This window comes from Luteibacter sp. TLI7-4A, from assembly GCF_056754745.1.
The window spans coordinates 3921814-3979484 of record NZ_JBPGWO010000001.1 but is presented as its reverse complement, the minus strand read 5'-3'; the positions used below and the strand labels follow the sequence as shown (position 1 = coordinate 3979484).

The window sequence follows — 57671 nt, the reverse complement described above, 5'->3', positions numbered from 1 at the left end:
GCGATAGCCGTTCCATCGCCCGTGTATGCAAAAGTGACCAGGCGGCCGTCACTAGCCTCGATGCTGGATATCCGTTGACCGTCGTAATGGTAGGTCAACCAGTTACCGAACCGGTCCTCCATACGAGTGGCGAGCATGAGACCGATGTTGCGGTCAATCGCATAGCCGCGTGCTGGACGGTAAATTAAATAATTGAGCCAGTATTTGCTGCCATCCGGACCAACCGCCAGGAATGCTTCTCCCTCCTGCCCATTCGCCGTGTTTGGGAGACAAGCAAGGAGCCAATTACCCTTGGAAATGCCGACGAAGTTAAGTCCCGACACCGCGGGCGGTATCGGAGCCTTTCCTGCGCGCAATGCCAACATATCTTGATCCGCGACACCAGGGATTCGCAGGAGGTATCCCTCGTTCCACCACGCGTCCGGTGGCAACGGCTCTGATCCCACACGTCCGACACGCTGGTCGGGTGGACCAGTGAAAGTCGTGCATCGGTCAATCCGGGGAATCGAGTTAACTAGCCAACCGATCTGGTTCGGCCCAGCGATGATCGTCCCCGCATTCGATGTCAACGTCGAAAAACGTGGTAGATCGATATCCCAATCGCCGAATGATGCGTTGTCTTTACGGATGTCCGCGTCACCATCGGCCTGGAAGGTCCGGCTTATCTGAATCGTCGGACCATTTCCGGGAACGGTTATGTCGACAACATGAAATGATAGGCTTCCATCGTAGACATTCACCGATTCACCGAACGGCGTTTCGCCTAGCGGCGCGATCTCCTCGTCCACTTTTACGAGCTTCTTGTACTCGTCTTCGGGATTGGTGGTCGCCGTCTGTGCCAATCCGCCTTCTGCGAACAACACCATCATTCCAGCGAACAGCGCGCGAGCAAATGCCCGCCGACGATTATTCGTCTTCGACATGTTAAATTCCGGGCAGGTCCGAACCCTCGCTTTTGCGAGGCAGATGCTAAAAAGGACGCGGGAAGCGCCTTAGCTCAAAGGACTTCGCGAAGAGTTACAGATGGGCCCGCGTGCTCGCAGCACTGGATCTACGTGAAGGCAGGCGAAGCCTGTTGCCATTGAATGCACGAACATTCCATATCCCCCTGTCCCCGGCGTTGCGCCGTGGTCGCAAGAATTTAGGTGCCACGTTTAGGAATGTCAATCTTAACTTTTGAGGTAGTAGGCGAGACATCCATAGGCTCCCCGACACCGTCCGCATACACTGACTCGAGCTAACCAAGAACATGCGAAGGACGAACGGCTATGAATGAGTGTCCTTGTGGACGTGGCGATTACGCCACCTGCTGCGGCCGATGGCACTCGGGCGTACCCGCGCCAACAGCCGAAGCACTCATGCGCTCACGCTACAGCGCCTACGTGCTCGGCCTGGAGACGTACCTTCTCGATACATGGCACGCCAGTACGCGACCGACGTCACTTGGCCTGGCCACGCAGGCACCGAAGCCGACATGGCTCGGCTTGAGCGTCAAACGCCATGAGAACCCCACGCCGGACACGGCCATCGTCGAGTTCGTCGCGCGATTGCGGATGGGTGGTGGTAGCGCGGAGCGCATGCATGAAACCAGCCGGTTCGTGCGCGAGGACGGGCACTGGTTTTATGTGGACGGAGACGTGTCGTGACACGCTTCGAGGCGACGATTTGCGAGGCCATCGCCTCCATGCGGTTGTTGCTGGTGGAGTACGGAGGCGCGGCGCGGCTGGTGCAACCGCATGTGTACGGCGACGATCACTCGGGTGGCCGATTGTTGAGTGCTTATCAGGTCTCCGGCGAAAGCGCGTCGGGCGCGTCCGCCGGATGGAAGTTCTTCCGTATGGATCGGGTAACTTCGGTGACACTGAGCGAACAACGGTTCCATGCGCCACGGCCGGAGTTTCAGCGGAACGATGGGGCCTTTGCGCGGATCATCTGTCAGCTGGGCGATTGAATGGCGTGTGTGGGAGCCGCTTCAGCGGCGATGGATGCTTGCCGGTACCTGGCCCGCTGCCGCGGGATCGCCGCTGAAGCGGCTCCCACAAGAAGCGGCTCACACAAACAAGCGACTTGCACAACAAACTGCTCCCACACACGAAGCAGCCCCAGACACGCGAAGCTGCTTCCAGCGCGGCGCTCGATCAGATGATGGAACGGGTGACGCCGCCGTCGACGCGGATCGAGGCGCCGGTGGTACCGGATGCCTGCTCGGAGGCGAGATAGACGGAGACGTTGGCCACTTCCTCGACGCTCAGCAGGCGCTTGATGAGCGACGTCGGCCGGTGAGTCTGGATGAAGTCGCGCTCGACCTCGTCGAGGCTCTTGCCCTGGCTCTGCGCGATCTTGCCGAAGAACTCGCTCACGCCTTCGGACAAGGTCGGTCCCGGAAGGATCGCATTCACCGTCACGCCGGTGCCGGAGAGCACCTCGGCCAAACCGCGCGACACGCCCAGCTGGGCGGTCTTGGTCACGCCGTAGTGAACCATCTCGGCGGGAACCTGGATACCCGACTCGCTGGAGATGAACTGCACGCGACCCCAGCCACGCTGTGCCATGCCCTTGGCGTAGTGGCGTGACAGGCGCACACCCGAAGTGACGTTCACTTCGAAGAAGCGCGTCCACTCGGCGTCGTCGATATCGAAGAAATCCTTCGGCTCGAAGATGCCGAGGTTGTTGACGAGGATGTCGGTGTCGGGCACGGCCTTGATGAGGGTGGCGGCGCCTTCGGCGGTACCGAGATCGGCGGCGACGCCGGTCACCTTCGCACCGGGGGCGGCCTTCTTCACGGAGGCGATGGCTTCGTCGACGCGCGCTTGCGTGCGGCCGGTGACGACGACGGACGCGCCGGCGGCGGCGAGGCCGGTGGCGATGGCCAGGCCGATACCCGCGGTGGAACCGCTGACGATGGCACTGCGCTTGCTGAGGTCGATATTCATGGTGACTCCGGGAGGTTGATGAAAGGACGCGGCTTGGCGTACCCATCCATCGTCGGGGCATGCGCTGGGCGATTCAATCGCCTGGAAGGCAAAAGACTCTCGCCTGAAAGCCAAGAAAAATGAGGCGGAGCTGGCCTATGCAACGGACAGGCGGGTCTCGCCCGCCGGCACGCCATGGGGGCCGAAACGCCGTTCCGCGATCAGGGTGCGGTCTTCATGATCGACGAGGATCACGGTGCTGGCCCGTGTGCCGTAGTTCTCGCCGACGATGAAAGCGCTCGAAAGGAAACGCTCGCGTTCGATGCCGATGCCGGTGTCGGGCAGGAGATCGTCCGGCCAGCGGCCCTGGTCGGAGAGCATGGCGAACAGGGCGTCGATGTCGTCTTCCTTGCCTTCTTTCAGCCACTCGTCCAGGCGGTGCACCAGGGCGCGTGTTTTTGGCCATGGGGCGTTGAAGTCGGCGTTGCTCAGTCCATGGGTGCCCGGCTCGACAGGTTGTGCACGCGCGTTCGGATGGTTGCCCAGGTAGTACGCGTCGTCACGATCGAAGGTCAGCAGGTTGAATGGACGGTAGTCCTTGGCGCTGGCCATCAACTCGATCGCGTGCGCACGAGCCGGAAGGGTCGAGCCAAGATAGTCAGCGACCAGCAGGCCTCGCGAAAGGCCGCTATGGTCCGCGGACATGTCGCGCACGTTGGTGATCACGCTGGCTCGTCCCTGCGCTCCCACGCCGGCCCACGTGCCGCCGGCTTCCAGGTCACGGCCTGCGAGGATTTGCGGCGCTTCGTCCCAGGGGGCGAGCGGTGCGGTGGGGCGGGCATGGAATTCGTCGCGGTTGCCGACGAGGACGAGGCGCCAGCGCGGGTGGGTGCGCCAGGCGAAGGCGATCAGGCACATGGGGACTTGGCTCGGGGGAGCATCGGCTTATTGTGCGCTCTCGTGCCGCCATTCGGGAATCGGGACTGATGGCTACTACCCAAGGCGGAAGCCGCTCTGGTGGGAGCCGACCTTGTCGGCGATGGGTGCTTGCCCAACCCGTGCCCCTTGTGGGAGCCGGCTATGCCGGCGATGGGTGCTTCCTCGGCCGGGCCCGCTGCCGCGGGATCGCCGACGAAGTCGGCTCCCACCAGGTCCACCAGGTCCAGCAGGTCCACAGGTCCACCAGGTATTGCAGGGCATCAACTTCAGGAGCAAGAACCGAGACCCGCCTTTGTGGGAGCCGGCTATGCCGGCGATGGGTACTTGCCTCGGCCGGCCCGCTGCCGCGGGATCGCCGACAAGGTCGGCTCCCACCAGGGCTCGGAATTCCAGCCTTCAGGCCTCGCGCCCTGAAACGCTAACGAACGCTTTCCACGAGGCCCTGGGCCTTGGCCTCTGTCTTCTTCGCCGCCAGCATGCGGACGATCGAGGCGGCGGCTTCGCGGCCGTCGTAGACGGCGCGGACGACAAGGTCCGCACCGCGTACATTGTCGCCACCGGCGAAGACGCGCGGGTTGCTCGTCTGCAGGGGCAGGCGGCCTTCGCCGCCGGCGACGATGCGGCCGCTGCGATCGCGCTCGATACCGAAGGCGTCGCACCAGTCGGGCGGGCTCGGTTGGAAACCGAAGGCCTGGATCACCACGTCGGCGCGCAGGTCGGTCTCGCTGCCTTCGACATTGCGCGGGCGCGGACGTCCATCGCCATCGTCGACGAGCTGGGTCTCCACCACGCGCACGGCGCTCACCTTGCCTTCCTCGCCCACCAGCGCGATGGGCTGGCGCTGGAACAGGAAACGCACGCCTTCCTCGCGGCTATAGCCGACTTCCCGACGCGACCCGGGCATGCTCGGCTCGTCGCGGCGATACACGCAGGTGACCGACGCCGCGCCGAGGCGGATCGCCGTGCGGTTGCAGTCCATACCGGTATCGCCACCACCCAGCACCACCACGTGCTTGCCGGCAAGATCGTATTCCGGCGCGGGCATCTCGTCGTGCAACAAGCGTTCGGTATTGGCGATGAGGAAGAGAAGCGCATCGTGCACGCCCCGCAGGTCACGGCCGTCGAGTTGGCCGTCCACGAAGGTATAAGCACCGGTGCCGACGAACACGGCGTCGTAGTCCGCGAGCAATTCGTCGAACTCGATATCGCGGCCGATCTCGACGCCGAGATGGAAACGCACGCCCATGCCTTCGAGCACCATGCGCCGCGTCCGGACCACCGACTTGTCGAGTTTGAACGGAGGAATGCCGAAGGTGAGAAGGCCGCCGATCTCGTGCTGGCGATCGAAGACGTCCGCACCGATGCCGGCCAGGCGCAGGCGATCCGCACAGGCGAGCCCGGCGGGGCCCGCGCCGATGACGGCGACGCGCGCCCCGGTCTCGCGCACCCGGGAAAGATCGGGGCGCCAGCCCTGGCGGATGGCTTCGTCGGTGGCCCACCGCTCGACGCTGCCGATCGTCACCGCGCCGAAATCACCCTGCTCCAACGTGCACGCGCCCTCGCACAAGCGATCCTGCGGGCACACGCGGCCGCAGATCTCCGGCAGGGGGTTGGTTTCATGCATCAGCGTGGCCGCTTCGAAAAGGCGGCCATCCTGCACCAGCTTCAGCCAGTTCGGGATGTAGTTGTGGACCGGGCAAGCATGCTCGCAATACGGGTTGCCACAATCGATGCAACGCTCCGACTGCGATGCGGCTTCCGTCGGTGCGAAGTCGCCGGAGATCTCGCCGTAGCCGAGCACGCGCACCGCGACCGGCACCGTGCGCGGCGTCTGCCGGGGTATTTCCAGGAAGCGGAAGTCCTTCGCGCTCATGCGGCACTCCGCAGTTCTTCGGCCAACGCATCGAGACTCGCCGCCTTGGGCTTCACCAGCCAGAAGCGCTGCAACAGCCCGCGGAAGTCGCCGAGCACGCGATGGCCCCAGGCACTGCCGGTGAGTTCGGCATGGCGGGCGATGAGTTGGCGCAGGTGCTGCATGTAATGTTCCATGCCTTCGTGCGAGATGCGCACGATGTCGACGAGTTCGTGGTTGTAGCAATCGACGAAGCTGCGTTCGAGATCGAGCACATAGGCGAAACCGCCGGTCATGCCCGCGCCGAAATTGAGGCCGGTGTGGCCGAGCACGGCCACCACGCCGCCGGTCATGTATTCGCAGCAGTGATCGCCCGCGCCTTCCACTACGGCCAGCGCGCCGGAGTTGCGCACGGCGAAACGCTCGCCGGCCTGGCCCGCGGCGAACAACTCGCCACCCGTCGCGCCGTACAGGCAGGTGTTGCCGATGATCGAGGCGTCCTGGCTGGCGAACGGCGAATCCGCGGGCGGACGAATGACCAGACGGCCACCGGCCATACCCTTGCCGACGCCATCGTTGGCTTCGCCGACCAGGTCGATGTGCACGCCACCCGCATTCCACGCGCCGAGGCTCTGCCCCGCCGCACCCTCGAGGTGCAGGTTGACCGGCTTGTCGGCCATGCCGGCGTCGCCCCAGCGGCGTGCCACATCGCCCGACAGACGTGCGCCGATGGCGCGATCCGTATTGACGATCGGGTAGCGGAACGTGCCGCCCAGGCGGTCAGCCACCGCCTGGCGCGTATCCGCGGTGATGCGATTGGCCAGCGACGCGGGGTCGCGCATCGGATTGCGCGCCAGCGTGCAGGCGAAATCGACCTGCTCGCCCAGCCCGTCTTCGGTGATCAGGGGTGCCAGGTCGAGGCGTTCCTGCACGGCGGTGACGCCGTCGCGCTGTTCCAGGCGGCCACTCTGTCCGACCAGCTCGCCAAGCGAGCGGACGCCAAGACGAGCGAGGTGGCGACGCACGTCTTCCGCGATGAAGCGGAAGTAGTTCATCACCATGTCGGGCAAGCCGAGGAAGTGCTTCTGGCGCAGCACCGGATGCTGGGTGGCCACGCCGGTGGCGCAGTTGTTCAGATGGCAGATGCGCAGGTACTTGCATCCCAGCGCCACCATGGGGCCGGTGCCGAAGCCGAAACTCTCGGCGCCCAGCATCGCCGCCTTGATCACGTCGAGACCGGTCTTCAGGCCGCCGTCGGTCTGCAGGCGTACGCGGCCGCGCAGGTCGTTGAGGCGCAGGGTCTGCTGCGTTTCCGCAAGACCCAGTTCCCACGGCGTACCCGCGTACTTGATCGAGGTGAGTGGGCTAGCGCCGGTGCCGCCATCGTGGCCGGACACGGTGATGAGATCCGCGCCCGCCTTCACCACGCCGGCGGCGACGGTGCCGACGCCCGCGTGCGAGACCAGCTTCACCGACACCAGCGCCTGCGGATTCACTTCCTTCAGGTCGTGGATCAGCTGGGCGAGGTCTTCGATGGAATAGATGTCGTGGTGCGGCGGCGGCGAAATGAGGCCGATACCCGGCTTGGCATAGCGCAGCCGTGCGATCGTCGCGTCCACCTTGTGGCCGGGCAGCTGGCCACCCTCGCCCGGCTTGGCGCCCTGGGCGATCTTGATCTGCAACACCTCCGCATTCACGAGGTAGGCCGGCGTCACGCCGAAACGGCCCGACGCCACCTGCTTGATCTTCGACGCGCGATCGGTGCCGTAACGCGAAGGGTCTTCGCCACCTTCACCCGAGTTGCTCCGCGCACCCAGGCGATTCATCGCGATGGCGAGCGCCTCGTGTGCCTCCGGCGACAACGCGCCGAGCGACATGCCTGCGGAATCGAAGCGCTTGAGGATGGCCTCCACCGGCTCGACCTCGTCGAGCGGGATCGGCGTGGCCTCGCGCGGCACGAGCAGGTCACGCAACGCCGACGGCGGACGGGCATCCACGTAGTGCGCGTATTTCTCGTAGTCCGACCATTCTCCCGTGCGCACCGCCACCTGCAGGCTGGCGATCACGTCGGGGTTGTACATATGGAACTCGCCGCCGTGCACGTACTTGAACAAGCCACCCGCGCGCAATGCCTGCGCCTCGTCCCACGCCTCGGCAGCGAGCAGGCGTTGCTCGTGTTCGAGGTCGGCGAAAGTGGAACCACCGATGCGCGATGGTGTACCAGGGAAGCAAAGCGACACCACGTCCGGCGAGAGGCCGACGATCTCGAACAACTGCGCGCCTCGGTAGCCCGCGACCGTCGAGATACCCATCTTGGACAGGATCTTCAACAGGCCCTTGCGGATGCCGCGACGATAATTACGGCCGATCTCGCGTGGCGCGCCCTCGCCGTTGCGAATGTGCCCGCTGCGGCCCATGTCGAACAGGCTCTGGTAGGCCAGCCACGGATAGATCGCCGTGGCACCGAATCCGATCAGGCAGGCGAAGTGGTGCGGATCGCGTGGCGTGGCCGTCTCGACCATGATGTTGCACTGGCAACGCAGGCCCTTGTCGACCAGTCGCGCGTGCACCGCGCCCGTGGCGAGCAGCGAGTGGATCGGCAGCATGTCGCGGCGCGGGTAGCGGTCACTGAGGAAGACGATCTTCACGCCACCGCGTACCGCCGCCTCGGCGTCATCGCAGATGCGAAGGAGGGCCTGCTCCAGCGTCTCGCCCGCGCCGTACATGAGGTCGAAGCGCGGCGTGTCGGCGTAGTCGGGATTGGCGAGGATCTGCCGCAGCTTGCGCTGCGAGAGGATCGGCGAGTTCAGCAGGATCTGCTTCGCGTTCTCGGGACCGAGGTCGAAGATGTTCCGTTCCTGTCCGATCTGCGTCACCAGCGACATGACCAGGCGCTCGCGCAGCGGATCGATCGGCGGATTGGTGACCTGGGCGAAGCCCTGGCGGAAGCGGTCGAAAAGCGGCCGTATCTGCCGCGAGAGCACCGCCATCGGCGTATCGTCGCCCATGGAACCGGTGGCCTCGGCCTCGGTTTCGGCCAGCACTTTCAACACCGACTCGCACTCTTCGCGCGAAAGGCCGTAGAGCTTCTGGTACCGCCGCAGTTCGTCCGCCGGCAGCGGCTCGGCGGCGAGGCTTGGATCGATGAGGTCGGATTCGAGATAGGTGACGCCATCGCGCAGCCAGTCGCGGAACGGTGCGCGGGCACGATTGATCGCGTCGATATCGGCATCGCGCAACAGGCGGTGCTCGCGGAAGTCCACGGCGATCATCTCGCCCGGGGCGAGACGGCCCTTGGCTACGACGCGCGAGGACGGCACATCCCAAAGACCCGCCTCCGAGGCGACGATGAGGTGGTTGTCGTCCGACAACGCCCAGCGCGCCGGGCGCAGCCCATTGCGATCGAGCGTGCAGGCGGCATAGCGCCCATCGCACATCACCAGCCCGGCGGGGCCATCCCACGGCTCGCTGTGCAACGCGTAATACTCGTAGAACGCGGCGAGATCCTCGTCGATGTCCTCGCGCGCGCTGTACGCCGGCGGCACGAGCACGCGCATGGCGGTGAGCAGGTCCATGCCGCCCATCAGCAGGACTTCAAGCGCGTTGTCGAGGCTTTCGGAATCCGAACCGCTCTGCCGCACCAGGGGGCCGATGTCCGACAGGTCGACCCGTTCCGAACGCATCACCGACGTGCGCGCCTGCATCCAGCGGCGATTGGCGCGGATCGTGTTGATCTCCCCGTTATGCGCCAGGAACCGGAACGGCTGGGCGAGGCGCCACTGCGGCGAGGTATTGGTCGAAAAACGCTGGTGGAAGACCACCGCGTCGGCGACCAGCGCCGGATGCTTGAGATCCGGGTAGACGTCACGCAGGTGGCCAGGCGCGGCCATCGCCTTATAGGCGACCACCTCGCCCGAGAGCGACACCACATAGAACTGCTTGTCGTCGGCGAGTTTCAACTCGGCGCGCCGACGTGCGCGGAACAAGGCGGCCTCGAACGCTTCCGGGGCGAGATCGCCCGGCGCGTCGACGAACACCTGGCGTACGCGCGGCATCGACGAGGCGGCCAGGGGGCCGCATGCCGCGGCATCGACGGCGACATCGCGCCATCCCGCCACGTGGAGATTCACCTCGCCCAGTTCGGCCTCGAGTACCCGCTCCGCCGAATCGCCTCCGTTGGGATCGAGGAAGACGACGCCGCTGGCGAAGTGCGTGGCCAGGGAAATGCCCGCTTCGCCCGCCAGCGCGCGCAGCCATTCCACCGGCCGCCGGATAAGCACGCCGCAACCGTCGCCGCTGACACCGTCGGCATTCACGCCACCGCGATGGGAAAGCTTGGCCAGGGCGGAAAACGCGGTATCGACCAGGGCCGCGCTCGCGTGGCCGTCTATCTGCGCGACGATACCGAAGCCGCAGCTGTCGTGTTCGAACGCCTCGTCGTAGAGGCGCGGAATGCCTTGCTTCACCATCCGCCTCCTCGTGGCTGTTGGTTGTGCTGGGTATGGCGCGCATCGGGCCCCGCGACCTGGAACGGCCGCCCTTCACGTGCGCGCTAAGGACATGCGTCCCACTTTAGTCACAATTGCCGCGCTGCGTCAAAGCATTCGGACGTCCAAACGGAATAAGAACGGAAAACTTACGGGGTGGCCATGAGACCAGTTCCTGGAAACGGCGCCCGGAGCCGAGAGTGGGCCATACCAGCCAGTCGCCGCGGGATAGGTAATAATCCTCCGATGCGCCCAGTCCCCAGCCTGCCTTTCACCCTCGTCTTCGCCCTCGCCATGCTCGCCCCCCTCCCGCCGGTCCATGCCGAGCAGGACGCCAAGGCACGGGCCCAGCAGGAGGAGGCCCGGCAGAAGCTCGAAGGGGTGCGCAAGGATATCGACGCGCTCACCCGCGAGCAGCGGGAGACGGCCAACGCCCGCGACAGCGCCAATGCCGCGCTGGCCCGGCAGGCCGAGCAGGTCTCCGCGGCGGCCAAGGCCGTCCGTGCCACGGAGGCCGAGCTGGAACAGCGCCGGCACGACCTGGAGCAGCTGAACCAGCAGCGGGCCGGCATCCAGGAAGGCCTGGACAAACAGAAGGGCGCGCTCGGGGATCTCCTTCGTGCCACCTATACCCTGGGCCGGGGCTCGGACCTCCAGTTGCTCCTGGGCGACGAGGACGTCAACCGGATCTCGCGCGCCCTCGCCTACTCCCGCTATTTCCAGGAGAACCGCGTGGAGCGCATCCGCGGCCTGCTCGCGGATCTTTCCCGGCTGCAGGAGGTCGAAGCCGCCATCACGGCCGAGCAACAGAAGCTCGAGGCCGCCCGTGCCGAGCGCGAGAAGCGTGCCGGCGAACTGGAAAAGCAACGGTCCGAACAGCAGAAACTGGTCGCCGAAGCGGATTCGAAATACAAGGACCAGGCGCAGCGCATGGCCGCCCTGAAACAGAACGAGCAGGACATGAACGCACTCGTCGCCAGGCTGCAGAAGGTGATCGACGAGGCCGCCAAGGCCGCCGAACCCGCGCCGGCACCGAAGGGTGCGCCGGCCAGCGCCCCCATGGGCAACCTGCGCGGCAACCTGCCCTGGCCGGCCAACGGTCCCGTGCACGCCTACGGCAACGGCGTGATCATCGTCGCCCCCCGCGGCAGCGAGGTGAAGGCCGTCGCGCGCGGTCGCGTGGTGTTCGCCAGCTTCCTGCGCGGCTACGGCATGATGATCATCGTGAACCACGGCAATGGATTCATGAGCATGTACGGCAATAACGAGACGCTGCTGCACGGCGTGGGTGACACGGTGGAGGCCGGCGAAGCCGTCGGAACCGCCGCGGCGCCCGCCGGTGACAACGGCGCCTACTTCGAGCTGCGCCAGGGTGGCAAGCCCATCGATGCGCGCGGCTGGCTCGGCAAACGGCATTGACCCCGGAGAAAGGCATGCGTCAGCACCCCCTTCGCCTCGCCCTCGCGCTGGCACTCGGCGCCGTCGTGGCGATTCCCGCCGTCCAGGCGCAACAGAAGCCGATCAAGCAGCCGGACGCGCCCGCCGCGTCCTCGACCAGCGCGGCGGCCGTCGTCGAGAAAGCCGACGAGGCGGTCAGCCTGGACGATGTCCGCAATTTCACGCGGGTTTACCACATCGTCCAGCAGGCCTACGTCGAGAAACTCGACAACAAGACCATCATGAACGCCGCCATCAGCGGCATGCTGCAGAACCTCGATCCGCATAGCGAATACCTCGACAAGGAAGGCCTCGACGGACTGGACGAGGACACCACGGGCCAGTACGGCGGCCTCGGTATCGAGGTCTTGCAGGTGGACGGCATGCTGAAGATCGTCTCGCCGATCGACGACACCCCCGCCTCGCGCGCGGGGATCAAGCCCGGCGACACCATCCTGAAAGTCGATGGCATGGTGGTCGACAGCCAGAACATCGACGAGGCGTTCAAGAAACTGCGCGGCGACCCCGGCAGCAAGATCACCCTCACCATTCTTCACGAGAAGTCCGACAAGCCGATCGACCTGCCACTGGTGCGCGAGCGCATCAACGTCACCAGCGTGAAGGTGCGCCAGCTCGATCCGGGTTACGTGTACATCCGCCTGAGCCAGTTCCAGGAGGATACGGCTTCCGACCTGGACAAGAAGCTGTCCGACTTCATCAAGAAGAACGGTGCGCCGAGGGGCGCGGTGCTCGACCTGCGCTCGAATCCCGGCGGCCTGCTGACCACCGCCGTCGGCGTCGCGGATGCCTTCCTCGATTCCGGCACCATCGTCACCACCAAGGGACGCCTCCCCGACGCCAACCTGCACTTCGATGCGCATCCGGGTGACCTGCTCAAGGGCGCGCCCATGGTGATCCTCGCCGACAACGGCACCGCCTCGGCCGCGGAGATCGTCTCAGGCGCCCTGAAGGACAACCATCGCGCACTGATCATGGGCAGGCGCACCTTCGGCAAGGGCGTGGTGCAGACCGTGCTGCCCCTCGATCAGGATCACGCGGTGAAGATCACCACCGCGCGCTACTACACGCCGAACGGCACGTCGATCCAGGCCGAAGGCATCAAGCCGGATATCGCCCTGGCCGACCTCGCCGTGAACAAGGCCGATACGCCACCGCAACTGATCGGCTCGGAAGCGGACCTTCCGAACCACCTCGTCAACGAGAAGGCCGCCGCCGATGACAAGAACACGACGACGGACGACGACGGCAAGCTGGCCATCGAGGATTACGCGTTGTCGCAGGCACTGAACGTGCTCAAGGGCATGGCGCTGAATCGGCAGGCATCCGGCAAGTAACGCGGGGAGCCTGGTTTCGGCGCCACGCCTACGCCGGAGGGCGTATGGCCGGGCTGCGTCGAGCGGACGAGGATGGTGCAGAGGCTGCACCCGCATCCGTGACTGGACGAGGAAGATGTGGGGCGCGATGGCCGGCACAAGGAGGTCATATGTTCGCTGCACTCGAATTCGATCATGCGTTGTTCAAGCCACAGGTCAGATGGATCGTGGTGGAGTGTTCCGGTATCGGCCGCAAATGCGGCGGGCCGGTCGCCTTTCCACCGCGGCGGGATCGCGCGTACTTCGTTTCGGAAACGACCGCGCATGCGGACGCGGACGCCTATGCCGCCTTCAAGAATCGCCAGGCATGCGCTGCGCTGAATGCGGCCGAAGAGTCCATCGTGTCGCAAGCGAAGGCGGGCACGCATCCCCGGCGGCATCTGGCGTATGCCTGGGACCACTTATTGATGGCCGACTTGCCACTGTCATGGGCGGTGCTGGAATGGTCGGGTGATGACAGTCACGATGGGCCGCGCAACGACACCGCCTACTTCACGCATACGCCTGAAGCGGAAATGGATGCCAAGGTCTTCGCCTTTCTCCGTGACGAAAGCGTCCAATGGTCCGCCTACAACCAATGACATATGGCGAAGGCCTATGCGAAGCGGAATGCTGCGTGAGGAAACCGGCATGAGCCGTTTCCATCATTCAAGGAGGAACGCGCCATGAGCAAGCCGACCAAGAAAGAGGTCCTGGATGTCATTCTCGTCGAAGCAAGGAACAAACAAGGCACCGAAGCGCAGGCATGCGTTGAGTTGACCGCTTCGACGGAAATCGAACCACTGATCGTTGTAAAGGGCAGCCTCGTCAATGACGTGGCGAAAACGCTTGCGGCCAAGTACGCCGTGACGTTCCCGAAGGATCTGGGAACCTTGGGCACGATCGATGGTGCCGCCGCGTATATCGTCGACAACGCGGACGCATAACCCGGCCGAGGGCGGGCGTCGGTTCGACGCTCGACGACGCCTGCCCGAATCCCAAGGGTCGATCGACGAGAAAGTCACCCGGTTTTCCGTGCGAAAGGATTCGCCATGTCTCAGTCGTTGGAAAATACGCCGTCACTGGCAAACACCTTCACCGCCGACTATCCGAGCCTGTTCGGCGACCAGGGTATCGACCGCTGCCCGGACGAGGCGCTCGAAAGCAGCTTCGGTCCGTTCGCGTATGCGGAATCGCTGATCGGCATCGTACGCAGGTTGGAAACGGCGGTCGGCACCCCGCCGGTCAAGCCCCTGGCGTATCGACGCCCGGACATTCCCGGATTGATCCTCGACGAACCCGCCTTGAACCGGCGGGTTCCACGATTGAGTCTTGTCATCGAATGCCTCGAGGCCATGGTGGAGTCCACACACTCCGGCGACGAGAAAGCCGCGGCCGTGTTGGCCGCCGCGACCTCGCCGGCCAACCTGCCCTTCGATCGTGCCTGGGCCCTGGTCATCCAGGTGCTACGAAGCAAACGCCAGCATCCCTGGCAACTGCTGCGCCAGACAGACGAGGACTATCCCAATTTCTCCCATCGCACGGTCGTCAACACGTCGATGCGCAACGCGTTGACGCTTTGTACGGGCCTGGCACCTGCGCAGCTGCGGGCGCTGCAGACCACCCCGGCAGCCGACGACAGCGCTCTATGGTCACGCCTTGGACTACCCGCCGGCAGCACGGTCGATAGCCTGGCCGATTCGGCGGCTTTCCTGCGTGCGACCCGCCTGAACCGCAAACGCTTGCGGCAATTGCTGGCGGTCAACGGCGTGGCTCCGAAAGACGATAGCGGTACCTACTCTTCCGTGACCGTCAGCACAGCGGGAAAACCCGATGGCCTGGCCGATAGCAGCGCTTTCGGCGCGTGCTTCATCAACGACGGCCAATCGCCCGCGCTGCGGCTCGCCGCCGGAGGTGCGACGAACAAGACCACACGCATCGACAACTTGAGTACGGGCCACCTCCAGCGCATCGACACCATGCTTCGCCTTCATGCAGGCATGGGCATGCCGTTCGCGGCCATCGACCGGCTTCTCCAGGCCATTTTCGCCGCCCAGGGCAGAGATAAGGATTTTCAGGTCGATGTCCATGTCTTGCGCGCCCTCGGCCTGTACTGCCATCTGCGCGACAGCCGACAGGTAAGCCTGGAAGCCTATGCGGCCGTTATCGACGAGATATCTCCCTACGCGACCGGACGCGACACCCCCTACTACGACAAGCTCTTCCACGCCGGTGCCGGCGGCAGCGATCTCGCCGGCACCGGTGCGCCACTCACCATGGATGACGGAGCGTTCGCGATAGATGGCGGCGACGCGACGGGGCGACAGCTGTGTGCCGGCCTGGGAATCGGCGCGGACACGCTATCCGTCCTGCTTGAATGGACCATCGGGGCGCAGGAACTCACGGCGCCTTCCCGAAACCTGGCGCTGGTCTCCGCATGTCATCGCCTGGCCGTGCTGCCCCGTTGGCTGGGGCATGACGAGAAGGATGGCCTGGCTTTGCTGCGCCTGTTCGAAACGACGCACCCCGATCTCTTCGACCAACTCGCTGGCATCCCGACGCTCGGCAAGGTCGATGCCACGCTGGCATCCGACGATGCGGTCACGGATGAATCCGACATCGTCGACACGGCCACGGACGAGCCCGACATCGTCGATGCAATCGTCACGCTCATGAATTTCTCGGACTGGCTGCATCGGCACCGCCTGGACGCCAGGTCGATAGGAAACCTGCTCGGCGCAAGCACTCTCACGCGAAGCGACCTCGCCCGTCTCATTCCGAACTTATCCGCCCGGACACAAATCGTCACCGATGGCCGCCTGCGTGACGCCTTCCTGGAAATGCCCTTCGCGATCGATGCCGAACGCGTTCCGACCCGGGTATTGTCGCCGCTCATCGAACGTACCGGCATCTTCAAGGACAGCGTGTTCGAACTGGACCAGGCCGCGCTGGACGTGCGGATAGGAAGCGCGCTCGATGCGGTGAAGGACACGACCGCGGGCAACCTCGTAACGACCGCCGCCAAGCTGGCGCGGACGAAAACCCGTATCGGTCAGCGCCTTCGCGAGCTACTCGATGGCCAGCGTGCCCTGGCGGAACAGATCCTCGCGGCGCTGATCCCGGAGATCACCGACCCCGATACGCGCGCGAGCCTTGGCAAGTGGGCCGGTGCCACGCCGGCATCGATCCTGGCCCTGGTCGACGGCACCGCTTCGACCGGCAGCGAAACCATTCCCTGGCTGGGTGCATTACGCCAGCGATCGCAGCTGGTTTCCCAACTGGCTATCGATGCGCCCACCCTGGAGGCAATGCGCACGCATCGCGAATGGTTCGACCTCGACGAAGGCGACATTCGGAACCCCGGGCTGATCGTCGTTCATCGCCTTGCCGAGTGGAACAAGACGGTACGTGACGTGGCGGCCCGCTCCGCCATCGAGCCCGAAAAGGCAGGCAAAGACCTACTCGCCTACCTGGGCACGGCCGGCGACAACGCACAGGGTGATCCGGCCACGCGCCTTGCCAGATTGCTAGGGGTGGACAAGACCGTCGTGACATCCGTCGCCGCCCGGATCTCGCCACGCCCACAAGGTGACTCCCTGACGACCGCGAGCCACATCGCCTGGCTGCTGCGCTTGCAAGCCCTAGCCGATCGGACGGCCATATCGATCGAGGCCATGCTCGCTCTCGGTCAGCTGGAACCTCAAAGCAGTCCGGCGGACATCGAAGCCGCCGCACAACTGCTGCTCGCCACCTGCCAGCCGTCCGAGCGCGACCTCATCGTGGGCACGCACAATGAAGCATGGCGCGATGCCATGGTCTCCTGGTTGCTTATCCATTCGACGGATATCGACGGCCGGAAATTCGCCGATCGCAACGAACTTTCGGCCTGGCTCCTCACCGATCTCGAAGTCGGCGCCGAACCCGAGACCACGCGCCTGGCCGCCGCCCTGGACAGCCTCCAGCTCTATATCCATCGTTTGCTCAGCGGCCTGGAAAGGCATCTGAACCCGAATGCGGACATCAAGGAGGAACGACGCCAGTGGAGCGCCTTTCGTTCCCGTTACGTCGACTGGCGACAATACAGGGAACGACGGGAATACCCTGAAAACCACATCCATCCCGCACGCCGCCAACGCAAGACCAGCGCCTTCCTCGACCTGGAAACACAACTGGCGCAGGGACAGGCCCGACCCGCCGATATCGACACGACCCTGCTCAGGTACCTCGCGGATTTCGAGCGAACCAGCAATATCCAGGTGATCTCCGCTTATCACGACGGCGTCGATCCTGTCCGGGACGAACTCCACCTGGTTGGCCGAAGCAACATCGAACCCCATGAATACTTCTGGCAATCCGCCCGGATGGATGTCGAAGCGGCGGACGGCCGCACCGGCATGCTCGCCTGGAGTGGCTGGAAAAAAATCGACCTGCCGGTCAATGGCGAACTGGCACGAACGAAGATTCCCCAGCCGCTCACATCCGCCGACACCCTGGCCACCACGTTGACGGCCGATATCTCGGCGGCGGAAGCCGCACGGACGAAAGCCACGGAACTACGCGAAGCCGCCAAGACGGCCGCCGATCCGGAAGCTGCCCAAAAGGCCGCCGTGGAAGCCGAAGCAGCCGCCGTCAGCGCGGAAAAGACGGCCCGTGCCACGAGGGTTGCGCTGGCGGTGGCCCGTGACGACGAAGACGACTCGCGAAAAGCCATCGAGACCGTCCGGCCACTGACCATCGACGGCCGCAAGTATCTCGTCTGGGTCGAACGCGACACCTCGGCCATCGTCTTCGACACCGAGACCGCCGCCAGCGAGTACTACGCCATGCGCGTGTGCTACAGCTATCTCGATACCAACGGCAACTGGAGCGCCTCGAACACCCTGCTCAGCCTCGATGGCTACGGTGCCGACGGCACGCGCCGCAGACCGGCCAATGACGAGGAACGCGACAAGCTGTTCAAGCGCAGCTACATGCCCGGACTCATCGTCATGGAGAATCGCAAGGGCCAGCGTGAAACCGAGCCCTATCTGGTCACGATGCTGTTCGACAGCCAGCGCGAGCCAAAAGCCGGCGAAGCCATGACATGGGTTGCGGAAAAGGATTACTTCCTCGCCGTCCGCGACTTGCTGCTGATCGACGAGAAGCGCCTGGATGGCACGAGCAAGGGCGACACCCTGGAGAAGCGGCTCGTCGAAAACTGGTTCAACCTCTACCGCGACCCGCGCGTGGTACAGCACCCGTATATCGGTGCGAAGTATGGATTGAAGGCTTCAGACGAGAAGCCGACCGTGAAGATAGACGATGCGAAGCTTGCCGGACTGCGCAAGAAATTCGTGATGATCACGCCGGAGAAGGTCGACGTACATGCGGAACTAACGCGTGATGGAAGCGAAATCCAGGTCACCGGAACCTTCGAAGGCGAGTGGGGGTCGACAGTTATGGCGCAACGAAAGATCGAATCCGTTGCTGACATCGACAGCGTTCTCATCGACTGCACAATTGACGTTCGTGTATACCCGCTCGGCCGCGGCGGAATGCGTGGCGGTGGCAACACCGGCTTCATTTGCAAGTTGCAAGCCATTGTGCGCACCGAATCCTGGACCAACGATAAGATCATACTCAACAGTATCGAAATTACGTCGAATACTATGCATTCCTCGGTTCACGAAACCGTCAACGGAACATCGTCTCGCGATACGAAATCCACCGCAATCTTTATTCTTGAACAAGTTGTTTCCGGTCTTGACTACCGAGCCAAGTCGATTCAAATCAACAAAACCCTTGACAATGTGATGAAAGATCCAGGCGCATTGAAAGAAGTTAGACCTTATAATCACTTGAAGGACGGAACTGCCGTTATTGCTTTCGTAGCCGAGAGTCCGACCATTCGCTGCGTCCTACAGGCGAAGCCTGTCGACATCGACCAGGAACGCGCGATCACCATCCCGGTACGAGCCGAACTTACCCGGACGGCAAATGCGAAGGCGTCTGGAGTGGCCGCCACCGACGCAACACTTCTGGCCGACCTGAAATCCAGTGACGGCGAAGGGCCGCAGGCGCTGCAAACCCTCCATGCACTGGCGACATCCGAGACGGATCGTGCCACCTTGGTCGCATGGCTTCCAGTACTGGCCGACACCTGGCGCGTCCCCGCCGTGGACTATTACGAGGCACTCCGCAGGGAGGGGCTGGAATACGGCACCTCCGACGGAAGCGCACTGTCAGGCTCCCTGCCCTTCCTGCAGGCCATGCAGGCGACGAGTCGGCCATCTCTGCGCAACGCTCTCGTCCGATTGGTGGCCGGCACGCTCGGCGGCACGCTCCCGGATGACACACGAGCCAAACTTCCCGACGACGTGCGCACGGCAATCGTTCTTTTCGCGGCGCGTGAAAACACCCGCTATCGCGATCTTCTCGGGCGGCTGGCGAAACTTGTCGCGGGCAGCAACACCGATGTGGTAATCAAGACGGAAACCCTGAATGCTTTCAAGCGCGGCACGAAACGTATCGTCGCACGTATTCCGGTCGACGCCGACGAGACCGACTACACCTTCCGCCTGATCCTGAAGACCACGACCGATCCGATTTCCGACGCGGGGGGCGAGTACCACGAATGGATACGCATCACCGCGCCCTACACGCTCACGAATATCACCGAAGCGAACACACAACTGCCGGATGATCGCGTGCCGACGGTGCGTCTCCGTCGAAACAGCGCACAAGCGCAATACCTCGACCTGGACGAATCCAGCCTGCCGCCGATCCGCCTGAATACCTTATTCGGCAAACAGCTGGTCGCCCGGGCGACACGCTCCGTGGACGCCGTGCTGTCGATCGATGCCCAGACGCTGCCCGAACCCGCCCTGCGTGCCGGAGGCAGCGGCGGCTTCGTGGATTTTCGCGGTGCCAATGGCCTGCATTTCTGGGAACTGTTCTTCCACCTGCCCTGGCTGGTGGCCTGGAGCCTGTGTGAAAAGGCCCATTACGCCGAAGCCTGGCGCTGGTGCAGTCGCTACCTGTTCGACCCCTATCGTGGGCGCACCACTGAAACGACGGCACCCATACCGTTCTGGAATTGCCTGCCCATGGTTTACCCCCTCGATGGTGCCAGGAATACCGGCGAAGCTCCGGAGCTGGCTGGCTACGAGAACGCCGTCCATTTCCGCAAGGCGATCCATGCGTTCCTGGTCGACGTGTGGCGCATGGAAGGTGACGAACAGTTCCGCCGGATGACTATCGACAGCCTGCGTGAAGCCAATCTCTGTTACCAGAAGTCACTGCAGCTTATCGGCTCGCTCCAGGAACCCGCCGAGGCACGGCCGTGGACGCCGACCACGCTAGGTTCCCGCAGCGCGTCGTTCGTTCAACCGGTCAACCGCGCACTGCGCGACCGCCGCTCGTTGTTGCTGGCGCGCCTCGACAACCTGCGCCACGGGCGGACGATCGACGGCGTGCGCATCCCGTACCTGGGTTATGGCGACGAGGACGTGGAGAGCGGGTGGGGCGGCGGTCGGCGTGGGTCGACAAGCAGCTCGCGCATGCTGTCCCTCAGCACCATGCCCGCGTATCGCTTCCGCGAGGTGATGGTCATGGCCCTTGCCGCGGTGGAGCGACTGACCGACCTCGGTCGTTACCTGTTCCGCATCTACGAACACGAAGCGGATAACGCTCTGGACGTCGAACGGCAAAGGAACCTGCTGGCATTGGCCGATTTCGACATTTCGCTGCGGCGGAAGGCCGTCGAGACGGCGAGACGCGAACGCAATTCGCTGCAATTGACCCAGGAGGCCATCAAGGCTCGTATCCAATACTATGACGGGCAACTCATGTCCCCCCGCAGCGGCCTGGAGATTGCCGGGTCGGTCATGGCCACTGCTGGCGTGCTGACGCAGTACGCACGCTATATACCTATCGCCGTTGGCGGTGGATTGAAGGTCGTTCCGAACATATTTGGATTCGCCGTGGGCGGCCAATCGGTCTGGGGGCCCGTCGAAGCGCTCGACAAGGCACTCGACGTCACTTCCGAAGGCTCCCGGTTGCTGGCGGAAGACCTGCGTGCGGAGGCCAGCTATGAACGGCGCAACGAAGAATGGGCATACAACAAGTCGCAGGCTGAACATGACCTCCGCATCCTCACCTCCCAGCTCGACGAACAGATATCGCGCGCGGAATCGGCGGCCATCGAACTGAACGAGGCGATCAAGCGGCGCGATCACCTGCGCGGCGAATTCGAGGTGCAGACCACCGGGTTTGCCATCGCTTCCACCTACACCTGGATGCTGGGTCGCCTTGGCGAGTTGTTCGCTTCCTCCTACCAGTCCGTGCTCGCCCTGTGCCTGGATGCCCAAGCCAGTTACCGCTACGAGACCGGTGACTTCGATAGCCGGCACGTGCGCCTGGATGCGTGGGAGGGGCCAAGGCGCGGCATGTTCGCTGGAGAAGCGCTGCAGAACGACTTGCATGCGCTGCAAGGGGCTTACCTGCGTCGCCGCGTGCGCCGCCTGCAGATACACAAGACGATATCGCTGCGAAGCTTGCTGGATGGCGAGTTCGAGAGTCAGCTGAATACGGGAAAGTTACATTTTTCCCTCGACGCGAACGTCTTCGACGCCGATTTTCCCGGCCATTACCTGCGGCAGATACGACATCTCGCCGTTGTCCTGGTGCCCAAGACGAATGCCGCGATCCTGCATGCCGACACGGAAATACGTGCCGTGCTCACGCAGTCGTCCAATACATTGCTGTTTCGTCCGGATCCGGAGGGGGCGGAGTACCTCTACAACCCGGACAAGGGCAACATGGAAGCCATCGTGCGCGACCTGCGAGGCGACCAGCAGATGGTGCTCTCGCACGCATCGCCGCGTTCGCACGCCGATCCGATGGAAACCATCATGCTACGTGCCGAACATGCCGACGGCCGATACGGCACCTTCGAAGGCACCGGAGCGATTTCGTCCTGGACGCTTGTTTTTCCTGGCGAGAGAAATGACTCCCGACTCATGCGGAACGAGATCGAGGATATAGAGATCCACCTCGACTACTCCTCGGCCTGGGGTGGCACCGAGTTCAAGGAAAAGGTGGAGGGCTTGCTCACGTCGGTCCCCGCCACGAGTACGGAACGCGAGTCCTCCAGGACGGGGCTTCTTTCCCGCCCCTCGGTTGTCGAAGTGCGCGGGCGCAACGCACTCGATCGCCGCGACATCGCCGCCGGGGCAACGATCGTCTTGTCGGCATGGCCCGGCATTAAAGAAGGTCAGCGCGTATGGCTGCGCTGTGAAGGAGTAAGGGCCGATGGCTCCGTGAGCAAACGGGGCATGTTTCCGTCGTCACGGACGGTGACATCCACCGAAGCCACTGAAGGACTCCGTGTTCCGCTGCCATTCGGCTATGTCGATGACCTGGGCGACTATGGCCAGCTGCACATCATCTTCAAGGCCGCGCTGGACGGTGGTACCGACGAATCCAGCGCGGTAGCCTTCCCGGCTCTCACCCTCGATGTCCCAAGATGCGTGACGCTCTCCGTAAAACCCGCGGCGACGAACGATGAGTGGGTCTTGCACACGTCGACGGCCGCACCGTCGATTCCGACCGCGGCAGGCTACCTGACCCTGTCAGCGGATGAAGGACCGACCACCCTGGTGTACGACTCGGCCTCACCGAGCTTCTTGCAGGCTACCGTCGCGGATTCCAACGGAGTGGAACGTGCGGTCAAGTTGCGCGCCAGGCGCCTTCCGGAGGGCAGCAGGAGTTACGGGATCAACACCTACTGCGCGGAAGTGGGCCGGCCGTTCAACACTTATTTCCGCATTCAGTACCTGTCATCGGACAATCCGGATATCCCTGCCGGGACATACAAGGGACAGCTGGTTCTCCAGTTGGCGGGAAAGGACGTACCGAGGGTGATCGAGTCGATCTTTATCGACATCGACATTCCGGTACCGACATCTCAGCCCGCGCGTGGATCCACCGACGTAGGACTATCGCCCGCACCCACGCCGAGACTCGAAGAAGCGCGGAAGCTCATCGAGAAGTTCTATCGCACATGGGAGGATATCGACAAGCAATCGGGTAGCGATCTGGCGAAAGCGCGCCCCCTCGCCGATGCGGCCTTGAATGACTCGATGGTCTTCTCCCCGAGTGAGGACGCGACGGTGTTCTGTCGACCCGCGCCTGTCGTGACCGGCACCACATACCTCGACCTGGAACAGCCAGTCGTGATGGTCCGGGGCTCGGAGGTACCGCCGGGAGGGGCGGTAGGCCGAGGGTTCGAGGATCGATTCGTCCTGACTCGCACGCCACTCGTCGTGTTCAAAGCCCTCCGTCTTTTCACGACCCCTCGTCCCGCGTGGAAGGTACCGGCACCACCAACCATCGAAGGCGATACGGGCACGAGGTTGGATCTGTCGCATCGGCTCGTGCAATTTATCGATGAGTTGTATGGAACGCTTAGCATCAATATCGGCGACTCGCGTTCTTTCAACGCATTTTGCCATTTCAATCCCCTGTTGAACGGCAGGAGCAGCGATGGCTTGTTCAACGCCGCCCGTGAGGCATTCCGGGGGGTGGTTGCCTTCAGCGCCTGGGAATGGGCCAGGGTGCGATGGATTCCGGACAGGAGTGCGCCCGTTGAAATAGAGACCAGGCTCACCACGATGCGATCAGGGGCGGCCACGCCCGGTATCATCCAGGACAAGTTGTCCCTGAAGGTTAACGATGTGGATGGCGGGGGCTATGCCCTGGTCGTGACGGAGTGGAATTCCACGATCCCCTCGGACGACTGAGGGGATCGGACACCTCGATTCACCAGAACTTCCACCACGGCCGCGAGGCCTTCGCCACCGCCTTGCGCACCTTGCGTGGGAGATCGGGGTCGGCGGGCGCGGTGGCCGTGGCCTCGGCCACGACCCAGCCTTCGCACGCCGTCGCTCCATAAGCCGACGCGGGCAGGTCGGCGTGGAAGGTGGTGACGCTCTGCGCAAGCTCGATCGGCAGGGAATAGTAGTGGTCCACGTCGTCGCCTTCCGCGTCGGCCGCGTCCTGCAGGCCTTCGATGCGCGCATGGATAGCGTCGAACGCCGCCGGAAGGCTACCGCTCGTGGAGAGGTCGCGCGTGTCGTCCTGTTGCCCATCGTGTTCGGCACGCCAGCTGCGGATACCGTTGATGTAGCAGGTGGCGGAACTCACCATCACGTCGTCGTCGTATTCGCAGGTGACCAGCACGCAGCCGCGCGACAACCGGCGCATGTCGTCCTCGGCGATCAGCGGCGCGGCGAAGCGGGTGACCACGACGAACCAGCCGTTCGGCAGCGCGATGGAGAATCCGCGTCGTGGCTGGGCCGCCGTCTGGCCATTCGGCACGAGGTCGAGCGCCGCGCGAACCTCGTCACCGCCCTTGCCCTTGACCGCGAGCCAGCCGATCGAGGCGCCCATGGCGTCAGTCCTGGACGGGTGGCTTGAGGAGGAAGCGCACCGCCAGCAAGCCCAGTTCGTAGAGCAGGCACATGGGAACGGCGAGCATCACCATCGACAGCAGGTCGGGCGGCGTGATGAACGCCGCGATGGCGAACGCACCCACGATGGCGTAGCCGCGCCCCTTGCTGAGCTTCTCGGCGTCGACGACGCCGATCGCGGCGAGGATCACCACGGCCACGGGCACTTCGAAGCAGAGGCCGAAGGCGAAGAACATCAGCATCACGAAATCGAGGTAATGCGTGATGTCCGTCATCATCGCGACGCCTTCGGGCGTGACCGCGTTGAGGAACTTGAACGCCGCCGGCAACACCACGAAATACGCGAATGCGCAGCCGGAGTAGAACAGCACCAGCGAGGCGACCAGCAACGGCCGGGCCAGGCGCTTCTCGTGCCGATACAGGCCCGGACTGACGAAGGACCACAGCTGGTAGAGGATCATCGGCATGCTGATGAACAGCGCCACGAAAAAGGCGAGCTTCAGCGGCGTGACGAACGGACTGGCCACTTCGGTGGCGATCAGGTGCGCGCCTTGCGGCATGCGCTCGACCAGGGGCTTGGCCAGCTCCGCATACAGATGGTTCGCCACCGGCACGAGGGCCAGCAAAACCAGCAGCAGCACGACGATCGCCTTCAGCAACCGCGTGCGCAGTTCCATCAGGTGGGAGAACAGGCCCTCTTCGACCACGTCGTCGGGCGACGGATCGGGCTCACGTGCGGTCATGCTGCTCGTTCCCGGACGGTGCCGGCTCGTCGCGCTTCAATGGAAGCATGTCGACCGCGGGGTCGGGTTCGCCGGCCGCGGCACGCGCCGTCTGTGTTTCCGTGAAGGTGTCACGCACGCGCTCGCCGGTGCCGCGGATCTCGGCGCTGGCGGCGTGGATGTCCTGGCGCACGCTGTCATGCGCCGCGCGGGCGTTGTCGGCGGTCTCGCGCAAGGTGCGCTTGATCTCCTCGGCCTGGATTTCCCGTTCGACCTCGGCGCGCACGCTGTCCCAGCCGTTGCGCATGCGGCGCAACAGGGCGCCGGCGGTGCGGGCCGCATGGGGCAGGCGTTCAGGGCCGAGGACGATGAGGGCGACCACCGCGAGAAGCAGCAGCTTGCCTAGACTGATGTCGATCATGGCGGCGCCAGGATCACTGACCGCGGTCGCGCGGCTCGCTCGTCTCGCTGTGGACCGGCGGCACCTGGGTCGACGCCGGCGGATCGGCGCGCAGCTTTTCCTCGCGCTCGCGGGCCGCCTTGGCCTCTTCGTCGCCATCCAGGCCCTTCTTGAAGTCGCGCATGGCGCCGCCCAGGTCCGAGCCGATATTGCGGAGCTTCTTCGTACCGAAGATCAGCACGACGACGAGCAGCAGGAGGACGATATGGGTAATGCTCATGGAAACCTCGAGGGCGCCCTCATCGGCGCCGGTGGGACGGGCCGGCGCCCAGGGGGGGCGCCGGTGGACGATCAGCGGTTAGTGTACTCCTCCAGTTTATCCCTGAATTCCACCACCTCGCTTGGAACATTCGTCACACCGCCTTCAAAAATGCGGCGGGCGGTGATCCCGGGGCCGTAGATTTCCTCGTTTGAGTCGTCGTCGATGCTGATCCGGGCGCCGTCCAGCGCGATGCCGGCGAAGAGGCCCTTGGCACGGGAATACGTGTAGATCTCGGCCTTCATCTGGCCATCGGTGGCCGCCGTGGCCGAGCGGCCCACCGGGCCGGCCGCGGCCGACGCGTTGGCGCCCATCGTGAATTTGCCGTCGATGATGCTGTCCACGCCACGGTCGGTGCGGAAGACGAGGATCACGTCGGTGGACTGGATGCCCGCCTGGAAGCCCACCCCGGCGGCGGCGGTGGAGATGAAATTCGGGTTCGACCAGGTGCCGTCCCGGGTCTTGATCGAGATCAGGCCCTCGCCCTTGGCGCCGGAAAAGACGAAACCGCCCTTGACCATGCCGGGGATCACGGCGATGGCGCGCGCGTTCTTCAGAAGGTCGGCCGGCAGGGACTTGTCAGGAGCGTCGTCGATCATCTCCGAGAGCACCCGCACCGCTTCCCTGGCCTGGGTACGCGGCGGGTCCGCCGCCTGCGCCGCCATGGACGGGAGCAGGGTGAGAAGTCCGAGGGCGAGCAGACGGGACAGGCGTGGGGACATCGGGTGGCTCCTTTCTGGCGCGGGAAGGCATCGGCTGCGGCAATGCGAGCAAGCCCCGCCGCGCCGCCGTATGGCAGACTGCGGCGATCCCCGCGAGCGCCGGACGCCGATGCCAGGTACGCCAAACTATACCGGCCTTGCCGGCCATTCCCACGACACCCTGCCCCAGGCGGCGGTGCTGCTGGTTAATCTCGGTACACCTGACGCGCCCACGGCAGCCGCCGTCCGCCCCTACCTCGCCCAGTTCCTTGGCGATCCGCGCGTCATCGAGTATCCGCGATTGCTTTGGCTGGCGATCCTGCATGGCGTGATCCTGCGTGTGCGGCCCAAGCGTTCGGCGCACGCTTACGCACGCATCTGGACGGCGGAAGGTTCGCCCCTGCGCGTGGGCAGCGAGGCCCTCGCCGCCGCGCTCCAGGCCGAATTGTCCGAACGCGCCCCTGGCCCCGTCCGGGTGGCGCTGGCGATGCGCTACGGCAAGCCCGACGTCGCGAGCACCATCGCCGCCTTGCAGCGCGAGGGCGTCCGCCGCCTGCTGGTGCTTCCGCTGTATCCGCAGTACTCGGCCACGTCCACGGGAAGCGTGTTCGACGCGGTCGCCGACACCGTAAAGGGACTGCGCTGGCCTCCGGAACTTCGCCAGGTCAACGACTACCACGGCGAGGCCACCTACATCGCCGCGCTGGCCGATAGCGTCCGCGCGCACTGGGCCGCCAACGGCCGGGGCGAGAAGCTGGTGATGAGTTTCCACGGCATTCCCGAGCGGTACCTGCGCGCCGGGGACCCGTACTTCTGCCAGTGCCACGCGACGGCGCGCCTGCTTCGCGAAGCCCTGGGCCTTTCCGAGGACGAGGCGCCGATCAGCTTCCAGTCGCGGGTGGGGCGCGAGCGCTGGCTGCATCCCTACACGGATGAGACGGTCAAGGCCCTCGGCGCGCGCGGCATCAAGCGGATCGACGTGGTCAGCCCCGGCTTCGCCGTGGATTGCCTGGAGACACTCGAGGAAATCGCCATGCAGAACGCGGATTTCTTCCGCGAGGCCGGCGGCGACACGCTGAGCTATATCCCCTGTCTCAATGCCACGCCGGCACACGTGCAGGCCTTGACCGGCCTTGTCCTTCGGCATGGCCAGGGCTGGCCCGAGTTCTCGCCCGGCTACGATGGCGCGGCCGCCGTGGCGCACCTGGCCGCCGCCCGGGAACGTGCCCGCCGGATCGATGGCGATGCGTGAGCTGAAGGTGTCGATACCGGGGCTGGAACTGGCCGCCCTGAGCTGGGGCGAGCCGGATGCGCAGCCGCTGGTGATGCTGCATGGCTGGCTCGACAACGCCGCCAGCTTCGCGTTGCTGGCCCCGCACCTGGCGGAGCGCTTCCATGTGATCGCGCTCGACCTGCCCGGGCACGGTGGCTCGCGGCATTTTCCCGAAAACATGATCTACCAGCACGTCGATTACGCCCGCGCCGTACTGGCCGCCATCGATGCCCTCGCCCTGCCCCGCTTCCACCTGCTCGGGCATTCGCTCGGTGCCGGCGTGGCGACCCTGGTGGCTATCGCGGCACCGGAACGCATCCGCGGGCTCGCCCTCATCGAAGGCCTGGGGCCGCTGGGCGACGATGGTTCGCGCACGCTCGACCGCTTCCGCGAAGCGATGGCGGTGAAGGCCGAAGGCAGCCGTCCGCTGCGCGTGTTTCCTTCCATCGACGACGCCGCGCGTGCCCGCGCCCTGGCGAGTGGACTCGACGCGTCCCTCGCACGGCACATCGTCGAACGCGGACTTCGGGAGGTCGAAGGCGGTTACAGCTGGCGCAGCGACCCGCGCCTGTCCCGGCCCACGCCGATCCGCCTGGCGGAGACGCAGGTCATGGCCTTGCTGCTGGGTCTCGCGGCGCCGACGTCACTGTTGCTCGCCCGCCCGAATGCGCCCTATCTCGAACCCGAGGCGATGCAGGTGCGCATCGACTGCGTGGCGGACATCGAGGTCACCCACATGGATGGCGGCCACCACCTGCATCTCGAACGCCCTGCCGACGTGGCAAGCTGGTTGCACACAGCGCTCTAGTATGGCCTTGCGAAGGTGACTTCAGGTGGTGGGAGCCGACCCTGTCGGCGATGGGTGCTTGCCGTAACCTGGCCCGCTGCCGCGGGATCGCCGACAGGGTCGGCTCCCACCTGAAGCGGCTTCCACCGTGAAGCGGCTTTCGCGCCTTCCGCCGATCAGGCCACCGGTTCGAAGCGGAAACCGGTCTGGATGACCGGGTCGACCAGCCAGTGGTCGGCCAGCAGGAAGGCGAACAACACCATCAGGTAGACGATGGAATAGTTGAACATCTTCATGGCGAAGAGGTCGTCCGGCGGGTTCAGCATGCGCACCGCGTACCAGAGGAAACCCGCACCGAGCACCACCGCGCCGAACAGGTAGATCAACCCGCTCATGCCGGTGAAGAACGGCAGGAGGGTCACCACGAAGAGCAGGATCGTATAGAACAGGATGTGCCAGCGCGTGTAGGTGACACCGTGGGTCACCGGCAGCATCGGCACCTGCGCGCGTGAATAATCCTCGACGCGGAAGATCGCCAGCGCCCAGAAATGGGGCGGCGTCCAGACGAAGATGATGAGCAGCAACTGCAACGCATACGGATGCAGCGAACCGGTGACGGCGGTCCAGCCGAGCATCGGCGGTGCCGCGCCGGCGATGCCGCCGATGACGATGTTCTGCGGCGTCGCACGCTTCAGGTAGGCGGTGTAGATCACCGCATAGCCGATCAGCGAGAAGAAGGTGAGTACCGCCGTGAGCATGTTCACCAGGAACACGAGGACCAGCATCGAGACGATGCCCAGGCTCATCGCGAACACGAAGACCTGCATCGGCGTGAGCTGGCCCGTGGCCAACGGGCGATGCGACGTGCGCGTCATCAGCTTGTCGATGCGCTGGTCGATCAGGTGGTTGAACGCCGCCGCCGAGGCGGAGGCCAGCCAGATGCCGAGCGTGCCGAAGACCACGGCGTGCCAGCCGGGCAACATGCGCTGCCCGTTCGCATCCACGGCGAGGAACATGCCGATGATGGCGCAGAAGACCAGCAACGCGACGACGCGCGGCTTGGTCAGTTCGAGGTATTGACCGAGGATGCTCAAGGGGACTCCGGCACGGACAGGCGCTGCGTGCTGGCAAGCGCCACCAGCAGGGTGAACAACAACAGCGCGGCGACACCATTGTGCGCCGTGGCCACCGGTAGCGGCAGCCCGAGGTGCACGTTGCCGATGCCGAGCAGCACCTGGGCCACCAGTACCACGGCGACGGCGATACCCGCCTTGCGCAGCCCGGCCCTCGCCAGCCGGTGGGACAACCAGCCGAGGTAGCAGAAGGTCACCAGGGCGCCGATGCGATGGGCGAGTTGGATCGCACTGCGCGCGGCCATGTCGAGCACGCCGCCTTCGTAGTTGACACCGATGCCGCGCCAGAGCACGAAGGCCTGCGGGAAATCGGTCTCCGGCCACCATTGGCCAAGGCACTTGGGAAAGTCGGTGCCGCACGCGAGCGCGGCGTAGTTCGAACTGGTCCAGCCGCCGAGGGCGATCTGGCACACCAGCACGACGATGCCGATCGCGACCGGCGCACGCAAGGCGGCGAAGCGGTCGTCCGGCGTGCCGACACGCCACCAGCGCAGCGCCACCCAGGCCAGCAAGGCGAACGTCGCCAGGCCGCCGAGGAGATGGCCCATCACCACGATGGGCTTCAACAGCAGGGTCACCGTCCACATGCCGAGCATGGCCTGGAAGATGATGACGGCCAGCGCCGCCACGCCGGCCTTCCACGCGCCAGGGCGGTCGAGCGTCGCGGCGGCGATCAACGGCAAGGCGATCGCTAGCGCCGACAGGCAGGACGAGACCACGTGCTCGCCACGCATGTACATGACCACGCCCACCGCGGCGAACACCGCCGCGAGGGCGACCGACAGCACGGCGAAGCGACGGCGCCATGCGGCGATCAGCGCGATCGCCAGCACCATCACACCCAGGCTGCCGGCAAGGAAACGATGCACCTGTTCACGCCACGCCTTGTGCGTCTCGTAGGGGCGATCGGGAAAGGCCTCGTTCGCCTGCGCGATGTCCTGCGCATGGCCCGGCCAGGTGGCCTTGCCGTAGCAGGTCGGCCAATCGGGGCAGGAGAGCCCCGCGTTCGACAGGCGCACGAAGGCACCGAACATCACCACGCCAAAAGCGAACAGCGCCGCGAGCAGCGCGAGCGTCCTCAGGACCTTCACGGAACGCGGCGACATCAGCGGATCACCTTCTGCAGGTCCTTGCGCAGCCCGTTCGGGTCGAAACCCGCCGGGTAATACGACAACGCCGTCGCGTTGGACTCGACCAGCACGGCGGCCACGCTGTCCGGTTCAGTGGGGCGGAACTCGCCGAAAGCGTCCGTGGGATCGCTGCCGACCTTATAGGCGGCCATCACCGCATCCGCCCCGGCCGCCGTCGGCGCGCCACCCAGGTAAAGCAGGCGCAGCCGGTCGGCGTTGCGGTTGAGCACGATCCGCGCATTGCGCATGAGGCCGAGGGTGTGCACGCAACGCACCGCGCAACCCGGGCCCGGCAGTGCCACCAGGGTGAGGCGCGGTTCGACGTCACGCCACGCCCAGGGCTGGCCATCGACCTCCACGCGTACGCCGGCGAGGCTGCGCTGCGGCACGATCGGCTGCCCGTTGCCCTTGCCCTGGGGTTGCCAGCCGGAAAGGGTGAGCAACCCGGCGGCGACGATCGGCGCGAGGAAGACCAGCATGATCAGGACCAGCTTGAGGCGGCCGCTGCGGGGTGTCGTGGTTCGGACGGTCGGATCGGTCATGAGCTCTCGGGCCGCTACTCAGCGTCGCTTGCGGTGCAGGAGGACGAAGATCACCAGCGCCGCGAAGGCGAAGGTGAACCACTGGAATGCGTAGGCACGATGGCGTGCCGGGGGCATGAAACCCGGCGTCCAGTCGCGCGTGTAGATGCTCGCCGGATCGGCGTCCAGCAGGAGCACGCGAGGATACAGCGAGCGGCCCAGGTCGGCGCCGATTTCCTTCAGGTCCATGTAGACGACCGTCTTCTCGGCGCCCCGCTGCAAGGGCAGGCGGTCGCCGCCCATGCGGATGCCCACGCCAGGCGGCGGCACGTATAGCCCGCGGACGCTCGTCTGTCCCGCCGGCAGGGGCGGCAGGCGGGGGTTCGCACCGGACTCCTTGGGCAGGAACCCGAGGTCGATCAGCAGGTAGGGGTCCTTGCCGAACGGGGCGAACGGCGCGTACACATGCACCCCCACCTTGCCCCCATGGGTCTGGTCGTCGAGCAGGTAGTAATGGCCGGGCACGAAGGCGCCGCGCACGTCGACTCGCGGGTAGCGGTCGTCGGGCGGAACCTCGGCCACCGCGCCGAAGTCCTCGACCTCGGCCCCGGCCGATGCGGCGAACCGCCGCAGGAGCTCGTCCTTCTCGTCCGCGCGATCCAGTTGCCAGACGCCCAGGCGCACGAAAACCAGCACGCCAGCCACGGTGAGTGCGACAGCGAACCACGTCGGACGGCGCAGGAAGGTCATGCAAGACCCTGCGTGGTGACCGCTATACTCGGATTGTCGAAATGGGGCGGAACGGTCACGTGGAAACCATCTACAAATACGCGCTGGTGATCCTGCTGCTGGTGGTGCTGTTCAACCTCGGGCAGGCCCTGTTCTTCATGATGACCGACAAGGGACAGAGCAAACGCACCGTCTGGGCCCTCACCCGCCGCATCGGCCTGTCGTTGCTGCTCATCGCCATGGTGGCGCTGGGCATCTTCATGGGCTGGCTGCACCCCCATGGGGTCGGGCAATTCTAGCGCTTGTGCCAGCAAGACCAAGGCGCGGTGCGGCAATCGGTGCCGCACCGCGCCGCCGGATCAGCGATCCGTGCCCAGTCGGGCCTTGAACGTCGCACGCATGTCGGCCGGCACGCCACCCTGTTCCAGCGCCTTGTCCAGTTGCGCGTAGCGCTTGCGGAACGCGGCGACTTCCTCGGCGAAGCGCTCCGGGTGGTAGTCGATCAGGAGGTCGGCTTGTGCGGCGAGCGAGACGTCATCGGGTACGCCGTTCACGTCCTGCCAATGCGCTTTCAGCCACGCCACCGCCTTGCGCACGTCACGCATCTGGCCTATCAAGCCATTGACGTCGGGTGCGTTCGCGGGCCACGTCACTTCGACCAGCTGCGCCTTGTCGTAACCGTGCTCGGGCAGGGTCACGTGCAGCGTGAGATCCTCGCCGGTGAGGCGCCAGGTACCGGGCTTCGCGTCGTCGGAGCGGCTGAGCGCCACGCCATCCACCGTGACACTCGCCGGCATCGCCGAGCCCACCACGTCCACGGACCACTGGCGCGACATGGGCATGCCCGCATAGCTACCGGCACGGGGTGCGATCTTCACGCGAAGGGCGTGCTTCGACCACTCGGACGAGAGCGCCGTGCGTGCGAACGCATTGCCACGGTAGGCCTCGTCGTCACCCGCGTCCTCGTATAGTTCCGCCTTGCCGTTGCCACCCGGGTAGACACGCAAGGTACGCGCGCCGCGGTCGTGGGCCACGCTCACCGTCGGATCGGTGTTGGTCGGGACGATGGCGCCCGCGCGCGCGAACACCGGCACCTCGTCCAGACGATAGCGGCCGCCGAACGTGCGGCCGCCCTTCACGACGCTGCCATCGACGGTGTCGAACCAGTTCCCCGCCGGCAGCCACGTATCGTGCGTGGTGAAGCCGTCGACATCGCCGGCCGCGGTCACCGGCGAGACCAGCAGGTCGTCACCGAACATGTACTCGCCGCTCGCCTTATAGGCCTCGCCATTGTCCGGCCACGCGTAGTACATCGGGCGCACCAGCGATATGCCCGTGTCGTACGCCTTGCGGCCCATGGTGTAGGTGTAAGGCAGGAACGTGTAGCGTGTAAGCACGGTATCGCGAAGCGCATCGAACTCCGTCGGCGCGAAGCGCCATGGCTCCTTCGTGAGATCGGGATTCTTGGTGGTATGCGTGCGCATGATCGGACTCCATGCGCCGAACTGCATCCAGCGGATGTACAACTCCGGGTCGATCCGCCGCGTGGCCGGATCGCTTTCGTCGCGGAAGGTATGACCACCGAGGTCGTGGCTCCAGTAGCCGTACAGCACGTTCGATGCGGTGGCCGTGAAGCGCGGCTGGAACGCCAGCGAGCCCCACGAGATGATCGAATCGCCCGAGAAGCCCACCTGGTAACGATGGTTACCGAGACCACCCCAGCGATGGTAGATCAAGGCGCGCTTGTCGCCCTGCTCCTGCATGTGGGTGAAGAACACATGATTGAGCCACCACGTGTTGGACAGGCCCGGCATCGCCTTCGATTCCTTCCACTGCTGCCAGTCCAGCCACCAGAAGCTCACACCCAAGGCGTGCAGCGGATCGAGCACCGTGCTGAAGTACGCCGCCATGTACGTCGCATCGGCCGCCTCGAACGGCAGCGGCTTCGCCGGGTCGGCCTTCAACGCCGCCATGAAATCCTTATAGGCGTCTTCGTGGGGCAGGATGCCGGACGCCGGATGCAGGTTCAGCGTCGTCTTCAGCCCCTGCTCGCCAAGCCAGCGAAGCAGGCGACCGGGTTCGGGGAACAGGCTGCGGTTCCACGTATAGCCCGTCCAACCCATGCTCTGGCCGTTGATGTCCTTCTTCGGATGCACCCACGAAAGACCGTCGGTACGATGCCAGTCCATGTCGATCACGAGGACGTCGAGCGGAATGCCATAACGGTTGAAGTGGGCGACGAGATCGCGCAGTTCGTCGTCGCTGTAGTTCCAGTAGCGCGACCACCAGTAACCGAAGGCATAGCGTGGCGGCAGCGGCTCGCGCCCCGCGACGAGGGCGAAGTCACCCAGCGCCGCGATGTAATCGTGGCCGTAACCGAAGAAGGTGTAGTCGATGCAGTCCTGGCAGGCGCGTCGATGCACCCAGGGCAGTTTCTCTTTGCCCAGCACGAAGCTGCCGGTATCGTCGACGAGATGCCAGCCATCGCGCGAGATCAGGCCATCGCCCAGGTCGAGCAACGAGTTGTCCGAAGCGTGGCGCTCGCCGTCCACCTGGTCGAGTGTGCGCGCGGTGCCGCCGAGGTTGGCGGTTTCCTTCAATCCGGGGTGCCAGTCGATGGCCGGCTTCGTCGTCTTCGACGCGATACCGAGGTTATCGGCCGTGAAGGCGCCCGAGCCTTCCTTGTAGCGCAGCGTGAGCACGTCCGTGCGAATGACCAGCCAACCCTTTTCATGATCGACCCTGGCCTTCACGTCCGGCGCGCTGCCGCGCGTGGCGAAAACCAGCGACGGCGCATCCTCGAACCGCGCGTTCGGCGAATACTCCATGCGGATAACGCGTGGCGTGAGCACCGTGAAGCGGGCTTGCCCGCTGACAACGGGCGCATCGGTGGCGTGCAGCGGCGCGGTGGCGGCACACGCGAACACCGCGAGCGCGACCAGGCGAGACATCTTCATGCGGGGCCTCCCCTTTTCAAGGAGGCCCGAACCTAGCATGAGATCGATTTAACCGGGTTAGCCATCCAGACCTGCGCGAGAATGGCCCTGATTCGACCGCAGATTTAACTGCAACTGAGTCGGCGCGGGGCGCCAATCCTCGGGGAAATAATGGTAAATATCCTTGTCGCCAAATAGGAACTCGACCTTATACACAGGGAAGATCTTTTCCATGTGGAAAGTCAGCGGCATCTCGATCTCACGCAAATGATCCTCGAGTTCACCCCCATTGATCTTCGGAACGTATCCCTTACCCAAGTCAACGATAAGCGACTTTCCATCCTCACTGAAGCGCACCGTCGGGCTGGAAATGATGCCTTGCCCATCCATTCGCTCCTGATTCGAGACGATGTCCTGTGCCATGCCAGTGAGCACCTCCTCGATTTCATCACGCTGGGCCAGCGTCAATGAAGATGGTGCAGGCAACTCGCTTGGGACGGTGCTTATGGTCGGAACGGCAAACGCCATTGGTGCAGCTGCCATGTTGGCGACAATGTTTGCGGTTATTGCGATTATCGCAAACGTGCTGGATCGGCCAGGCCGCCCGAATCGATCGATCATTCACTTTCTCCTTGATATGACGCTCCGCGGCCACCTATCGATGACCGTGCCACTCATGAGGCGATGGCGCGATTGCACTTGCCGTACGAAATTATCGGCGGGAGCAAGACTAGTGACGGAACAGTGGGCCTCGTGACAAGCCGACACGAAAACAGTGCGCGTTAACGGCAACTGCAACGAGTGCAATGACTTGCGTTGCGCATAAATCCAATTCGCCGACTCTCGAATGGCACGCGCATCGGTTGGACGAATGCGGCAAAGCGAGAAAATCCTCACTTCAAGGAATTAGCCCGATGTCGGGATCATTCCCAACGGCCCGCGAGGGTAGTTGCCACGCTCACCCACGATCCGCGGCACGGCCCGAAGGGGAGTCGTCGGGTGCCGTTCTCAGAGCGATTCCGCAGGGAGGCGAAGGCCGGACGAGGACTTAGCGAAGAGAACGGCATGCGACGACTCCCCCGCCCCGAGGCGCCAAAGCCACCACGATGGCGAAGCCGAGAACCACGAGCGGTTGACACCAAGCCACCACCGGGCGAGGATCGACCCATGAACCGTCCGTCCGACCTCATTACGCTGATTAGCATCGCCATCGCATCGATGGTGGGTTGAATCACGCGCGCAAGGTGACCGACAACCCGCCCCCAGAGGCGGGTTTTTCATAACCGCCTCCGGCCCACCGCCCGACCGGAGACATGTTTCGATGCAAGCCCCCGCCCCAGACGCCGCCGACTACCTCCGCCGCATCCTCAATGCACGTGTCTACGACGTCGCGCGGCGTACGGAACTGCAGCACGCCACCGTGCTATCCGAGCAACTGGGCCACGACATCCTGCTCAAGCGCGAAGACACCCAGCCGGTGTCGTCGTTCAAGCTGCGCGGCGCGTACAACCGGATCAGCGGCCTTCCCGCCGACGTGCTGGCACGAGGGATCATCACCGCTTCGGCGGGGAATCACGCGCAAGGCGTCGCCTGGTCGGCGGCACAGCTCGGCGCGCCCGCGGTCATCGTCGTGCCGCAGACGGCCCCACGCGTCAAGGTGGACGCCACGCGCCGCTTCGGTGGCCCGACGGTCGAAGTCGTGGAGGCTGGCGAGTCGTACAACGAAGCGTTCGTGCACGCGCTGGCGCTCCAGCGCGACAGGGGCATGACCTTCATTCCCGCCTTCGACGATCCGGATGTGATCGCCGGGCAAGGCACCGTGGCCATGGAGATCCTCGGCCAGCACCAGGGACACATCGACGCCATCTTCGTGCCCATCGGCGGTGGCAGCCTCGCCGCCGGCGTCGCCGCTTACGTGAAGGCCGTGCGACCGGACATCAGGGTCGTCGGCGTACAGACCCACGATTCCTGCGCGATGGCGCGGTCGATCGAGGCGGGCCATCGCGTCGAACTGCCGGAGGTCGGGCTGTTTTCCGATGGGACGGCCGTGAAGCTGGTCGGCGAGGAAACGTTCCGGTTATGCAGGGATTACCTGGACGAGGTGATCCTCGTCGATACCGACGAGGTCTGCCTGGCCATCAAGGACATCTACAAGGACACGCGGCGCTTCGTCGAACCGGCGGGCGCCCTGGCCGTGGCCGGAGCGCGCCGATACGCCTCGCAAGCCGGGGCGCGGCGACTCACGCTGGTGGCGATCACCTCGGGCGCCAACCTCAACATCGATCGCATACGCTTCATCGCCGAACGCGCCGCGGTGGGCGAGTCGCGCGAGGCGATCTTCGCCGTCAGCATTCCCGAGGAGCGTGGCAGCTTCCTGCACTTCTGCGAACTGGTGGGCGAGCGCAACGTCACCGAGTTCAACTATCGCCTGGGAACGGACGACAAGGCACGGATCTTCGTGGGCTTGCAGATCGACGACAGGGCCGAGGAGGCGCCCCTGGCCGCGACCTTCGAGGCCGCCGGTTTCTCCGTCGTCAACCTGGGGGGCGACGAACTCGCGACCCAGCACATCCGCCACATGGTCGGCGGCCGCTCGACGGATGCGCAGGGCGAGCGGTTATTCCGCTTCGAATTCCCCGAGCGCCCCGGCGCGCTGATGCGCTTTCTCCGCTCGATGTCGCCGGAGTGGAACATCAGCCTGTTCCACTACCGGAACCAGGGCGCCGATTGCAGCTCCACCCTGGTGGGCATCCAGGCCGGCGCGGACGATGCCGCGCTGACGCGTTTCCTCGACCGGCTCGGCTACCCGTACCGCGAGGAAACCGCCAATCCCGCCTATCGCCTGTTTCTTCGGTGAGCGCCGGTCAGAGCACGTAGACGAAGAGGAACAGCGCCAGCCAGACCACGTCGACGAAATGCCAGTACCATGCGACCGCTTCGAAGCCGAAGTGGTCGTCCTTGGAGAAGTGACCCTTCGCGCAGCGCACCCAGATGATCGCCAGCATGATCGTGCCCAGGGTCACGTGCATGCCGTGGAACCCGGTGAGCATGAAGAACGTGGCGCCGTAGACGCCGCTGCCGAGGGTGAGGTTGAAGTGTTCGTAGGCTTCCGCGTATTCGTGGGCCTGGAACCAGAGGAACAGGCAGCCCAGCAGCACGGTGGCGCCGAGGCCGATCAGCAACGTCTTGCGGTGGCCCGCCTTCAGCGCGTGGTGCGCGATGGTGATGGTCACGCCGGACGACAACAGGATCAGCGTGTTGAGCAGGGGCAGGCCCCACGCCGGGATGGTCTGGAACGAGCCGCCGATCTTCTCCGGGCCACCGCCACCGCTGGCGCCCCACGCGGCTTCATAGCCCTGCCAGATGAACTGGTGGGTGAACACGCCGTGGCCTTCGCCGCCCAGCCAGGGCACTGCGAAGAGGCGCGCGTAGAACAGCGCGCCGAAGAAAGCACCGAAGAACATCACTTCCGAGAAGATGAACCACATCATGCCCATGCGGAACGAGCGGTCCACCTGGCCGTTGTAGTTGCCGGCCAGCGATTCGTTGATCACCGAACGGAACCAGCCGAAGAACATGCCCAGGATCATGGCGATGCCGACCCAGAACAGCGGCTTGCCGAAGCCGCCCTCGCCGGGCTGCGCGTTCAGCCAATGCGCGGCACCGAACACGGTGACGAACATGGAAACCGCTGCCACGATCGGCCAGTAGCTCTTGCTCGGTACGAAATAGACGTCTTGTTGCTGGTGACCCATGGTGGTTTCCCGTGGATGTCGCTTGTTTTAGCCGGTCAGACCTTCAGCATCTGCACGATCGAGAGCAGGAACACCGCCACGGCGAAACCGCCCGCGATGAGTGCCGTGCGACGGGCGCGCTTGCGGCGCGCCCCGATCTCGATGTCCGTGGTGTCCTGCATCGATCAGTGTTCCGTGTTGCCGTGGGCGAGCTCGTCGTCGTGGATGACCGGCGGCACGTCGAAGGTATGGAACGGTGCCGGCGAAGGCACGGTCCACTCCAGGCCCTTGGCGCCTTCCCACGAGCGATCGGCGGCCTTCTTCTTGGAGAAGAACACGCAGTGGATGATCACGCCCAGGAAGATCAGCTGCGAGGCGCCGAACCAGAAGCCGCCGATCGAGCTGATCATGTTGAAGTTGGCGAAGGCCACGTTGTAGTCGGGAATGCGGCGAGGCATGCCGGCGAGGCCGAGGAAGTGCTGCGGGAAGAACAGCACGTTGACCGAGATCACGCTCGACCAGAAGTGGATCTTGCCCCAGGTCTCGCTGTACATGTTGCCCGACCACTTCGGAATCCAGTAGTACGCGGCGGCCATGATCGAGAACGCGGCGCCGGTCACCAGCACGTAGTGGAAGTGCGCCACGACGAAGTAGGTGTCGTGGTACTGGAAGTCCGCAGGAGCGAGGGCGAGCATGAGGCCCGAGAAACCGCCGATGGTGAACAGGATCACGAAGGCGATCGAGAACAGCATCGGCGTCTCGAAGGTCATCGAGCCGCCCCACATCGTGGAGACCCAGTTGAAGACCTTCACGCCCGTCGGCACCGCGATCAGCATCGTCGCGTACATGAAGAAGATCTCCGCGCCCATCGGCAGGCCCACGGCGAACATGTGGTGCGCCCAGACGATGAACGAGAGGAAGGCGATGGAGGCGATGGCGAACACCATCGCGCGATAACCGAAGATCGGCTTGCGGGCGAAGGTGGGAATGATCTCCGAGATGATCCCGAACGCGGGCAGGATCATGATGTAGACCTCGGGATGCCCGAAGAACCAGAAGATGTGCTGGAACAGCACCGGATCGCCGCCACCGGCGGCATTGAAGAAGTTGGTGTGGAAATACTTGTCGGTCAGCAACATCGTGACCGCGCCCGCCAGCACCGGCATCACCGCGATCAGCAGGAATGCCGTGATGAGCCAGCTCCACACGAACACGGGCATCTTCAGCAGGTCCATGCCCGGGGCGCGCATGTTGAGGATGGTCGCGATGATGTTGATCGCACCCATGATCGAGCTGATGCCCATGAGATGGACGGCGAAGATCGTGTACGCGATGGACTCACCCTGCAACGACAGCGGCGGATACATCGTCCAGCCGCCGGCGGGACCGCCGCCCGGCATGAACAGCGTCGACAGCAACAGGATGAACGCGAACGGCATGATCCAGAAGGACAGGTTGTTCATGCGCGGCAGCGCCATGTCGGGCGCGCCGACCATGAGCGGGATCATCCAGTTCGCCAGGCCCACGAACGAGGGCATGATCGCGCCGAAGATCATCACCAGCGCGTGCATCGTCGTCATTTCATTGAAGAAATACGGCTGCACGAGCTGCATGCCCGGCTTGAACAGTTCCGCGCGGATAACCATCGCGAAAGCGCCGCCGATGAAGAACATCGTCAGCGAGAAGATCAGGTACAGCGTACCGATGTCCTTGTGGTTCGTGGACATCACCCATCGCTGGAAGAACCCCTTCGGGGCCCCATGGTGATCGTGGTGGTCGTGGGTGGCTGCGTGCGCCATGGCCTTGCACCTCTACCTTAAAACGTAAGCGGGTTAACCCTGGGGGGCCGGGGCGGGAGCGTTCTGGGCGGTCTGCGCGGCCTTGCGTACCTTGGCCTCGTCTTCCTGCGTCGCCAGCCACTGTTCGAATTCGGCCTTGGGTACGGCCCTGACCACGATCGGCATGAAGCCGTGGTCCTGGCCGCAGAGCTCGGCGCACTGGCCGCGGTAGACACCCGGCTCCTTGATCTTGGTCCAGGCCGCGTTGGCGATGCCCGGGATCGCGTCCATCTTCCAGCCCAGCGCCGGCACCCACCAGGAGTGGATGACGTCGCCGCCGACGATGATGAAGCGGATCTTGGTGCCGACCGGGACCACGAGGGGCTTGTCCACGTCCAGCAGGTAGGTCTGGTAGCCGTCGACCTGGATCTTGTCCGGATCGAGGTTGGACTTGAGCTGGCGGGTACGGTCGGAGGTTTCTTCCAGCTTCGACATGAAGCCGACCTGGTCGACGCCCTTGCCCTTGTAGTCCACGTAGTCGTAGCGCCACTTCCACTGGTAACCGGTGACCTTGATGGTCATCTCGGAATTCGTGGTGTCGGCGAACGAGGTGAGGCCACCGGTGGCCAGGTGGGCCAGGAAGATCAGGATGATGACCGGGACGACGGTCCAGACCACTTCGAGCTTGGTGCTGTGCGACCACTTCTCGGCCACGGCGCCGCGCGACTTACGGAAGCGGAACATGGCCACGAACATGGCGCCGAAGACGACGATGCCGATGACCACGCAGACCCACAGGGCCACCATGTGCATGGCGTAGGGCGACCACTCCGCGGCGCCCTTGGTCATGTTCAGCTGGTTCGGTTCCGGGTTGGCCCAGGCCGTCCCTCCGAACAGCGCGAAGGCGCCCGCCGCCCACGCCGATACCGATCGTCCGATGCCGCCAGATGTCATGTCTTGCACCTTTGTTGAACCTACCTGCGCCTCTGGCCGGAAACTTCGGACAGCAGCACCATGAGTTTCCTTGACGCTTCGACCCTTTCCTCTTCCCCAAGGAAGGCGCCGATTTCCAGCTCGTTGCCGTGCGACGTGAGCAACAGACGCTTTCGCCCGTCCCCCGGTGCCAGCCCTACCTTCAACCAGTACGTCTGGAACCGGACCGTCCGGTGTCCCGGCACGGCACGAACCTCCAGCGTATCCGGCCCTATCGCGATACGTTCACCCCTGTCGCCGGCCCGCCAGGCCGCGCCAAGCGCGAACCCCACGACGAAGGCCTCCACCAGGGCGAACACGGGAGCGAATACATTCCCCTGCCACGCACCGAGCGACGCCGTCGCCAGGGCCAACACCGCCAGGCCGATGATCAGTCGACGCAGACCGCGCTTGTCCAACGCACGGTTGGGCCGGAGCCACAACACGCGCGGCTGACCCGCGACGGTCGGTCGAAGCACGATCATGGGGACCCGGCGTGCCTGGAACGTTGGGATGATAGGGCGGTATGGATGCCCCGGACAAGTTGCCGCATCTTGACGGGCACGGCGCCAGCGGAACAAATGGCCCGGCAAAGCCGGTGGGAGCCGAGGTAGGAAGCGCGCTGGCGCGCGATCAGCTCGTGGTGGGAAGCGCGCTGGCGCGCGAATCCGGCCTCGCCGAAGGCTCGATCGCGCGCGAGCGCGCTTCCCACCAGGGCTCGCTTCCGCAATAACCCACGAAAGGCCGTGCTCCCCTACAATGGGCGGTCTCCCACGCCCTCATCGCCCCCAGTGAATCCCACCATCCTTCGTTCCGAACTCCCGACCGGCGCCGAGCCGGCGCGTGCGCGCATCACGGCTGCCTGGCTGCGCGACGAAACCGAGGCCGTCAACGACCTGCTGGCCCAGGCCACCCTGCCCCCGACCGAACGCGAGCACGTGATCGACGTCGCCGCGGGCCTGGTCACGCGCGTCCGCGCGCGGGCCAAGGACCAAAGCGCGGTCGAGTCCTTCATGCGCCAGTACGACCTTTCCTCCGAGGAAGGCGTGCTGCTGATGTGCGTCGCCGAGGCGCTGCTGCGCATTCCCGACAAGGCCACGGCCGACAAGCTCATCCGCGACAAGCTGGGCGAGGCGGACTGGAAGAAGCACCTGGGCCGCAGCGAGTCGCTGTTCGTCAATGCCTCCACCTGGGGCCTGATGCTCACCGGCCACCTGGTGAACCTCGCCGAGGAAACCCGCCACGACTTCAGTTCCGCGCTGCGCCGCCTCGTCGGCCGCGCGGGCGAACCGGTGGTGCGCCTGGCCGTGCGCCAGGCCATGCGGATCATGGGCCACCAGTTCGTGATGGGCCGCACCATCAAGGAAGCGCTCGACCGTTCCGCCGAGAAGGAGCACGCGGTCTACCGCTATTCGTACGACATGCTCGGCGAATCCGCGCTCACCCAGGCCACCGCGGAGCGCTACCAGCAGGACTACCGCGACGCGATCAACGCGCTCGGCGCACGCGGCCCGTTTCCGAACAACCTGGAAGCCCCGTCGATCTCGGTGAAGCTCTCGGCGCTGCATCCGCGCTACGAGGTCGCCAATCGCGCCCGCGCCCGCGCCGAACTGGGCGCGAAGCTGCTCGAACTCTCGCAGCTGGCGTTCAAGAACGGCATCGCCCTATCGGTGGATGCCGAGGAAGCCGATCGCCTCGAGCTCTCGCTCGACATCATCGGCGATGTCTTCGAGCATCCGTCGCTCGAAGGCTGGAACGGACTGGGCATCGTCATCCAGGCCTACCAGAAGCGTGCGCCGTTCGTGATCGACTGGGTCACCGAGAAGGCCCGCACCACCGGCCGCCGCTGGTTCGTGCGCCTGGTGAAGGGCGCCTACTGGGACGCGGAGATCAAGCGCGCGCAGGAGAACGGCCTCTCAGGCTATCCGGTCTACACGCGCAAGCCGAATACCGACGTCTCCTATCTCGCCTGCGCGCGGCGCCTGTTCGCCGCCGGTGGCGACGCCGTGTACCCGCAGTTCGCCACGCACAACGCGCACACCATCGCCGCGATCCACCACATCGCGCAGGGCCGCCCGTACGAGAACCAGCGCCTGCACGGCATGGGCGCGGATCTCTACGCCGAGGTGATCGGCAAGGACAAGCTCAACGTGCCCTGCCGCGTCTACGCGCCGGTCGGCAGCCACGAGGACCTGCTTCCCTACCTCGTCCGCCGGTTGCTCGAGAACGGCGCGAACACCAGCTTCGTCAATCGCGTGGTCGACGAGAGCGTGCCGGTGCGCGACCTCGTCGCCGATCCGTGCGAAACGGTGCGCGCCTTCGCCTCCATTCCCCACCCCCGCATCCCCTTGCCGGTCAATCTCTACGGTGAACTTCGGAAGAACTCCATGGGCATGAACTTCGCTAACGACAACGAGCTCAACGAACTCGCCGACGCCGTCAACAAGCACAGCGGCCCCTGGACCGCGGCACCGCTGGTCGCCGGCGGCGGCACCGGCGGCGCGAAGGTCGAAGTCACCGACCCGTCGGACCGCCGCCGCATCATCGGCACCGTGGAAAACGCCGACCCGGCCCTGGTCGACCAGGCCCTGGCCGCCGCCGTGAAGGCGCAGCCGGGCTGGGACCGCCTTCCGGCCGCGAGCCGCGCCGCCATCCTCGAACATGCCGCCGAACAGCTGGAGCACAATCGCGCCGAGTTCATCGCGCTGTGCGTGCGCGAGGCGGGCAAGAGCCTGCCGGATGCCATCGCCGAGATCCGCGAGGCGGCCGACTTCCTGCGCTACTACGCCACGATGGCGCGCCGCCTGTTCGGCCAGCCCGAACAACTGCCGGGCCCCACCGGCGAAAGCAACCAGTTGTTCCTCAACGGCCGCGGCGTGTTCGTCTGCATCAGCCCGTGGAACTTCCCGCTGGCGATCTTCCTCGGCCAGGTGGCCGCCGCGCTGGCCGCGGGCAACGCGGTGATCGCCAAGCCGGCCGAGCAGACGTCGCTGGTCGGCTATGCGGCGGTGAGGTTGCTGCACGCGGCAGGCGTACCGGTGGATGTCCTGCAATATCTGCCCGGCGACGGTGCCACCGTCGGCGCCGCGCTCACCCGCGACCCGCGAGTGGCCGGCGTGGCCTTCACCGGCTCGACCGAAACCGCCTGGGCGATCAACCGCGCGTTGGCCGCACGCAACGCGCCGATCGCAGCCCTCGTCGCCGAGACGGGCGGCCAGAACGCCATGATCGCCGACTCCTCCGCCCTGCCGGAGCAGATCGTCAAGGACGTCATCGCCTCGGCCTTCCAGTCCGCCGGCCAGCGCTGCTCCGCCGCCCGCGTGCTGTTCGTGCAGGAAGACATCGCCGACAAGGTGATCGCGATGCTCGCCGGCGCGATGGCCGAACTGAAGGTCGGCGATCCGGGCCTGCTGTCGACCGACGTGGGCCCCGTGATCGACGAGGACGCTCGCCAGATCCTCGTCGACCACGCCGCGCGCATGGATCGCGAGGCGAAGAAGATCGCCGAGGTCGCACTGCCGGAATCCGCCGCCCATGGCACGTATTTCGCCCCGCGCGCGTACGAGATTCCGTCGCTGGCCACGCTCACCCGCGAGATCTTCGGTCCCGTGCTGCACGTGATCCGCTGGAAGGGTTCGGAACTGGACAAGGTCGTCGAGCAGATCAACGGCACCGGCTTCGGCCTCACGCTGGGTATCCACAGCCGCATCGACGACACGATTGAATACATCCAGAGCCGCGCACGCGTGGGCAACTGCTACGTCAACCGCAACCAGATCGGCGCGGTGGTCGGCGTGCAGCCGTTCGGCGGCGAGGGTCTCTCGGGTACCGGTCCGAAGGCAGGAGGACCGCACTACCTGCTCCGCTTCGCCGGCGAACGCACGCTCACCATCAACACCACCGCCGCGGGTGGCAATGCATCCCTGCTGACGATCGGCGAATAACGCCGACAATCCAGCTACCACGACCGCGCCCGTGAGGGCGCGGTTTTTTTTGCTTCGCGGAAGCCTTCGGATACTACTCGGCTTCGCCATCGCGGTTGTCTGTGTGCGTCGAGGCAGCGGGAGCCGCCATCGCTAAGCCGTTTCGGCAAGACGCGACCCACGCTACGTCGGGCTGGAGAATACCGAAGCCGCCGAATGCAATCCCTCGATGGCCATTCCCAATCGGCCCTGTCATTGACCGGTCCTCCCGCACGCCTACGCCATAAGGCGTATTGCGACGCGCACAAGTACCTTGCTTAGCTAGTGGTTCACCAGGGAGGGTTGCGACATGACGTTGCCACTACGGATCATGCCCGTGTCATCCACGGGTTCGAGGAATGCGTTGCCGGGAGTTCCGACCGGCCGGATGGAGCGAGGCGGGAAGACCCACTCATGGGACGATCCGCGCCTGCGTTCGTTGCTCGAAGGCAACGGAGGCGTGCTTGGCCCTTGCGCGATCGAGCAGCACTTCGGCGATGAACACCTCGGCCTCGTCAGGGCGGGAGGGATGCTCGCGCTGCCCGCGCTCGTGATCGTCGCGGGCGAGGCCGATGCGATCATCGAGCAATCCGACGACGGCAACGTACTGACCGGCCGGCGTAGTTCCTCGAACGACTGCCGGCTGATCTTCCGGCATGCGTACGGGCGCGTGCGCTGCACATTGCGTACCGTGGGTAACACGGGAGATGTGCATATCGGGCTACTCGAGCATCGGCGTTTCGACGAGGTGCAGGCCATCAACCTCATGCGCCCAAGGGGCAACCGCGGCGACACGCGCGGCAGCCTGTGGACGACGATTGAATACCACGCCGACCCCCTATGCGAATTGCAGGGCATCGCATGGCGTGGCGGGCTCATACAAATCGCGAGCATCTCGCTGTCGCCCTGAGCGATGTAAAACGCAATCCCAACTTGCGATCGTGCCCTTGTCAGCCGCACTCCTCCGCGCGCGCTGCTATGCTGCGCGCGGCCAATGAGGCCGCACTGACATTCCAGGGAGGAATGAATTGAAACGCAAGCTACTATCCACGCTCGTTCCGGCATTCATCGCACTCGCTCCAGGCACCGCATGGTCGGCGCGCGGTGTCGATCTCGAAACCTTCGACCAGGCCCGTGCCGGCATCATCCAACCGGGCGACGAACTCAAGCTCGAACATTTCCGCATCGCCGCTGCGCATGACGGCGCCGCTGTCATCAAGCCCGTCGAACAGCCGGATGGCCTCGCCTACGGTCTCGCATTAGGCGGTGTCGAACGAGCCGGGTCCGCTTCGGTCGACATTCAATTCGACAAACCGCTGCGAAGCGTGGCATTCACCGTCGTCTTGCCGCCTGGCGCGGCGGCACTGGCATCCACGGCCACCCTCTACATCGATGAACTCGAGCGCCAGTCGCTCACGCTCCAGCACGGCACGACGGCCAACCGGCTGCGGCTCGCCATGAGCGTGCCGGAAGGGCAAGTCTTCAACAGGCTTTCCCTGCAATTGCAGCGCGGCGCGTACATCGACGGCGTCGAAATGCATTCGCCCCCCGTTGCCGACGGTACGCTGATCGACTTCGACGAGACCCCCTCGGGCCCGCTACAGGGCTTGATCAACCAGGATCACTACATGATCCTCGCCAATTCCAGTGGACTGGAAATCACACCCGCGAGCGATGGGAATACCTCGGGACAGGTGCTGAGCAGCACCGAGGCGACGGGCAACGATGCCGTCCTGATGTATCGCACGGAACGCAACTCCTTCGATCTTACCGTCGTACCCGATCCGGCGGGCGAGCCCGCCACGATCGAGTTCCTCGGCGCCGGCGACTTCGCCATGCTGCACTCGATTCGCGTCGATCCGGCGGGCGGGCCGCAACGCCTGTCGTTCACGGCTCCGAGAGGATCGAGCCTGCAGGGCATACGCTGGACGGGCGGAAAGCTGCGCATCGACGAGGTGATGCTTCGATCCAGATAAGGAAAGGGCCCCTCGGGGCCCTTTCTCATATCGACGCGGATCGGAACTTACTTCAACCCGCGATCCTTGAGCATCGGCTCGATGCTCGGGTCCTTGCCGCGGAAATCGCGATAGAGCTTGCCCAGTTCGACGGTATTTCCCCGGGAAAGGATCTTGTCACGGAAGACCTGACCGTTCTCGCGGGTGAGCCCGCCGTGCTCCTTGAACCACTGGAAGGCATCGGAATCGAGCATCTGCGTCCACAGGTAGGCGTAGTAGCCGGCGGCGTAACCGTTGCCCCATATGTGCTGGAAGTAGCTCGAACGATAGCGCGGAGGCACCTGCGGCAGCGTGAAGCCGGCGTGCTTCAGCGCGCCGGCTTCGAACGCGTCCACATCTTGCTTGGCGCCGCCGGGCGGCAGCATGTGCCACTGCATGTCCAGCAGGGCGGCGGAGATCAACTCGCTCATCGCGTAACCCTGGTTGAAGCTGCGCGCCTTCTTGATCTTCTCCACCAGCTCGGCCGGCATGGGCGCGCCGGTCTGGTAATGCTTCGCGTAATGGGCGAATACCTGTGGATCGGATGCCCACTGTTCGTTCAGCTGCGAGGGAAACTCGACGAAATCGCGCGCGGTACTGGTGCCGGAAAGCGAGGGGTACTGCGCATCGGCGAACAGGCCGTGCAAGGCGTGACCGAACTCGTGGAACATCGTGGTCACGTCGTCGAACGATAGCAACGCCGGCTGGCCCGCGGCGGGCTTGGTGAAATTGGCGACGTTGTACACCACCGGTTTGGTGCCGAACAGCTTCGACTGGTCGACGAGGTTGCTCATCCAGGCGCCGCCGTTCTTGTTGTCGCGCTTGAAGTAGTCGCAATAGAACAGCGCCATCGAGGTACCGTCCTTGTCGAACACCTCGAATACGCGCACGTCCGGCTGCCATACCGGGATGTCCTTGCGTTCCTTGAAGGTGATGCCGTAGAGCTGGGTGGCCGCGTAGAACACGCCGTTCTGCAGCACGTTGTCGAGTTCGAAGTACGGCCTGATCTGCGCCTCGTCCAGGTCGTACCTGGCCTTGCGAACCTTCTCGGCGTAGTGATCCCAATCCCAGGCCTGCACCTGGAAACCACCGCTCTCCTGGTCGATCACCTGCTGGATATCCTTCGATTCCGCCGTCGCGCGGGCGACGGCGGCGGGCGCCAGGCGTTCCATGAATTTCTCGGCCGCCTCCGGCGTCTTCGCCATCTGGTCGTCGAGCTTCCACGCCGCGTAATTCGGGAACCCGAGCAGCTTCGCGCGGTCGGCGCGCAGCTGTGCGATACGGGTAATGATCTGGCGGGTATCGTTGGCGTCACCGTGTTCGGCGCGTTCCCACGAGGCCTTGAACAGTTTCTCGCGCGTGGCGCGATCGTTCATCGCCTGCAGTGGGGGCTGCTGTGTCGTGTTCTGCAAGGTCACCACGTATTTGCCGTCGAGCTGACGGTCCTTGGCAGCCGCGGCGGCGGCATCGATATCGGCATCGGACATGCCGTCGAGCGCCTTCCTGTCGTCGACCACCAGGGCGGCGGCCTTGGTCGCGGCCAGCAGCTGGTTGGTGAATTTCGTGCTGAGCGTCGACTCTTCCTTGTTCAGCTCCTTGAGCTTGCCCTTGTCCGCTTCGGAAAGCTTCGCGCCCTCATGGACGAAATCGTCGTAGGTCACCTGGAGGAGACGGGCGGATTCCGGATCGAGGTTCAGCGAAGCGCGCTTCTCGTAGAGGGCTTCCACCCGCTTGAACAGCTTGTCGTTGAGGTAGATCGCATCGCTGTGCGCGGCGAGCTTCGGCGATTCCTCTTCCTCGACCTTCTGCAAGGTGTCGTTGGTGTTGGCACCGGTGAGCGTGCTGAACACGTTCTCGACGCGCTTGAGCAGGACGCCGGTCTTCTCCAGGGCGACGACGGTGTTCTCGAACGTGGGCTCCTCCGGCGCGTTGGCGATCGCCTCGACCTCGGCCAGCTGCTGCTTCATGCCTTCTTCCAGCGCGGGCTGGAAATCCGCATCCACGATCTTGTCGAACGGCGGTGCCTGGAACGGCAACGAACTCTGGGTCAGCAACGGGTTCTCGTGCGCGGTGGACGCCGCGGTCGTCGCGGGCGCGGGCGCGGGCGCGCTTCCCGGCGAGGCGGGCGCGGCGGCCTTGTCGGCCTCGTTGGACGACGAACAAGCGGCGGTAAGGGCGATCGAAGTGGCGATCACGAGTGTGCGGACCTTGAGCATGGTCGAGGTATCCCCTGACGGTGAAAGTCACCGACTCTAGCCGTGGTGGCGTATCCGGAACAACCGCCATCCGTCAGGGCGTTCTATCGCCGACAAGGCCGGCGATGTCTTACCGGGTGTCGCGAAGCTCCCAGCTGGATCCGATCAACAGATTCAGGCGGTGCTTCACGATCCGCATCGGCAACGAGGTGGTGAGCTTCACGTCGTTGCGGTCGTTCGAGAGTTCGCCCGTGGCGGAGGCGGAAGCATCCGTCACCCCGAGGCCGGGATCGACCTCGTCCGGCTCCGGCTGCCTGGCGCGCCAGCGCTGGAACAGGTTGTCACTGCGCATCGCATCGGCGATGTCGGCGGCCAGTTTCTCCGGGCCGATGCCTTCGAAGGAAAGGTCAGGGTCCGGGCCCTTCGCCTTGCTCATGTCCTTGACGGAAAGATAGTAGGTGGTCATGACCGACTAGTTAGGATGAAACGCGTGAAGGGGCCGTCAGCCCAGCGGGCCGAGGTCGATGAGAACGGCCGCGTCGGCAGGCGCCACGCGGTAGGGCAACACGCCCAGGCAGGGCGCGGGCAGGTGGTCGCGCAAGGTCTGGATGTTTTCCTCCAGGAGGGGCATCGCCGGCTCGATCGTGTTCGCGATCCAGCCGGCCAGTCGACAACCATCGGCCTGTATCGCCCGTGCCGTGAGGCGCGCATGACTGATGCAACCCAGGCGCACTCCCACCACCAGCACCACGGGCAGGTCCCAGCGTGACGGCATGTCTTCGGTCGACATGCCTGTCGCCAGCGGCACCATCCAGCCACCCACGCCTTCGACCACGACGCGGTCGTATTCGCGTGCCAGTGACTGGAAGGCGGCGTCGAGCGGCGGCCATTCGATGGCGCGTCCGGCGCGCGCGGCGGCCAGGTGCGGCGCGACAGCTTCCTCCAGTGCCACGGGATTGACCCTTTCATAGGCGGGAGGCGGTGCGCTTGCGGCCTGCAAGTCCAGGGCATCCTGGTTGCGCATGCCTTCCGGATATCGTACGGAACCGCTGGCGACGGGCTTCATGCCGGCCACGCGCTCGCCCGCCCTGCGGAACGCATGGACGAGGGCCTGGGCCGCGTGCGTCTTGCCGATGCCCGTGTCGGTACCGGCGACGAAGATATGGCGCGACATCGTGCAACAGCCTTGCGGAATACGGGACGTGGCACCATACACCGCTTCGCCCACGAATCGCTCCAGGAACCGCCATGTTCGAAACCAAGGCCATCGCCACCGACGACAAGGCCACCCTGTACGCCGAGCTGGTCCAGCAGGCCGAGGGCCTGATGCATGGCGAGCCGGACACGATCGCCAATGCCGCCAACTTCGCCGCGCTCGTCTACGACGCCGTGCCCGACCTCAACTGGGCTGGCTTCTACCTGTTCGACGGCACCGAACTGGTCGTGGGACCGTTCCAGGGCAAGCCCGCCTGCATTCGCATCGCCCTGGGCCGCGGTGTCTGCGGTACCGCCGCGCAGACGCGACAAACGCAGGTGATTCGCGACGTGCACGAGTTCGACGGCCACATCGCCTGCGACGCGGCATCGAATTCCGAGATCGTGGTGCCCCTGGTGAAGGCCGACGGCAGCCTGTTCGGCGTGTGGGACGTCGACAGCCCGTCGGTCGCCCGCTTCGACGACGAGGATCGCAAGGGCATGGAAGCGTTGTGCCGCGTCTTCATGGCGACGCTGGCCTGAAAGAATCGTCACCTACCTTCGGGTGGGAAGCTGTAAGACCAGCCGAAGGTAGCCGCGTCAGAGTTCGTGTGGGCGCGGTGTCGCCAGCAGTTCCATCACTCGCGCGCGCGCTTCTTCCACGCCGGTTTTCGCGGTGGAGGAAAAGACCTGCGCCGTGCCGGGCACGCCGTTCGCACGGAAGTCCTTGCGCAATGCCTCCAGCGCGGCCGATGCCTGCCCACGCGAGAGCTTGTCGGCCTTGGTCAGCAATACGTGGCAAGGCAGCTCGGTAGCCGCGCAGAAATCGAGCATCGTCCGGTCGAAATCCTTCAGCTCGTGGCGGATGTCCACGATCAGGACGATGCCACGCAAGCTGCGGCGCATCTTCAGATAGGCGTCGATCTCGCCGCGCCAATGCTGGCGCATCGCCTCGGGCACCTTGGCGTAACCATAGCCGGGCAGGTCGACCAGGCGGGCGTCGACGGGCGCGGCACCCTCCCGCTTCAGCGGCGGCAGGTCGAACACCACCATCAACTGCGTGCGCCCGGGCGTCTTCGAGGTCCGGGCCAGCCCGTTATGCCCCGTGAGCGCGTTCAATGCGCTCGACTTGCCCGCGTTGGAACGCCCCGCGAAGGCCACTTCGGCACCCTGGTCGTAGGGGAGCTGGGTGATTTCGTGGGCGGCCAGCACGAAACGGGCGCCATTGAGGGGATTGGAGGACATGGATAAGTGGCCGGCGGGGCGCAGGGAAACGGAGGCCCGGCAGTGTATGCGATCGGGCGTGGCGACGCGCGCGACGCGGTTTGACCGGGCTCTCCCGCGCCCCCCATAATCTTTTGGTTGAGACGCGGCAGGGTACGCGTCCCGGTCCGGAAAGTTCCCCCTTGGAGAGACTTATGAAGTTTCGGCACGCCGCCGCTGCCATCACCGCGTTGCTCGTCATGCATGCAGCCGCGGGCCAGACCGCAACTCCCGCCAAGCCGGCGAGCGCGCCGGCTCCGGCCGCCACGGCCGCCGCCAAGCCGGGCGCGAATCCGGCCACCGATCCAGCCACTCCGGGCATGCCGGCAGCCGAAACGGCCACCGCGCCCGCGGGTGCCACGGCCGCGCTGAAGCCGGGTGACGCCACGGCCGGACAGGGCAAGGCCGCCGCCTGCGGTGCCTGCCACGGCATCGACGGCAATTCCACCGACCCGCAGTACCCGCGCCTCGCCGGCCAGAGCGAGCAGTACATCGCCGCGCAGCTGGCGGACTTCAAGTCGGGCAAGCGCATGAACCCGATCATGGTCGGCTTCGCGCAACCGCTGTCCGAGCAGGACATGCACGACATCGGCGCCTACTTCGCCGGCAAGGCGTCCCTGCCCGGCGTGGCCGACCAGGCGCTGGTCGAACAGGGCCAGACGATCTACCGCCAGGGCGATGTCGACCGCGGCATCCCCGCCTGCATGGCGTGCCACGGCCCGGACGGCCGCGGTAATCCGGGAGCGCACTATCCGCAGCTCACCAGCCAGCATGCGAAGTACGTCGAGGCCCGCCTGAAGGGCTGGCACGACGGCGGCACGCCGAACGACGGCCCGCACACCAAGATCATGGTCTCGATCGCGCAGAAGCTCGACGACAAGGACATCGCGGCCGTGGCCAGCTATATCGAAGGCCTGCATACGAACGAACCGACGGCCGCCGCACCCGCGACGCCCTGATGGCGTTAAAGTTGGAGGATCGGACGGGCCCTTCGGGCCCGTTCCTGTTTAAGAAGGTAAGAAAAGGACCCCACATGCGTATGCGCCTTCCCCTCCTCTGCGCCGCCCTGATCGGCCTCGCCGCCTGCGGCTCGGGCAACAACGACAGCGCCACGGCACCGCCCGCCGCCTCGACCGCGGCCCCGGCGGCGACGCCGGCCTCGCCCTCCACGGCGGCGGCCACGCCCGCGCCCGCGACGACGGCCGCACCGGCCGCCAGCGGCAGCGCCACGCCCGCACCCGCACCGGTCGCGAGCGCCGCCGCCGACGACGACAATCGCCCCGCCGCGAAGCCGTTCGTCGATGACGGCAAATGGGTCGAAGGCAAGCATTACTTCCGCATCGATCCCGTCCAGCCGACCAGCACGCCTGGCAAGATCGAGGTCACCGAGGTGTTCTCGTACGGCTGCCCCGCCTGCTTCCAGTTCCACGGCGTGGTGGACGAGCTGGCCAAGAGCCTGCCCAAGGGCGCGGTCATGACCTATACCCCCGCCTCGTTCCGCCCGGACGAGAACTGGCCGCTGCTGCAGCGCGCCTATCTCACGGCACAGGCCTTCGGTGTCGACAAGCAGAGCCACGATGCCTTCTTCGACGCCGTGTTCAAGAGCGGCGAGCTCGGCATCATGGACCAGCAGTCCGGCAAGCCGAAGGCCCAGTCGGCATGGCCGACCATCGACGACGTGGCCAAGTTCTACGTCAAGTACGGCGTCAAGCCCGACGAATTCGTCGCCACGGCAAACTCCTTCACCATCAACACCAAGATGAAGCGCGCCGATGAACTGATCCGCGCCTACGAGGTCGATAGCACGCCGACAATCGTCGTCAACGGCAAGTACCGGCTGACCCCGATCACCGCCGGCGGCTATCCGCAGGCGGTCGAGCTCACCCAGTGGCTCGTCAGCAAGGAAGCCGCGGGCAAGTAACCGCGCACTCGACCCACTTCGGAGACATCCATGTTCAAGCGTCTTTCGCTCCTCTTCGTCGGCCTGGCCATGACCGCCGCCTGCAGCGCGCGCCCCGCCGACGACGCATCCACCCCGGCCTATGCCGAAGGCACGCAGTACGTGGCCACCGGTACGCCGCAACGCCTCGACCCGAAGAACGGCAAGGTGGAGGTCGTCGAGGTGTTCTCGTACGGCTGCATCCATTGCGCGCATTACGAGCCGAAGGTCGAGCAGTTGCAGAAGGAACTGCCCAAGGGCGTGGTGTTCCACGCCATCCCCGCGGCGTTCAACGACGCCTGGCTGCCGTATGCGCAGGCCTATTACGCGGCGAAGAAGCTCAACGCGCTAGCGGCCACGCACGCCGCGTTGTTCAAGGCCATCCATGAAGAGCATTACCCGTTGCGCACGCTCGACGAACTCGCCGACTGGTATGCCCAGCATGGCGTGGACAAGGCGAAGTTCCTCGCCGCCGCCAACAGCGCCGAAACACGCGATCGCATCCTTGCCGACACCAAGCTGATCCAGGCATGGGGCATCGACGGCACGCCGACCATCGTCGTGGACGGCAAGTACCGCAGTGCCCAGATCAAGGACTTCGACGAGCTTAACGGCGTTTCGAAGTTCCTGGTCGACAAGGAATTGAAGGGCGGCAAGTAAGCCCTTCCCCATCGATGCCCTCCGTTCACACGGCGGAGGGCATCCTCTGGCCTCCCGGCCAGTCGAGACCCCACGCCGCATCATGACCCGCGCCACGCCGAATCCATCGCCCGCTCCCGAGCGCACATTGCGCCTGTTGAGCTGCAACATCCTCGCCGGCGCGAGCGTGCAGCGTTACAGCGATTATTTCACCCGCAGCGTCAACGCCGTGCTGCCCGGCCGGACGAAACTGGCGAACCTGGATTCGCTGGCCGAGTTGCTTCACGAGTTCGACGTCGTGGGCTTGCAGGAAGCCGATGCCGGCAGCCTGCGTTCGGGTTTCCTCAACCAGACCCGCTACATCGCCGAAGCGGCCGGCATGCCCTACTGGAGCCACCAGCCGAACCGGCCGATGGCACGCGTGGCGCATTCGGCCAACGGCCTGCTGAGCCGTATCGAGCCCAGCGAGGTCATCGACTATCCGCTGCCGGGCCGGATCAAGGGCCGCGGCGCGCTCTTCGTCCGTTTCGGCCATGGGCCCGATTCGCTGGTGGTGGTCATCGCGCATCTCTCGCTCGGCGCGGCGGCGCGCCTGGGCCAGCTCGCCTTCATCGCCGAGCTGCTCGCACCGTATCCACATGCGGTGCTGATGGGCGACCTCAACACCGAGCCGGCCAGCTTCGAGATGCGTCATCTCTTCGACAAGACCGCTCTGCAACCACCTTCGGTGGCGACCCCGACCTTCCCCAGCTGGAAGCCGCGGCGCGCCCTCGACCACATCCTCACCTCGGCGGACATCAAGCTGGAGCGCACGTGGACCTTGCCGCGCGCCTTCTCCGACCATTTGCCGCTGGCCGCCGAGATCCGCCTGCCGATCGCCCTCGCCCAGGCATCCGGCGCGGCGTCATTGATCCATACAGGAACCCCATGAAATCCAGCCTTCGCGTCGCCCTGCCCTGGGCCGTCATCGTCGCTGTCGCCCTCGTGGCCGGACTGCTTCGCTACGGATTCATCGAGCCGTCCGACCTGGGGCATGCATGCGATGCGAAGAGTGGCCCGTGGTGGTGCGTGCCGCGCAACATCATCGTGCAAGGCTTCCTCAACTACGGCTATGGCTATGCCGCCGTGCTGGCGGCCCTGGTAGCGGTGTTCTGGCGAAACACCTTCACCGCCACGCTCGCCGCCTCGCTGGGCGTCGTCGCGTTGCAGTTGTATTGCTACGAGGGCGGCGCCCTCGCGCTGCTGATCGGCTCGCTACGGCTGGTGCGCGCCCAGTACAGCAGAACCGTGGTGGGAGCCGACCCTGTCGGCGATCGCTCAGCAGCGGGCTAAATCATGGCAAGCACCCATCGCCGACAAGGTCGGCTCCCACCCGCCTGAGGCGATATCCCACGGCAGCGGGGTAGCCGGAGGCAAGCACCCATCGCCGCTGAAGCGGCTCCCACAAGGCGCGGTGGGAGCCGACCTTGTCGGCAATGCTCCCGTGGGAGCCGATTCATCGGCGATCCCGCGGCAGCGGGCCGGTTACGGCAAGCGTCCTTCGTCGACAGGGTCGGCTCCCACCCAGGCGATCAACACCGGCAGTGCCAGGGCGAGGTTCAACAGCAGCCATCCCCACGACACCGCGTTCGCGCCGATTTCCTGTACGACCACGCTCGCACCGAGCAGCGCCAGCCAGATCGCCATGAGCCGCTCTTCCACCAGCGGCATGAGCGCGCGGTCGCGCGTGCGCAACAGCGCCAGCACGAGGAAGCCGATGCACGGCATCGCGAAGAGGCCGATGGGGAAATCGCGATAACGGCCGTTGAATACCACCAGGAGGCCGTAGAGGGTCAGGACGAACATCCAGAAGAAGCGTTGCGGGGTGAACTCGTCCGTCCACGCGATACCGAACCGTCGACGCTCGACCGGCGACGGCGCGACCGCAACCGGATTCACCGGGGCGGCGAGGCGGGACGCGATCGCACGCGCCAACGACAGGGCGGTCGATCCTCCGGCGACACCGATGGCGATGCCCACGATCCATTCCATATCGTTGCGGCACGCGAAGAGCAGTAGCCGCGCATGCGCCGCCAGCGCGGTGCCGGTGGCGAAACCGGCCAGGGCCAGCGCCAACCAACCCGGAACGCCGTGCCAGCGCCGCCGGATCGAACCGGCCAACAGGAACAGCAGGGCGCCTACGCCACCCGCGGCGATCGCCCAGGTCCAGCGCGGCTCCTCCACGACGGGTCCCTGCATGGCGAATTTCGGCCTGGCCTGCGTGTCGAAGATGCCCCAGAAGCCGCCGACCGTGCCTTCCAGGTCGCGTTTCCATGGCTGGTCGAAGGCTTCGATCACGTTGTAGGGCATGTCGACGGTGGCGGCGTAGTTGAGGAATTCGCGCACGTAGCGCGCCTCGTTGACGAGGCTCGCGCTGGCGTCGCGCCGCGAGCGTCCCTGGCTGGGCCAGCCGGTTTCGCCGATCATGACCTGCTTGCCCGGGAACTCCGCCTTCATCTTCTGGTAGACGTCGGCCACGTGCTGCACGGCCTTTTCCGGCGCCACCGGCTCGTCTTCCCAGTACGGAAGGATATGGATCGTGATGTAGTCGGTGACCTTGGCCAAGGCCGGATGCTTCTGCCAGAACTCCCAGACATCGGCATAGGTGACGGGCACGTCGGTCGCCGCGTTCACCCGCTCGATATAGGCTGCCAGCGCATGCTCGGACAGTTCGTTGCGCAGGAGCACCTCGTTGCCCACCACGATGCCACGCAAGGCATCGTGGTCGCGCCTCGCCGCCGCCAGGCCCAGTTCGATCTCCCGCTCGTTGGCGACGGGATCGCGACCGAGCCAGATGCCCATCAGCACCTTCATGCCGTAGCGTCGGGCGATGTCAGGCACCGCGCCCAGGCCCTGGTTCA

Annotated in this window: 46 protein-coding genes (1 of these 46 running past the window's edge); 21 read left to right on the top strand and 25 right to left on the bottom strand. The window is 65.2% G+C overall.

The annotated features are described in order from the left end of the window. The first annotated feature begins 1268 nt into the window (after positions 1 to 1268). Together ACR9Y6_RS17380 and ACR9Y6_RS17375 are read left to right on the top strand one after the other, a co-directional pair. A complete protein-coding gene (locus tag ACR9Y6_RS17380; protein ID WP_481282418.1) occupies positions 1269 to 1646 on the top strand; it encodes a YchJ family protein in 378 nt (125 codons plus the stop codon). Then, on the top strand, positions 1643 to 1951 hold the full coding sequence (locus tag ACR9Y6_RS17375; protein WP_481282417.1) for a WYL domain-containing protein: 309 nt from the start codon (positions 1643 to 1645) through the stop codon (positions 1949 to 1951). Before ACR9Y6_RS17380 ends, ACR9Y6_RS17375 begins: the two co-directional genes overlap by 4 nt. A gap of 187 nt (positions 1952 to 2138) precedes the next feature. Here ACR9Y6_RS17375 and ACR9Y6_RS17370 read toward each other — a convergent pair whose 3' ends face one another. The 4 genes from ACR9Y6_RS17370 to gltB all read right to left on the bottom strand — a co-directional run bounded on the left by ACR9Y6_RS17370 (position 2139) and on the right by gltB (position 10172). Next, positions 2139 to 2933 (bottom strand): SDR family NAD(P)-dependent oxidoreductase, encoded by a 795-nt coding sequence (locus tag ACR9Y6_RS17370; protein ID WP_481282416.1) that lies wholly within the window; start codon positions 2931 to 2933, stop codon positions 2139 to 2141. Between the two features lie 135 nt (positions 2934 to 3068). After that, positions 3069 to 3830 (bottom strand): NRDE family protein, encoded by a 762-nt coding sequence (locus tag ACR9Y6_RS17365; RefSeq protein WP_481282415.1) that lies wholly within the window; start codon positions 3828 to 3830, stop codon positions 3069 to 3071. Positions 3831 to 4269: 439 nt separating this feature from the next. Next, positions 4270 to 5724, bottom strand: a complete 1455-nt coding sequence (locus ACR9Y6_RS17360) for an FAD-dependent oxidoreductase (protein WP_481282414.1) — start codon at positions 5722 to 5724, stop codon at positions 4270 to 4272. Further along, positions 5721 to 10172, bottom strand: coding sequence for a glutamate synthase large subunit (gltB, locus tag ACR9Y6_RS17355; RefSeq protein ID WP_481282413.1), 4452 nt, complete (start codon positions 10170 to 10172; stop codon positions 5721 to 5723). Before gltB ends, ACR9Y6_RS17360 begins: the two co-directional genes overlap by 4 nt. Before the next feature lie 264 nt (positions 10173 to 10436). Here gltB and ACR9Y6_RS17350 point away from each other — a divergent pair, with 264 nt between their 5' ends. The 5 genes from ACR9Y6_RS17350 to ACR9Y6_RS17330 all read left to right on the top strand — a co-directional run bounded on the left by ACR9Y6_RS17350 (position 10437) and on the right by ACR9Y6_RS17330 (position 23781). Further along, entirely contained in the window at positions 10437 to 11609 is a 1173-nt protein-coding gene (locus tag ACR9Y6_RS17350) for a murein hydrolase activator EnvC family protein (protein ID WP_481282412.1), read from the top strand. Positions 11610 to 11623: 14 nt separating this feature from the next. After that, on the top strand, positions 11624 to 12982 hold the full coding sequence (locus ACR9Y6_RS17345; RefSeq protein ID WP_481282411.1) for a S41 family peptidase: 1359 nt from the start codon (positions 11624 to 11626) through the stop codon (positions 12980 to 12982). 44 nt (positions 12983 to 13026) lie between these two features. Beyond that, entirely contained in the window at positions 13027 to 13602 is a 576-nt protein-coding gene (locus ACR9Y6_RS17340; protein WP_481282410.1) for a hypothetical protein, read from the top strand. 84 nt (positions 13603 to 13686) lie between these two features. Further along, a complete protein-coding gene (locus tag ACR9Y6_RS17335; RefSeq protein WP_481282409.1) occupies positions 13687 to 13947 on the top strand; it encodes a hypothetical protein in 261 nt (86 codons plus the stop codon). A gap of 105 nt (positions 13948 to 14052) precedes the next feature. After that, the gene (locus ACR9Y6_RS17330) at positions 14053 to 23781 is read left to right on the top strand and encodes a Tc toxin subunit A-related protein (protein ID WP_481282408.1); all 9729 of its coding nucleotides are present in this window, start codon (positions 14053 to 14055) and stop codon (positions 23779 to 23781) included. Between the two features lie 19 nt (positions 23782 to 23800). Here the strand turns inward: ACR9Y6_RS17330 and ACR9Y6_RS17325 are convergent, their stop codons facing one another. From ACR9Y6_RS17325 to ACR9Y6_RS17305, 5 genes are all read right to left on the bottom strand, one after another. After that, the gene (locus ACR9Y6_RS17325) at positions 23801 to 24430 is read right to left on the bottom strand and encodes a hypothetical protein (protein ID WP_481282407.1); all 630 of its coding nucleotides are present in this window, start codon (positions 24428 to 24430) and stop codon (positions 23801 to 23803) included. 4 nt (positions 24431 to 24434) lie between these two features. Beyond that, positions 24435 to 25193: a twin-arginine translocase subunit TatC gene (tatC, locus tag ACR9Y6_RS17320; protein ID WP_371022462.1), complete on the bottom strand. Its 759-nt coding sequence runs from the start codon at positions 25191 to 25193 to the stop codon at positions 24435 to 24437. Continuing rightward, on the bottom strand, positions 25180 to 25593 hold the full coding sequence (gene tatB, locus ACR9Y6_RS17315; protein WP_426285774.1) for a Sec-independent protein translocase protein TatB: 414 nt from the start codon (positions 25591 to 25593) through the stop codon (positions 25180 to 25182). Before tatB ends, tatC begins: the two co-directional genes overlap by 14 nt. 13 nt (positions 25594 to 25606) lie before the next feature. Beyond that, positions 25607 to 25852 (bottom strand): twin-arginine translocase TatA/TatE family subunit, encoded by a 246-nt coding sequence (tatA, locus tag ACR9Y6_RS17310; RefSeq protein WP_426285775.1) that lies wholly within the window; start codon positions 25850 to 25852, stop codon positions 25607 to 25609. A 71-nt stretch (positions 25853 to 25923) separates the two neighbouring features. Next, entirely contained in the window at positions 25924 to 26556 is a 633-nt protein-coding gene (locus ACR9Y6_RS17305; RefSeq protein WP_448098976.1) for a lipid-binding SYLF domain-containing protein, read from the bottom strand. A 166-nt stretch (positions 26557 to 26722) separates the two neighbouring features. Here ACR9Y6_RS17305 and hemH point away from each other — a divergent pair, with 166 nt between their 5' ends. Continuing rightward, entirely contained in the window at positions 26723 to 27844 is a 1122-nt protein-coding gene (hemH, locus tag ACR9Y6_RS17300) for a ferrochelatase (protein WP_481282406.1), read from the top strand. Continuing rightward, a complete protein-coding gene (locus ACR9Y6_RS17295; RefSeq protein WP_481282405.1) occupies positions 27837 to 28673 on the top strand; it encodes an alpha/beta fold hydrolase in 837 nt (278 codons plus the stop codon). Before hemH ends, ACR9Y6_RS17295 begins: the two co-directional genes overlap by 8 nt. A gap of 155 nt (positions 28674 to 28828) precedes the next feature. Here the strand turns inward: ACR9Y6_RS17295 and cyoE are convergent, their stop codons facing one another. From cyoE to ACR9Y6_RS17275, 4 genes are read right to left on the bottom strand one after another with little or no spacing between them, the layout of a single operon-like run. Next, positions 28829 to 29746, bottom strand: coding sequence for a heme o synthase (gene cyoE / locus ACR9Y6_RS17290; RefSeq protein ID WP_426285778.1), 918 nt, complete (start codon positions 29744 to 29746; stop codon positions 28829 to 28831). Continuing rightward, positions 29743 to 30891 carry a COX15/CtaA family protein gene (locus tag ACR9Y6_RS17285; protein WP_481282404.1) on the bottom strand — a complete coding sequence of 383 codons (1149 nt, stop codon included), beginning with the start codon at positions 30889 to 30891 and terminating at the stop codon, positions 29743 to 29745. The genes cyoE and ACR9Y6_RS17285 overlap by 4 nt, the downstream gene beginning before the upstream one ends. Further along, complete coding sequence (locus ACR9Y6_RS17280; protein WP_481282403.1) at positions 30891 to 31457, bottom strand: hypothetical protein; 567 nt, start codon at positions 31455 to 31457, stop codon at positions 30891 to 30893. The genes ACR9Y6_RS17285 and ACR9Y6_RS17280 overlap by 1 nt, the downstream gene beginning before the upstream one ends. A gap of 18 nt (positions 31458 to 31475) precedes the next feature. Beyond that, positions 31476 to 32186: an SURF1 family protein gene (locus tag ACR9Y6_RS17275; protein WP_481282402.1), complete on the bottom strand. Its 711-nt coding sequence runs from the start codon at positions 32184 to 32186 to the stop codon at positions 31476 to 31478. 41 nt (positions 32187 to 32227) lie between these two features. On the opposite strand from ACR9Y6_RS17275, the gene ACR9Y6_RS17270 reads away from it, so the two are divergent. Further along, on the top strand, positions 32228 to 32464 hold the full coding sequence (locus ACR9Y6_RS17270; protein ID WP_072322441.1) for a twin transmembrane helix small protein: 237 nt from the start codon (positions 32228 to 32230) through the stop codon (positions 32462 to 32464). A gap of 60 nt (positions 32465 to 32524) precedes the next feature. On the opposite strand, the gene ACR9Y6_RS17265 is transcribed toward ACR9Y6_RS17270, so the two are convergent. Both ACR9Y6_RS17265 and ACR9Y6_RS17260 read right to left on the bottom strand, forming a co-directional pair. After that, on the bottom strand, positions 32525 to 35122 hold the full coding sequence (locus ACR9Y6_RS17265) for a glycoside hydrolase family 31 protein (RefSeq protein ID WP_481282401.1): 2598 nt from the start codon (positions 35120 to 35122) through the stop codon (positions 32525 to 32527). A 57-nt stretch (positions 35123 to 35179) separates the two neighbouring features. Continuing rightward, a complete protein-coding gene (locus ACR9Y6_RS17260; protein ID WP_481282400.1) occupies positions 35180 to 35722 on the bottom strand; it encodes a hypothetical protein in 543 nt (180 codons plus the stop codon). Between the two features lie 700 nt (positions 35723 to 36422). Here ACR9Y6_RS17260 and ilvA point away from each other — a divergent pair. Then, the gene (gene ilvA, locus ACR9Y6_RS17255) at positions 36423 to 37958 is read left to right on the top strand and encodes a threonine ammonia-lyase, biosynthetic (RefSeq protein ID WP_481282399.1); all 1536 of its coding nucleotides are present in this window, start codon (positions 36423 to 36425) and stop codon (positions 37956 to 37958) included. Positions 37959 to 37965: 7 nt separating this feature from the next. Here ilvA and ACR9Y6_RS17250 read toward each other — a convergent pair whose 3' ends face one another. The 5 genes from ACR9Y6_RS17250 to ACR9Y6_RS17230 are packed head-to-tail and all read right to left on the bottom strand — an operon-like array spanning position 37966 to position 42070. Next, positions 37966 to 38856 (bottom strand): cytochrome c oxidase subunit 3, encoded by an 891-nt coding sequence (locus ACR9Y6_RS17250; RefSeq protein ID WP_481282398.1) that lies wholly within the window; start codon positions 38854 to 38856, stop codon positions 37966 to 37968. A 35-nt stretch (positions 38857 to 38891) separates the two neighbouring features. Further along, positions 38892 to 39017, bottom strand: coding sequence for a hypothetical protein (locus tag ACR9Y6_RS17245; RefSeq protein ID WP_481282397.1), 126 nt, complete (start codon positions 39015 to 39017; stop codon positions 38892 to 38894). Positions 39018 to 39020: 3 nt separating this feature from the next. Then, entirely contained in the window at positions 39021 to 40634 is a 1614-nt protein-coding gene (gene ctaD, locus ACR9Y6_RS17240) for a cytochrome c oxidase subunit I (RefSeq protein ID WP_481282396.1), read from the bottom strand. A gap of 33 nt (positions 40635 to 40667) precedes the next feature. After that, a complete protein-coding gene (gene coxB, locus ACR9Y6_RS17235) occupies positions 40668 to 41567 on the bottom strand; it encodes a cytochrome c oxidase subunit II (protein ID WP_481282395.1) in 900 nt (299 codons plus the stop codon). Between the two features lie 20 nt (positions 41568 to 41587). After that, a complete protein-coding gene (locus ACR9Y6_RS17230; protein ID WP_481282394.1) occupies positions 41588 to 42070 on the bottom strand; it encodes a DUF2244 domain-containing protein in 483 nt (160 codons plus the stop codon). A 41-nt stretch (positions 42071 to 42111) separates the two neighbouring features. Between ACR9Y6_RS17230 and ACR9Y6_RS17225 the strand changes: the two genes are divergently transcribed. From ACR9Y6_RS17225 to ACR9Y6_RS17210, 4 genes are all read left to right on the top strand, one after another. Further along, positions 42112 to 42318 carry a hypothetical protein gene (locus ACR9Y6_RS17225; protein ID WP_481282393.1) on the top strand — a complete coding sequence of 69 codons (207 nt, stop codon included), beginning with the start codon at positions 42112 to 42114 and terminating at the stop codon, positions 42316 to 42318. 58 nt (positions 42319 to 42376) lie between these two features. Further along, positions 42377 to 45529: a bifunctional proline dehydrogenase/L-glutamate gamma-semialdehyde dehydrogenase PutA gene (gene putA, locus ACR9Y6_RS17220; protein WP_481282392.1), complete on the top strand. Its 3153-nt coding sequence runs from the start codon at positions 42377 to 42379 to the stop codon at positions 45527 to 45529. Positions 45530 to 45857: 328 nt separating this feature from the next. Next, positions 45858 to 46457, top strand: coding sequence for a hypothetical protein (locus tag ACR9Y6_RS17215; RefSeq protein ID WP_481282391.1), 600 nt, complete (start codon positions 45858 to 45860; stop codon positions 46455 to 46457). Positions 46458 to 46575: 118 nt separating this feature from the next. Further along, the gene (locus tag ACR9Y6_RS17210; RefSeq protein WP_481282390.1) at positions 46576 to 47523 is read left to right on the top strand and encodes a hypothetical protein; all 948 of its coding nucleotides are present in this window, start codon (positions 46576 to 46578) and stop codon (positions 47521 to 47523) included. 47 nt (positions 47524 to 47570) lie between these two features. Here the strand turns inward: ACR9Y6_RS17210 and dcp are convergent, their stop codons facing one another. From dcp to bioD, 3 genes are all read right to left on the bottom strand, one after another. Next, entirely contained in the window at positions 47571 to 49757 is a 2187-nt protein-coding gene (gene dcp, locus ACR9Y6_RS17205; RefSeq protein ID WP_481282389.1) for a peptidyl-dipeptidase Dcp, read from the bottom strand. Between the two features lie 109 nt (positions 49758 to 49866). Next, a complete protein-coding gene (locus ACR9Y6_RS17200; RefSeq protein ID WP_481282388.1) occupies positions 49867 to 50202 on the bottom strand; it encodes a hypothetical protein in 336 nt (111 codons plus the stop codon). 36 nt (positions 50203 to 50238) lie between these two features. Then, the gene (gene bioD, locus ACR9Y6_RS17195) at positions 50239 to 50910 is read right to left on the bottom strand and encodes a dethiobiotin synthase (RefSeq protein ID WP_481282387.1); all 672 of its coding nucleotides are present in this window, start codon (positions 50908 to 50910) and stop codon (positions 50239 to 50241) included. Positions 50911 to 50984: 74 nt separating this feature from the next. On the opposite strand from bioD, the gene ACR9Y6_RS17190 reads away from it, so the two are divergent. Beyond that, positions 50985 to 51473: a GAF domain-containing protein gene (locus tag ACR9Y6_RS17190; protein ID WP_481282386.1), complete on the top strand. Its 489-nt coding sequence runs from the start codon at positions 50985 to 50987 to the stop codon at positions 51471 to 51473. A 57-nt stretch (positions 51474 to 51530) separates the two neighbouring features. Here the strand turns inward: ACR9Y6_RS17190 and yihA are convergent, their stop codons facing one another. Next, positions 51531 to 52175 carry a ribosome biogenesis GTP-binding protein YihA/YsxC gene (gene yihA, locus ACR9Y6_RS17185; protein ID WP_371022435.1) on the bottom strand — a complete coding sequence of 215 codons (645 nt, stop codon included), beginning with the start codon at positions 52173 to 52175 and terminating at the stop codon, positions 51531 to 51533. Positions 52176 to 52348: 173 nt separating this feature from the next. Between yihA and ACR9Y6_RS17180 the strand changes: the two genes are divergently transcribed. From ACR9Y6_RS17180 to ACR9Y6_RS17160, 5 genes are all read left to right on the top strand, one after another. Then, positions 52349 to 53152 carry a c-type cytochrome gene (locus ACR9Y6_RS17180; protein WP_481282385.1) on the top strand — a complete coding sequence of 268 codons (804 nt, stop codon included), beginning with the start codon at positions 52349 to 52351 and terminating at the stop codon, positions 53150 to 53152. Positions 53153 to 53232: 80 nt separating this feature from the next. Continuing rightward, positions 53233 to 54114 (top strand): thiol:disulfide interchange protein DsbA/DsbL, encoded by an 882-nt coding sequence (locus ACR9Y6_RS17175; protein WP_481282384.1) that lies wholly within the window; start codon positions 53233 to 53235, stop codon positions 54112 to 54114. A gap of 30 nt (positions 54115 to 54144) precedes the next feature. Continuing rightward, complete coding sequence (locus ACR9Y6_RS17170; protein WP_481282383.1) at positions 54145 to 54792, top strand: thiol:disulfide interchange protein DsbA/DsbL; 648 nt, start codon at positions 54145 to 54147, stop codon at positions 54790 to 54792. An 82-nt stretch (positions 54793 to 54874) separates the two neighbouring features. Beyond that, positions 54875 to 55702 carry an endonuclease/exonuclease/phosphatase family protein gene (locus ACR9Y6_RS17165; RefSeq protein ID WP_481282382.1) on the top strand — a complete coding sequence of 276 codons (828 nt, stop codon included), beginning with the start codon at positions 54875 to 54877 and terminating at the stop codon, positions 55700 to 55702. Continuing rightward, positions 55699 to 56103: a hypothetical protein gene (locus tag ACR9Y6_RS17160; RefSeq protein ID WP_481282381.1), complete on the top strand. Its 405-nt coding sequence runs from the start codon at positions 55699 to 55701 to the stop codon at positions 56101 to 56103. The genes ACR9Y6_RS17165 and ACR9Y6_RS17160 overlap by 4 nt, the downstream gene beginning before the upstream one ends. Before the next feature lie 192 nt (positions 56104 to 56295). Here ACR9Y6_RS17160 and ACR9Y6_RS17155 read toward each other — a convergent pair whose 3' ends face one another. Next, on the bottom strand, positions 56296 to 57671 hold the 3' portion of the coding sequence (locus tag ACR9Y6_RS17155) for a glycoside hydrolase family 17 protein (protein WP_481282380.1). Its footprint extends 277 nt past the window's final position; only the last 1376 of its 1653 coding nucleotides appear in the window; its start codon lies beyond the right edge, outside the window; its stop codon occupies positions 56296 to 56298.

Bases quoted from the DNA above. Each gene is read 5' to 3' on its own strand.
- ACR9Y6_RS17250 (WP_481282398.1), bottom strand. From the start codon at position 38,856: ATGGGTCACCAGCAACAAGACGTCTATTTCGTACCGAGCAAGAGCTAC.
- tatA (WP_426285775.1), bottom strand. From the start codon at position 25,852: ATGAGCATTACCCATATCGTCCTCCTGCTGCTCGTCGTCGTGCTGATC.
- ACR9Y6_RS17330 (WP_481282408.1), top strand. From the start codon at position 14,053: ATGTCTCAGTCGTTGGAAAATACGCCGTCACTGGCAAACACCTTCACC.
- ACR9Y6_RS17270 (WP_072322441.1), top strand. From the start codon at position 32,228: ATGGGGCGGAACGGTCACGTGGAAACCATCTACAAATACGCGCTGGTG.
- ACR9Y6_RS17365 (WP_481282415.1), bottom strand. From the start codon at position 3,830: ATGTGCCTGATCGCCTTCGCCTGGCGCACCCACCCGCGCTGGCGCCTC.
- ACR9Y6_RS17175 (WP_481282384.1), top strand. From the start codon at position 53,233: ATGCGCCTTCCCCTCCTCTGCGCCGCCCTGATCGGCCTCGCCGCCTGC.
- ACR9Y6_RS17360 (WP_481282414.1), bottom strand. From the start codon at position 5,724: ATGAGCGCGAAGGACTTCCGCTTCCTGGAAATACCCCGGCAGACGCCG.
- ACR9Y6_RS17280 (WP_481282403.1), bottom strand. From the start codon at position 31,457: ATGACCGATCCGACCGTCCGAACCACGACACCCCGCAGCGGCCGCCTC.
- ACR9Y6_RS17260 (WP_481282400.1), bottom strand. From the start codon at position 35,722: ATGATCGATCGATTCGGGCGGCCTGGCCGATCCAGCACGTTTGCGATA.
- dcp (WP_481282389.1), bottom strand. From the start codon at position 49,757: ATGCTCAAGGTCCGCACACTCGTGATCGCCACTTCGATCGCCCTTACC.
- ACR9Y6_RS17325 (WP_481282407.1), bottom strand. From the start codon at position 24,430: ATGGGCGCCTCGATCGGCTGGCTCGCGGTCAAGGGCAAGGGCGGTGAC.
- ACR9Y6_RS17370 (WP_481282416.1), bottom strand. From the start codon at position 2,933: ATGAATATCGACCTCAGCAAGCGCAGTGCCATCGTCAGCGGTTCCACC.
- ACR9Y6_RS17225 (WP_481282393.1), top strand. From the start codon at position 42,112: ATGGATGCCCCGGACAAGTTGCCGCATCTTGACGGGCACGGCGCCAGC.
- ACR9Y6_RS17170 (WP_481282383.1), top strand. From the start codon at position 54,145: ATGTTCAAGCGTCTTTCGCTCCTCTTCGTCGGCCTGGCCATGACCGCC.
- ilvA (WP_481282399.1), top strand. From the start codon at position 36,423: ATGCAAGCCCCCGCCCCAGACGCCGCCGACTACCTCCGCCGCATCCTC.
- ACR9Y6_RS17345 (WP_481282411.1), top strand. From the start codon at position 11,624: ATGCGTCAGCACCCCCTTCGCCTCGCCCTCGCGCTGGCACTCGGCGCC.
- ACR9Y6_RS17165 (WP_481282382.1), top strand. From the start codon at position 54,875: ATGACCCGCGCCACGCCGAATCCATCGCCCGCTCCCGAGCGCACATTG.
- ACR9Y6_RS17180 (WP_481282385.1), top strand. From the start codon at position 52,349: ATGAAGTTTCGGCACGCCGCCGCTGCCATCACCGCGTTGCTCGTCATG.
- ACR9Y6_RS17305 (WP_448098976.1), bottom strand. From the start codon at position 26,556: ATGGCGGCGCAGGCGGCGGACCCGCCGCGTACCCAGGCCAGGGAAGCG.
- ACR9Y6_RS17200 (WP_481282388.1), bottom strand. From the start codon at position 50,202: ATGACCACCTACTATCTTTCCGTCAAGGACATGAGCAAGGCGAAGGGC.
- ACR9Y6_RS17380 (WP_481282418.1), top strand. From the start codon at position 1,269: ATGAATGAGTGTCCTTGTGGACGTGGCGATTACGCCACCTGCTGCGGC.
- ACR9Y6_RS17215 (WP_481282391.1), top strand. From the start codon at position 45,858: ATGACGTTGCCACTACGGATCATGCCCGTGTCATCCACGGGTTCGAGG.
- ACR9Y6_RS17285 (WP_481282404.1), bottom strand. From the start codon at position 30,891: ATGTCGCCGCGTTCCGTGAAGGTCCTGAGGACGCTCGCGCTGCTCGCG.
- ctaD (WP_481282396.1), bottom strand. From the start codon at position 40,634: ATGGCGCACGCAGCCACCCACGACCACCACGATCACCATGGGGCCCCG.
- ACR9Y6_RS17335 (WP_481282409.1), top strand. From the start codon at position 13,687: ATGAGCAAGCCGACCAAGAAAGAGGTCCTGGATGTCATTCTCGTCGAA.
- tatC (WP_371022462.1), bottom strand. From the start codon at position 25,193: ATGACCGCACGTGAGCCCGATCCGTCGCCCGACGACGTGGTCGAAGAG.
- hemH (WP_481282406.1), top strand. From the start codon at position 26,723: ATGCCAGGTACGCCAAACTATACCGGCCTTGCCGGCCATTCCCACGAC.
- ACR9Y6_RS17295 (WP_481282405.1), top strand. From the start codon at position 27,837: ATGCGTGAGCTGAAGGTGTCGATACCGGGGCTGGAACTGGCCGCCCTG.
- ACR9Y6_RS17190 (WP_481282386.1), top strand. From the start codon at position 50,985: ATGTTCGAAACCAAGGCCATCGCCACCGACGACAAGGCCACCCTGTAC.
- ACR9Y6_RS17230 (WP_481282394.1), bottom strand. From the start codon at position 42,070: ATGATCGTGCTTCGACCGACCGTCGCGGGTCAGCCGCGCGTGTTGTGG.
- ACR9Y6_RS17245 (WP_481282397.1), bottom strand. From the start codon at position 39,017: ATGCAGGACACCACGGACATCGAGATCGGGGCGCGCCGCAAGCGCGCC.
- yihA (WP_371022435.1), bottom strand. From the start codon at position 52,175: ATGTCCTCCAATCCCCTCAATGGCGCCCGTTTCGTGCTGGCCGCCCAC.
- bioD (WP_481282387.1), bottom strand. From the start codon at position 50,910: ATGTCGCGCCATATCTTCGTCGCCGGTACCGACACGGGCATCGGCAAG.
- ACR9Y6_RS17340 (WP_481282410.1), top strand. From the start codon at position 13,027: ATGGCCGGGCTGCGTCGAGCGGACGAGGATGGTGCAGAGGCTGCACCC.
- ACR9Y6_RS17350 (WP_481282412.1), top strand. From the start codon at position 10,437: ATGCGCCCAGTCCCCAGCCTGCCTTTCACCCTCGTCTTCGCCCTCGCC.
- coxB (WP_481282395.1), bottom strand. From the start codon at position 41,567: ATGACATCTGGCGGCATCGGACGATCGGTATCGGCGTGGGCGGCGGGC.
- ACR9Y6_RS17275 (WP_481282402.1), bottom strand. From the start codon at position 32,186: ATGACCTTCCTGCGCCGTCCGACGTGGTTCGCTGTCGCACTCACCGTG.
- ACR9Y6_RS17265 (WP_481282401.1), bottom strand. From the start codon at position 35,122: ATGAAGATGTCTCGCCTGGTCGCGCTCGCGGTGTTCGCGTGTGCCGCC.
- gltB (WP_481282413.1), bottom strand. From the start codon at position 10,172: ATGGTGAAGCAAGGCATTCCGCGCCTCTACGACGAGGCGTTCGAACAC.
- tatB (WP_426285774.1), bottom strand. From the start codon at position 25,593: ATGATCGACATCAGTCTAGGCAAGCTGCTGCTTCTCGCGGTGGTCGCC.
- ACR9Y6_RS17160 (WP_481282381.1), top strand. From the start codon at position 55,699: ATGAAATCCAGCCTTCGCGTCGCCCTGCCCTGGGCCGTCATCGTCGCT.